This window comes from Methanococcus voltae, from assembly GCF_024807655.1.
Taxonomy (GTDB): domain Archaea; phylum AGJL01; class Methanococci; order Methanococcales; family Methanococcaceae; genus Methanococcus; species Methanococcus voltae_D.
Window position 1 is genome coordinate 115,344 of record NZ_JANUCR010000002.1, and the last position, 57,671, is coordinate 173,014.

44 protein-coding genes, 2 tRNA genes and 1 pseudogene (2 of these 47 cut by a window edge) are annotated in these 57,671 nt (G+C 28.7%); 19 read left to right on the top strand and 28 right to left on the bottom strand.

Annotated features, from left to right (window positions below):
• Positions 1-78: the end of a cobalt-precorrin-8 methylmutase gene (locus J3E06_RS03145; protein ID WP_013181016.1), read on the top strand. It extends 561 nt beyond the left edge of the window; 78 of the gene's 639 nt are visible here — the last part of the coding sequence; the start codon falls outside the window, past its left edge; it ends in the stop codon at positions 76-78.
• Positions 79-216: 138 nt separating this feature from the next.
• Here the strand turns inward: J3E06_RS03145 and J3E06_RS03150 are convergent, their stop codons facing one another.
• A complete protein-coding gene (locus J3E06_RS03150) occupies positions 217-2,106 on the bottom strand; it encodes a threonine--tRNA ligase (protein WP_013181017.1) in 1,890 nt (629 codons plus the stop codon).
• Positions 2,107-2,451: 345 nt separating this feature from the next.
• On the opposite strand from J3E06_RS03150, the gene J3E06_RS03155 reads away from it, so the two are divergent.
• Both J3E06_RS03155 and hisA read left to right on the top strand, forming a co-directional pair.
• On the top strand, positions 2,452-4,179 hold the full coding sequence (locus tag J3E06_RS03155) for a bifunctional N(6)-L-threonylcarbamoyladenine synthase/serine/threonine protein kinase (protein ID WP_013181018.1): 1,728 nt from the start codon (positions 2,452-2,454) through the stop codon (positions 4,177-4,179).
• 136 nt (positions 4,180-4,315) lie between these two features.
• Positions 4,316-5,044, top strand: a complete 729-nt coding sequence (gene hisA, locus J3E06_RS03160; protein ID WP_013181019.1) for a 1-(5-phosphoribosyl)-5-[(5-phosphoribosylamino)methylideneamino]imidazole-4-carboxamide isomerase — start codon at positions 4,316-4,318, stop codon at positions 5,042-5,044.
• A 125-nt stretch (positions 5,045-5,169) separates the two neighbouring features.
• Here hisA and J3E06_RS03165 read toward each other — a convergent pair whose 3' ends face one another.
• The 3 genes from J3E06_RS03165 to J3E06_RS03175 all read right to left on the bottom strand — a co-directional run bounded on the left by J3E06_RS03165 (position 5,170) and on the right by J3E06_RS03175 (position 9,024).
• Complete coding sequence (locus tag J3E06_RS03165; RefSeq protein ID WP_013181020.1) at positions 5,170-6,132, bottom strand: CBS domain-containing protein; 963 nt, start codon at positions 6,130-6,132, stop codon at positions 5,170-5,172.
• Positions 6,133-6,483: 351 nt separating this feature from the next.
• Positions 6,484-8,028 carry a sodium-dependent transporter gene (locus J3E06_RS03170; protein WP_259163981.1) on the bottom strand — a complete coding sequence of 515 codons (1,545 nt, stop codon included), beginning with the start codon at positions 8,026-8,028 and terminating at the stop codon, positions 6,484-6,486.
• Between the two features lie 585 nt (positions 8,029-8,613).
• A complete protein-coding gene (locus J3E06_RS03175) occupies positions 8,614-9,024 on the bottom strand; it encodes a CBS domain-containing protein (RefSeq protein ID WP_013181022.1) in 411 nt (136 codons plus the stop codon).
• Positions 9,025-9,604: 580 nt separating this feature from the next.
• Between J3E06_RS03175 and J3E06_RS03180 the strand changes: the two genes are divergently transcribed.
• Complete coding sequence (locus tag J3E06_RS03180) at positions 9,605-10,651, top strand: DUF1611 domain-containing protein (RefSeq protein ID WP_013181023.1); 1,047 nt, start codon at positions 9,605-9,607, stop codon at positions 10,649-10,651.
• A 52-nt stretch (positions 10,652-10,703) separates the two neighbouring features.
• On the opposite strand, the gene J3E06_RS03185 is transcribed toward J3E06_RS03180, so the two are convergent.
• On the bottom strand, positions 10,704-11,627 hold the full coding sequence (locus J3E06_RS03185; RefSeq protein WP_048187648.1) for a carbohydrate kinase family protein: 924 nt from the start codon (positions 11,625-11,627) through the stop codon (positions 10,704-10,706).
• 355 nt (positions 11,628-11,982) lie between these two features.
• Between J3E06_RS03185 and J3E06_RS03190 the strand changes: the two genes are divergently transcribed.
• Entirely contained in the window at positions 11,983-12,894 is a 912-nt protein-coding gene (locus J3E06_RS03190) for a methanogenesis marker 7 protein (protein WP_013181025.1), read from the top strand.
• Positions 12,895-12,910: 16 nt separating this feature from the next.
• On the opposite strand, the gene J3E06_RS03195 is transcribed toward J3E06_RS03190, so the two are convergent.
• Complete coding sequence (locus J3E06_RS03195; RefSeq protein WP_013181026.1) at positions 12,911-13,774, bottom strand: ribose-phosphate diphosphokinase; 864 nt, start codon at positions 13,772-13,774, stop codon at positions 12,911-12,913.
• Positions 13,775-14,108: 334 nt separating this feature from the next.
• On the opposite strand from J3E06_RS03195, the gene J3E06_RS03200 reads away from it, so the two are divergent.
• The gene (locus J3E06_RS03200; protein ID WP_013181027.1) at positions 14,109-15,455 is read left to right on the top strand and encodes a GMC oxidoreductase; all 1,347 of its coding nucleotides are present in this window, start codon (positions 14,109-14,111) and stop codon (positions 15,453-15,455) included.
• 33 nt (positions 15,456-15,488) lie between these two features.
• Here the strand turns inward: J3E06_RS03200 and J3E06_RS03205 are convergent, their stop codons facing one another.
• Complete coding sequence (locus J3E06_RS03205; protein ID WP_013181028.1) at positions 15,489-16,202, bottom strand: TIGR00297 family protein; 714 nt, start codon at positions 16,200-16,202, stop codon at positions 15,489-15,491.
• Positions 16,203-16,377: 175 nt separating this feature from the next.
• On the opposite strand from J3E06_RS03205, the gene J3E06_RS03210 reads away from it, so the two are divergent.
• Complete coding sequence (locus J3E06_RS03210; protein WP_013181029.1) at positions 16,378-16,773, top strand: HIT family protein; 396 nt, start codon at positions 16,378-16,380, stop codon at positions 16,771-16,773.
• Positions 16,774-16,867: 94 nt separating this feature from the next.
• Here J3E06_RS03210 and J3E06_RS03215 read toward each other — a convergent pair whose 3' ends face one another.
• Entirely contained in the window at positions 16,868-18,340 is a 1,473-nt protein-coding gene (locus J3E06_RS03215; protein ID WP_048187260.1) for a tRNA (N(6)-L-threonylcarbamoyladenosine(37)-C(2))-methylthiotransferase, read from the bottom strand.
• 275 nt (positions 18,341-18,615) lie between these two features.
• Between J3E06_RS03215 and comD the strand changes: the two genes are divergently transcribed.
• The gene (gene comD / locus J3E06_RS03220; RefSeq protein ID WP_013181031.1) at positions 18,616-19,194 is read left to right on the top strand and encodes a sulfopyruvate decarboxylase subunit alpha; all 579 of its coding nucleotides are present in this window, start codon (positions 18,616-18,618) and stop codon (positions 19,192-19,194) included.
• A 56-nt stretch (positions 19,195-19,250) separates the two neighbouring features.
• On the opposite strand, the gene J3E06_RS03225 is transcribed toward comD, so the two are convergent.
• The 11 genes from J3E06_RS03225 to eno all read right to left on the bottom strand — a co-directional run bounded on the left by J3E06_RS03225 (position 19,251) and on the right by eno (position 34,580).
• Positions 19,251-20,096 carry an MJ0144 family RNA dihydrouridine synthase-like protein gene (locus J3E06_RS03225; RefSeq protein ID WP_013181032.1) on the bottom strand — a complete coding sequence of 282 codons (846 nt, stop codon included), beginning with the start codon at positions 20,094-20,096 and terminating at the stop codon, positions 19,251-19,253.
• Positions 20,097-20,297: 201 nt separating this feature from the next.
• The gene (locus J3E06_RS03230) at positions 20,298-21,104 is read right to left on the bottom strand and encodes a GTP cyclohydrolase III (protein ID WP_013181033.1); all 807 of its coding nucleotides are present in this window, start codon (positions 21,102-21,104) and stop codon (positions 20,298-20,300) included.
• 289 nt (positions 21,105-21,393) lie between these two features.
• Positions 21,394-22,419: a 2-phospho-L-lactate transferase gene (cofD, locus tag J3E06_RS03235; RefSeq protein ID WP_013181034.1), complete on the bottom strand. Its 1,026-nt coding sequence runs from the start codon at positions 22,417-22,419 to the stop codon at positions 21,394-21,396.
• A 217-nt stretch (positions 22,420-22,636) separates the two neighbouring features.
• Positions 22,637-23,728: an MJ1255/VC2487 family glycosyltransferase gene (locus J3E06_RS03240; protein WP_013181035.1), complete on the bottom strand. Its 1,092-nt coding sequence runs from the start codon at positions 23,726-23,728 to the stop codon at positions 22,637-22,639.
• A 281-nt stretch (positions 23,729-24,009) separates the two neighbouring features.
• Positions 24,010-25,530 (bottom strand): DUF7343 domain-containing protein, encoded by a 1,521-nt coding sequence (locus J3E06_RS03245; RefSeq protein WP_013181036.1) that lies wholly within the window; start codon positions 25,528-25,530, stop codon positions 24,010-24,012.
• Between the two features lie 288 nt (positions 25,531-25,818).
• A complete protein-coding gene (locus J3E06_RS03250; RefSeq protein ID WP_013181037.1) occupies positions 25,819-26,763 on the bottom strand; it encodes a methionine synthase in 945 nt (314 codons plus the stop codon).
• 194 nt (positions 26,764-26,957) lie between these two features.
• On the bottom strand, positions 26,958-27,620 hold the full coding sequence (locus J3E06_RS03255) for a DUF5612 domain-containing protein (protein WP_013181038.1): 663 nt from the start codon (positions 27,618-27,620) through the stop codon (positions 26,958-26,960).
• A gap of 295 nt (positions 27,621-27,915) precedes the next feature.
• Entirely contained in the window at positions 27,916-28,770 is an 855-nt protein-coding gene (locus J3E06_RS03260; RefSeq protein WP_013181039.1) for a zinc metalloprotease HtpX, read from the bottom strand.
• Positions 28,771-29,003: 233 nt separating this feature from the next.
• Entirely contained in the window at positions 29,004-29,828 is an 825-nt protein-coding gene (locus J3E06_RS03265; protein ID WP_013181040.1) for a pantoate kinase, read from the bottom strand.
• Between the two features lie 373 nt (positions 29,829-30,201).
• Positions 30,202-33,012 carry an alanine--tRNA ligase gene (locus J3E06_RS03270; RefSeq protein ID WP_013181041.1) on the bottom strand — a complete coding sequence of 937 codons (2,811 nt, stop codon included), beginning with the start codon at positions 33,010-33,012 and terminating at the stop codon, positions 30,202-30,204.
• A 275-nt stretch (positions 33,013-33,287) separates the two neighbouring features.
• Entirely contained in the window at positions 33,288-34,580 is a 1,293-nt protein-coding gene (gene eno / locus J3E06_RS03275) for a phosphopyruvate hydratase (RefSeq protein WP_013181042.1), read from the bottom strand.
• A 265-nt stretch (positions 34,581-34,845) separates the two neighbouring features.
• Between eno and J3E06_RS03280 the strand changes: the two genes are divergently transcribed.
• From J3E06_RS03280 to purD, 4 genes are all read left to right on the top strand, one after another.
• Positions 34,846-35,244 carry a hypothetical protein gene (locus tag J3E06_RS03280; RefSeq protein ID WP_013181043.1) on the top strand — a complete coding sequence of 133 codons (399 nt, stop codon included), beginning with the start codon at positions 34,846-34,848 and terminating at the stop codon, positions 35,242-35,244.
• A gap of 41 nt (positions 35,245-35,285) precedes the next feature.
• Entirely contained in the window at positions 35,286-36,014 is a 729-nt protein-coding gene (locus J3E06_RS03285) for a uroporphyrinogen-III synthase (protein WP_013181044.1), read from the top strand.
• Positions 36,015-36,357: 343 nt separating this feature from the next.
• Positions 36,358-36,888, top strand: coding sequence for a metallophosphoesterase (locus J3E06_RS03290; RefSeq protein ID WP_013181045.1), 531 nt, complete (start codon positions 36,358-36,360; stop codon positions 36,886-36,888).
• 210 nt (positions 36,889-37,098) lie between these two features.
• On the top strand, positions 37,099-38,436 hold the full coding sequence (purD, locus tag J3E06_RS03295; protein WP_013181046.1) for a phosphoribosylamine--glycine ligase: 1,338 nt from the start codon (positions 37,099-37,101) through the stop codon (positions 38,434-38,436).
• A gap of 105 nt (positions 38,437-38,541) precedes the next feature.
• Here purD and purB read toward each other — a convergent pair whose 3' ends face one another.
• A complete protein-coding gene (gene purB / locus J3E06_RS03300; RefSeq protein WP_013181047.1) occupies positions 38,542-39,888 on the bottom strand; it encodes an adenylosuccinate lyase in 1,347 nt (448 codons plus the stop codon).
• A 264-nt stretch (positions 39,889-40,152) separates the two neighbouring features.
• Here purB and aroA point away from each other — a divergent pair, with 264 nt between their 5' ends.
• A complete protein-coding gene (gene aroA, locus J3E06_RS03305; protein ID WP_013181048.1) occupies positions 40,153-41,523 on the top strand; it encodes a 3-phosphoshikimate 1-carboxyvinyltransferase in 1,371 nt (456 codons plus the stop codon).
• A gap of 249 nt (positions 41,524-41,772) precedes the next feature.
• Entirely contained in the window at positions 41,773-42,813 is a 1,041-nt protein-coding gene (locus J3E06_RS03310) for a M24 family metallopeptidase (RefSeq protein WP_013181049.1), read from the top strand.
• A 93-nt stretch (positions 42,814-42,906) separates the two neighbouring features.
• On the opposite strand, the gene J3E06_RS03315 is transcribed toward J3E06_RS03310, so the two are convergent.
• Positions 42,907-43,134 (bottom strand): FeoB-associated Cys-rich membrane protein, encoded by a 228-nt coding sequence (locus J3E06_RS03315; RefSeq protein ID WP_013181050.1) that lies wholly within the window; start codon positions 43,132-43,134, stop codon positions 42,907-42,909.
• 90 nt (positions 43,135-43,224) lie between these two features.
• The gene (locus J3E06_RS03320; RefSeq protein WP_013181051.1) at positions 43,225-43,911 is read right to left on the bottom strand and encodes a PHP domain-containing protein; all 687 of its coding nucleotides are present in this window, start codon (positions 43,909-43,911) and stop codon (positions 43,225-43,227) included.
• Between the two features lie 379 nt (positions 43,912-44,290).
• Here J3E06_RS03320 and J3E06_RS03325 point away from each other — a divergent pair.
• Positions 44,291-44,369, top strand: a tRNA-Met gene (locus J3E06_RS03325).
• A gap of 44 nt (positions 44,370-44,413) precedes the next feature.
• Positions 44,414-44,492, top strand: a tRNA-Met gene (locus J3E06_RS03330).
• 262 nt (positions 44,493-44,754) lie between these two features.
• Here J3E06_RS03330 and J3E06_RS03335 read toward each other — a convergent pair.
• Both J3E06_RS03335 and J3E06_RS03340 read right to left on the bottom strand, forming a co-directional pair.
• Positions 44,755-46,524, bottom strand: a complete 1,770-nt coding sequence (locus J3E06_RS03335) for an S-layer protein (protein ID WP_013181052.1) — start codon at positions 46,522-46,524, stop codon at positions 44,755-44,757.
• 782 nt (positions 46,525-47,306) lie between these two features.
• On the bottom strand, positions 47,307-49,946 hold the full coding sequence (locus tag J3E06_RS03340; protein ID WP_013181053.1) for a DNA-directed DNA polymerase: 2,640 nt from the start codon (positions 49,944-49,946) through the stop codon (positions 47,307-47,309).
• A 329-nt stretch (positions 49,947-50,275) separates the two neighbouring features.
• On the opposite strand from J3E06_RS03340, the pseudogene J3E06_RS03345 reads away from it, so the two are divergent.
• Both J3E06_RS03345 and J3E06_RS03350 read left to right on the top strand, forming a co-directional pair.
• Positions 50,276-50,627 (top strand): annotated as a pseudogene (locus tag J3E06_RS03345) (3-isopropylmalate dehydratase small subunit); the annotation flags it as partial.
• A gap of 424 nt (positions 50,628-51,051) precedes the next feature.
• The gene (locus tag J3E06_RS03350) at positions 51,052-52,824 is read left to right on the top strand and encodes a ribosome biogenesis/translation initiation ATPase RLI (RefSeq protein WP_013181055.1); all 1,773 of its coding nucleotides are present in this window, start codon (positions 51,052-51,054) and stop codon (positions 52,822-52,824) included.
• A 51-nt stretch (positions 52,825-52,875) separates the two neighbouring features.
• Here J3E06_RS03350 and cbiD read toward each other — a convergent pair whose 3' ends face one another.
• From cbiD to J3E06_RS03370, 4 genes are all read right to left on the bottom strand, one after another.
• Positions 52,876-54,087, bottom strand: coding sequence for a cobalt-precorrin-5B (C(1))-methyltransferase CbiD (gene cbiD, locus J3E06_RS03355; protein WP_013181056.1), 1,212 nt, complete (start codon positions 54,085-54,087; stop codon positions 52,876-52,878).
• Positions 54,088-54,233: 146 nt separating this feature from the next.
• The gene (locus J3E06_RS03360; RefSeq protein ID WP_013181057.1) at positions 54,234-54,977 is read right to left on the bottom strand and encodes an acyl-CoA dehydratase activase; all 744 of its coding nucleotides are present in this window, start codon (positions 54,975-54,977) and stop codon (positions 54,234-54,236) included.
• A 379-nt stretch (positions 54,978-55,356) separates the two neighbouring features.
• A complete protein-coding gene (locus tag J3E06_RS03365) occupies positions 55,357-56,190 on the bottom strand; it encodes a F420-dependent methylenetetrahydromethanopterin dehydrogenase (protein ID WP_013181058.1) in 834 nt (277 codons plus the stop codon).
• Between the two features lie 247 nt (positions 56,191-56,437).
• Positions 56,438-57,103, bottom strand: a complete 666-nt coding sequence (locus tag J3E06_RS03370) for a hypothetical protein (protein ID WP_013181059.1) — start codon at positions 57,101-57,103, stop codon at positions 56,438-56,440.
• A gap of 348 nt (positions 57,104-57,451) precedes the next feature.
• Here J3E06_RS03370 and J3E06_RS03375 point away from each other — a divergent pair, with 348 nt between their 5' ends.
• Positions 57,452-57,671: the 5' portion of a hypothetical protein gene (locus tag J3E06_RS03375; protein WP_013181060.1), read on the top strand. It continues 44 nt past the right edge of the window; 220 of the gene's 264 nt are visible here — the first part of the coding sequence; it begins with the start codon at positions 57,452-57,454; the stop codon falls past the right edge of the window.

Here is a 57,671-nt window from a genome sequence, read left to right on the forward strand (position 1 = left end):
GGGTCAAAAGGTGGCACACCGGTAGCTGTTTCAATTGCAAATGGAATAATTGCATTAAGTAGAAATGAAAAAGCATAATTGATTTTTAATTTTTATTTATTTTTAATTTTTATTATTAATTATTCATATTTTTTAAAAAAGAAAAAAAGAGTATTTTTTTATTTAATTTTTAATTTTTAATTTTTATATTTAATCCACTATTTTTTAATCTTTTAATTATCTAAATATTGGTTGTACGGAGCATTTAATTGGTAAAGGCAATGGTCTAACCGGGCAACCTTCTGTTTCGGATTTTATAGTACTTATTAATTCTTCCAACTTCATTACTTCTTTCACTGGCTTTTTGGTTGATGATTTAGCTCTAACAGTAACATTTAAATTACCTTTTTCCATTTCTTCATCACCGATAACTACAACGTACATAGACCAGTCTTTACCTGCATTTCTAATTTTTTTACCGATACTTTCTTCTCTATCGTCGTAATCTGCCCTTATTCCATTAGCCCTCAATTTTTCAGCAACTGAAAGTGCATATTCTTGATGTTTATCTGAAACAGGTATTACTCTAACTTGAATAGGCGCTAACCAAGTAGGCAACATTGGAGGCACTTCTTCAAGAGTATTCAAGTAAGCTCCTTCTAATAAACCACATAAAACTCTCTCAACGCTACCAGTAGGTGAACAGTGTAGGATTATCGGGTTTATTTTCTTATCGCCGTCGTTTACAGTGATATCAAATCTTTTTGCACTTTCCACATCGATTTGAACAGTTGGGTTTTCAATAGGTCTTCCGAAGCTATCTACAACAGCCATATCAACTTTACCTATCCAGTAGTGTTTTCTTGCAGGTAAAATTTCTAAAACCACGTCTTTTTCATATTTAGCCCTATATTCTGTGATTATATTGTATAACCAATCTTTATGTTCATCGTAGAAATCTTGAGTAAATCTGAATATAATTGAATAAGGTGTCTTTAAATCATCACCAGTTTGTAATCCCATCCAGAATTGCTCTTCAAACGCCTGTTTTGCCTGTTCCATATCCATACAAACAGTGTGCATATCTGGCATAGTGAAAGCTCTTAATCTTTTTAAGCCTACTAATTCCCCTCTTTGTTCATATCTGAAACTATAGGTTGACAATTCGTATAATTTCAAAGGTAGGTGCTTAGGTAATAAGTACATATCTTTTTTCATCATAAATTGACCAAAACAAGCAGCAAATCTTAACATTAAGTCTTTATTGCTTTGTCTAAATCTGTATTGTCTTTCTCCGAATTTATCAGCGTGTTCTTTGATTGCTTTGTTTCCTAAATCGTACATTACAGGGGTCTCAACTGGCATAGCCCCATATTTAACAACTAAGTCGTAAACATAGTCCGATAATAAATCTCTGATTAATTTACCTTTTGGATACCATCTAAAATGACCAGCATCTGAACTTGGTTCATAATCACAAATTTCTTTCTCTTTAATGTATTTGACGTGTGGAGGTTCGCTTTCGCTTTTCTTTTTACTTTTTTTGTCTTCTTTATGTTCTTTAATTCCCAATTCGTGTTTTAAGAGTGCTTTTAGACCATCATCTTCAACAGTTTTAACGCTTTCTTCGTTCATTTCAATTAAATTAAAGTCTTTATCTACTAAATAGAAAGTAGTTTTTGATTTTTCCTTGTCTTCAGCTTCTTCGTTTCTTTCTGCACTGATTTGTCTTGAAAGTTCACTTAATGGGTGTCCTTTACAGCTAATTTTAAATGCTTTGTACCATCCAAATGGAGACCTTAAAACATTGTAATTTGGTGCTAAAAGTTCCTCAACATCTTTTAAAATCTTTTTAGCAACATCTGGAGAACCTAAATTGCTTGAAAGGTGGGCATAAGGGTATAAAACAACATTTTCAACTTTTAAATTTTCAGCAGTCTTTTTTATTTCGTCGACTACGTTTTTAACAACTGCTTTAGGGTCAGATTCGTCATCTCTTTCAACAGCCATAAAAACAGTTAAACATTCATCCATTTTTCCGCTTAATTTTTCAGTTTCTTCAGCCATTTTGGTTTTTTGTTTAGCTTCATATTCTAAATAATCAGAGTGTATCATTAAAGTTTTCATTTTTTCCCTCATTATCAGGTAAAATTAAATTTATAAGATTTTATTATTTTATTATTTTATTATATTTTTATATTTATTTTGAGTTATGAAATTATAATTTAACATTTGACATAATTCACATATTTATTTACTTACATATTATAAATATTTAATTTAAATAGTTAATCAACATATCAATAACGTAATACTATAATATTATAACATTGTATGACAAAATAATTAATAAAATAATAAAATAATAAAATAATACAATAATAAGATAATAATATAATAAGATAATAAAAATAACAATAAAATAATAAATAGTAATGGTAATTTTATAATTGATACTAAATTTGGGATATTATGGAAGAAAATAAAAATAATCGGTTAATTTGTTTGGGTTTAGAAGGAACTGCTGAAAAAACAGGTATTGGAATAATTACGGACGACGGAGAAGTTTTATTTAACAAAACTATAATATATAAACCTCCTTTACAAGGTATAAATCCCAGGGAAGCTGCCGACCACCACGCAGAAACATTTATAAAGCTTTTAAAAGAGGCATTTAATGTTATTGACCCAAAAGACATTGATTTAGTGTCTTTTTCACAAGGTCCGGGTTTAGGTCCAAGTTTAAGAGTTAGTGCCACAGCAGCGAGAGCTTTGGCTCTTTCATTAAATAAGCCAATAATCGGAGTTAACCACTGTGTGGGGCACGTTGAGATTGGAAAATTAACAACACCCGCAAAAGACCCCTTAACATTATATGTAAGTGGTGGAAATACTCAAATTTTAGCTTACGTAGGTGATAAATACCGTGTAATCGGTGAAACTCACGATATTGCCATAGGAAATTGTTTAGACCAATTCGCAAGAAGTTGCGGTTTGCCTCACCCTGGTGGTGTATACATTGAACAAATGGCGAAAAAATCCGAAGCAAAAGATGAAAATTACTTGAAATTACCTTATACTATAAAAGGTATGGATTTATCCCTTTCTGGACTTTTAACTGCGGCAATTAAGAAATCAAAAGAACTCAATAAAACTGATAAATCTAATGAAACTTACACTTTAGAAGACGTATGTTATTCTTTGCAAGAAACAGCTTTTGCAATGTTAACAGAAATAACAGAGCGTGCTTTGGCACATGCCAATAAATCTGAAGTAATGCTTGTTGGAGGTGTGGCTGCAAATGACCGTTTAAAAGAAATGCTTCAAAAAATGTGTGAAGAGCAAAACGTTGAGTTTTATGTTCCCGAAAAACAGTTTTGTGGCGATAATGGTGCAATGATAGGCTGGTTAGGTATTTTACAATATAAAAATGGAAAAATTACGAAGATGGGCGATACTAAAATTATGCCAAATTATCGTGCTGATATGGTAAATGTAAATTGGATTAAACACGATGATTTATCTAAAAATCGAAGAATAATACCTAAAAATTTAATCGGTAAGGGTGCAGAAGCAGATATCGAAATTTTGGATTATTTAGGTAATAAATCTATTAAAAAAACAAGGATAGCAAAAACTTACCGAGTAAATAAATTGGATAACCTTATACGACAAAGAAGAACTGTAAAAGAAGCAAGATTCTTAAACACCGTTAAAAACTTAGAAATTAACACCCCTGTAATTTATGATGTAAATAAAGATGAAAACAGTATTATTATGGAATTTATAGAAGGTATGTCTTTAAAAGATTATATTTTAAAACATTATGCTAAAAATTGCTCTAATAATAACAATAATAATACTAAAAACAATTTAAAAGATTTATTAAATAAAGTTGGAGAATCTATTGCCAAAATGCACAACGAAAATATAATTCATAACGATTTAACAACCTCTAATTTTATGGTTGATACATATAACAAGTTATACCTGTTAGATTTTGGATTGGCAAAATATACCGATGTTTTTGAGGATAAAGCGATTGATTTAATCGTGTTGAAGAAAGCATTAGTAAGTACCCATTATAAAGAATTTGATGAAATTTGGAATTATATCCTTGAAGGCTACAAAATTTCAAAAGAATATGGCAAAACTTTAAAAATGATTGATAAAGTTGAAAAGAAGGGTAGATATTTATAATTTTTTAGCATAATCTAAATTATTAATACTAACTTGATAATAAAATAATAAAATAATAAAAAATTAATAAAAAATTAATAATGAACAAAGTTATGGCAATACTCATTGATTAGTAAAAATTCAAATGGTGAAACTAATGGATATTATACCTGCTGTTGATATGAAAGAAGGCAAATGCGTGCAGTTAATACAGGGAGACCCTACAAAGAGACATGTGGAATATGATAACCCTGACGAAATAGCTAAAATGTGGGTAGAAAATGGTGCAGAGATGTTGCACCTCGTAGATTTAGATGGTGCAATTGACGGAGAACGTGTTAACTTGCCAATGGTTAAAAAAATAATCCAAGAATCAAAAGTACCAGTTCAAATGGGTGGTGGCATACGAACAATTGAAGATGTGGAAGAATTAGTTAATTTAGGTATCAATAGAGTTATTATTGGTACTGTAGCAGTTCAAAATCCTGATTTTGTGGAGAAACTTGCAAAAAAAGTAGGTAGTGAGAAAATAATGGTTGCTTTAGATGCAAAGGATGGTAAAGTAGTTATAAAGGGCTGGAAAGAAAAAACAGAATATACTCCAGTTCAAATGGGTAAAATACTTGAGGAAAAAGGTGCAGGTAGTATATTGTTTACCAATGTCGATTCCGAAGGTCTTTTAAATGGTATAAACATTACTCCTACAAAAGAACTTGTGGATAACCTGAATATTCCAATTATCGCATCAGGTGGGGTTACTACAATTGATGATTTGATTGAATTCAAAAAAATAGGTGTATCTGGTGTCGTAGTCGGTTCAGCACTCTATAAAAATAATTTTAAGTTAAATGATGCTATAATTACAGTAAATAACTTTAAACTTTAATTTAAAATAACTATATAAGATAATTAATAGAATAATTACTAAAATATTATATTATCTATTATTATATTATCTATTATATTATTCATTACACTGAATCTAATTAATTTTTTACTTTTTTATTAATATTATAAGTCAATTCTAACAGTAATCGTACCAAAAGTTCTTTTACTATCTTCAAACAATGCAAAGTCTGTAATAACTCTTTGTATAGCTGATTTTTCATTAACCATAGTTACGTGGTCAGTAATAACAATTTCTTCAAATTTTTCTTTTTCAATTGCTTTCATCATTTCTTTAATAACTTTAATACTCATAATATCTAATAATTTAGTGTCTATAGATATATGGGATAATTCTCCCGTATTACTTTTAACTAATTTTGCAAAAGCGTCCCAATCTCTTGATTTAACTTCCACATAATCCTCTTTTTCAGAAATTATGTATCCTCTGGCACTCATAAGTATAATTATATTGTCTTTAAGTCTTTCAAGCTTTTTGCCATCGGTATCGTAGAAATAAAGATTTGTAATATGTTTACAATCTTTTATTTTTGTAGTTTTTTTACTATATATTTCATTAGTCTTTAAAATGTCCGTTTTACTTACAATACCCAATATGTTATTTTCATCATCTAATACGATTAATCTACCAACTTTATGTTTTATCATTAACTTTTGAGCAGCCAATGCAGATTCATCGCATTTTATGATTATTAAATCTTTTGCTTTAGTCATTATGTCTTTTATTTTATTTTTTCCAAGTATTCCTTTGTTTTCCAAGTCATTAAATGTGACAATTCCGACAAGTTCTTTGTTAGAATTAACAACGGGATAACCTAAATGTTTATGTTTCCGTATTACGCTGTTTAAAAAGTCTACAGAATCGTTTTCATTAACTGTAACGACTCTTGAGGACATTATTTGACTTACACTAAGCTTAGTTAGTATTTTCAAGTCATATAGTTTTATTAAATCACTTTCACTTTCTTGTATAAACTTGTTAATGTAGTTGAACAAATATTCTATTGAATCGTGTTCTAAACCTATGTTATATACCCGTTCTATTGTAGATAACTTATTAAAATACATCTAAAATCACCAAAATTTATTAATATTCTAAATACCCGTTAATACTATTACGTCTATCTCTAATATCGCCATATTTATTAGAGCTATTGAAAATAAATTTATATATTATACTATATTTATTTATCTAATTGAATTTAGATAGAATGATAACTATATTCTATATGGTAGAGAAATTTTAAGGTTTAATAAAATCAACATATCAAACTTTTAAATTATAAATTATAAATTATAATGTCAAAAAAATAGATAATGATTGCTAAGTAATACTCATTAAGTAATACTCAATAAATAATAAGTAATAACTTAGAAAAAATTATTTTTAAATTATTTATATTTTAGATTATTTATATTTTAAATTTTTTCTTCTTTTTTTAATACTTCTTTTGCAACGTCTTTAAATCTCTTGTAGTTAAAGCTGTCCCAATCTTCGATTTTTTCTTTCCAAGATACTGATGTAAGTATGATTGAACCCAATACCATAGCTGGAATAACGGCAGCACCTAATGCTACGAAAATACTTTCGTATCCCCCATATCCAGTTGTGATTAAACTGTACATTTGGAACCCTAAGAACGCTAATAAAGCTAAAGGTGTTATCAATCCTGCAAATACTTTCCATAAAGCTCCTAATTTAATAGGTGACAATCTGTCCATATATTCAACAAGTTTTTCACCTTTGAATAACCAAATTGCTGCAATAGCTTCTAATACTCCCACTAATGGCAAGGTTACATTTGAAATGAAGTTATCTACTAAATCTAACCAGTATAATCCTGCCTGAGTTACGAATATTAAACTTCCTAAGATACCTAAAACAGTAACCATAAATGAAGTCTTTTTCCTGTTAATTTGGAATTTATCAATAATTGCAGAGGTAACTGATTCCATCAATGATAATGCTGACGAAATACCTGCAATCACGAAGCAAAGGAAGAATAATATACCAAATTCTCTTCCAAATGGCATCAATGAGATTGCCGTAGGGAATGTGACGAATGCTAATGTAATTGACGCTTGTACAACTTCAGTAATTGGCACACCTTGTTCGAAAGCCATATAACCTAAAGTTCCAAACACCGCAAAACCCACGATTAATGAATAGAATGAGTTTGATAGAGCCACAATAAGTGAACTTTTTGTTAAATCTGTTTTTTCTGGTAAATAACTTGAGTAAGCTATCATAATACCAAACCCTAAACTCAAAGATAAGAAGATTTGACAGAATGCGTCAACCCATATTTTTAAGTTAGTTATTTTTGAGAAATCTGGGGTTATGTATAATAATATACCATCTATACCGCCAGGTAATGTAAATCCTCTTATAACTAACATAAGAGTCATAATGAATAATAAAGGCATAAATATCTTGTTTGCTCTTTCCAAACCTTTTTTAACACCTGAATTAATGATAACATATGTTACAACCCACGCAAGAACAACTGCAACTAATGATAATATCGGGAACGTACCTAAATCAGCAGGTCCACTTGATATTTGTAATATATTGTTAAAGAAGAATCCTCCAATATCTGCAGGAATTCCAATAAATAACAGCTGGTAAAGGTATGCAACACCCCATCCGAGAATTGCCATATAATATGTTGTAATTACAAATGCTGTAAATACTGAAAGCCATCCTAACCATTCAAATTTGCCACTTATTCTTTTCCAAGCAAGAGGTGCGGAACCTTTTGTGGAATGACCAATAACAAATTCTAACGCTAAAACTGTAACACCAACAACAAATAAACCGATTATATATGGCAAAAGGAAAGCTCCCCCACCATTTTCATAAGCCATATATGGGAATCTCCATATATTCCCTAAACCTACCGCAGAACCTATTGCTGCGATTATGAAACCCAAATTAGAGCCCCATTGTTCTCTTGAACTCACAATATCTCCTCACAATAATATAGTATTTAAGTTAGTAATAATTATACACAAATATTACAAAGTAGTTAATTAAACATTAAGCAACATTATATGTCAGTATATTTTTTAATTTAATTGTATGTAGTATATGCCATATGATATGAGCTATATCATATTTTTAATTACAAATGTAATTTTTTTCATTATTGATATATTTATATTTCGGTATGTTATTTGTAATCTATGATATATGCCACATATTATATTTCCAATATTTCCCAGATTTGACCAACTGAGACATAACTAAATTGTATATGCGTATATATAAGATATAAGTATTTGAATTAGAGATTTTTTGTAAAATATTATACCATAATATGCCCTAAAATGAGTCATAACAATATATAATACTTTATTATGAGTCATAATGCTCTAAAACGTAAAATAATCTAAAAAAATATAAATAATACAAGAATTAATTAATATAAAGAAATTTAAATAATATAAAAGTAGTAAATTGGTAAATTAATATGAAAAAGTTATTAAAATTTTTAATATTTCTAATTCATCTAATTAACAAATATACTATTGATATTATATTTTAATTTAAATTAATTTGGAAATATATCTAATTATATCTCCATCAGAAATGATACCAATTAATTTTCCATCATCGTCAACTACTGGAAGCTGGTTTATGATTTCTGAGGCAGTTCCATTTATATCCATTTTTTGTAATGCTTGTTTTATGGTTTCTGAAGGCTTAACAGATATTACATCTTTGGTCATTACTTCTTCAAGGGTAGTTTCTAATGTATATACATCTTTTATTAAGTTATATCCTACATCGGTTGTTGTAATAATGCCCATCAAAACGTTATCGATATTTACGATAGGTAAACAGCTTACTCTGTTTTTAAGCATATTTTCAAAAGCATCGACTACAGACTCATTAGTTTTTGCAGATATTACATTTTTAATCATTATTTCTTCAATAGTGCTATTCAATTGCTCCATATTATCCCTATTTTCCGTATTATGGCAAATTTATAATATTTACCACATATAACTTGACTTTATTCAGATTTATTTAATTTCAATTTCATTTAAAAGTATTTAAACATATTCAAATGTATTTTTGGTAGTTTAATTAATTAATAATTAAATACGACTTCATATTAAAATAACATTCATCATTATATCAAAATTCAAATTTATATATGAGACTATTGTTATTAAATAGAAAACTATATATACTATAATTTTGTTTTTCGTGATAAAAATACTTGAATATCAAAGAAAACGGTTTAAATTAGGTATTTTTTAATTATACATTTGCAAATCTATTTTGACCATATATGAAAAAGTATTTAATTAAAAACTTCAAATATATGATAAAATATATGATAAAATAATAATTTAATAGTATATTTTAAAATAATAATAATAATACTAAAAATAATATTTCAATAATTGACTAATTAACTAATATTTAATATATAATATTTATATTAGTATCTATATTTAGTATCTAATAATTAATAACTATTTAAATGATTAAATAAGCTGTATCTTTGATGCGATAAGAAGGATAAGTATGATAAATGAGCAAGTAAAATTATCACACAATAACAAAGTGGCAGACGGAATAAAATTGTTTGGATTTGTAAATATAGTAGACATAGAATTTGATGATTGTAAGGATTTTAGCAATTATAATTCTATTAACTATAAACATAATGATAATGTTAAAAACAATGATTACACTTGTTTTATTTGGAATAAGGAGATATTGGACGATAATGAATTAAATATTTGGAAAGAAACTATCTCAAACGAAATTAAGAAAGGAAAAAAAATTGTAAACATGGCAAGATTGCAAAGGATTGAGACTAATTCGGAATTAGTTGCACTTGCAAAAGAGTGTGATGTATCTATAAGAGATACTTCTGACCCGGAAATTTATAAAAAAGTTGAAGAATATGCTTACGAAGGTTTGAATGGTATAAAACCTAAAGTTTTAACAATAGTGGGTACTGGAAGGCAATCTGGAAAATTTACAGCTTGCATGACATTAAAAAAAGAATTAAAAAACAAAGGGATTAATTTGGGAGTTTTGGGTACAGAACCGCAATCAATAATTTGTGGTGCTGATGAGATGGTTATACCTCAACCTATACCGATATGCAATGTAGCACCTACGATATTAGGCGTTATGAAAAAAATAGAAATTGAAAATAATCTCACTGAAAACGATTTAATGATAGTTTCAGGTCAAACGGGGATTTTTGCAAATCCTTTGGAAGTAGGGACTGGTAGGGGCGGAAGTGTAATAAGTATTGCGCTCCTTGTAGGCTCAAATCCTGATTATATTTTATTGGCTTCGGATTTATTGGATTTGGATGATATTAAAAAACATATTTCTGCTACAGAACTATTAACGGATAAAAAAGTGATTGGTATTACCTTAAACTCTAAAAAATTGTTTTATTCACAATCTGATGAAGAAATATCATTAATTCTAAAAAATATATCCACCGAATTAAATTTACCGGTATCGGATGTAATTGGAAGAATTAATTTAGATGAACTGGTTAAAAAAATCATAGAATTAACAAATAATAACGATAACACCAATAATTAAAAAATAATAAAATAATAAAAAATAAATCATAATTTTGTATTTTTAATTTTAATTATAATTTTTCTAAATCATAATTCAATTTTTCAGATAATCTATCAATTATTTTGTCCCATTTAGGTAAATTAGTTTGACAGCCTACTTTTTCAACAACATACGATGCTACACAAGCCCCGATATGTCCACAGTCTTTTAAAGAATGTCCTTTTAAGTATGCAGACAAGAAACCTGCCCTATAACTGTCTCCAGCACCTGTGGGGTCCATAGCTTCGACCATAATTGCAGGTACTTTTATCTCTTCTCCATTGTGGTAGATATAACTACCATCTTTGTTGTATGTTATAATTAAGTAGTTTAGCTTGTTTTTCATATCTTCCGGAGTTTTGTTTATTGTATCCATTATTCTCCCGTATTCGTGATGATTCATAAATAAGAAATCTACATAATTAATTATTTCTTCTAAATTTTCCGCACTGTATAATGTTAAATCTTGTCCCGGGTCGAAAGAAACTAATTTCCCCAATTTTTTAGCTTTTTTAGCACATTTTATATTATATTCGGGGTCGCCTGTTGATAAATGTACAATATCTCCATCAAAATCTGGTACACTTACTTCTTTGTAGTGTTTTGCAGCACCCCATAAGAAATAGGTAATTTGATTAGCATCTGGGTCGGTAAATATCCAAGCTTTCGGAGTCTCTTCTTCTGTGGATGTATATACAAAGTCTAATGAAACGCCTAATTCTTTTAAATATTCTTCATATCCTGAGGTAATAAAATCTGTCCCCACACAAGATATTAATGATGAACTAACGCCCATATTAGCAATTTGTGCTGCTACATTACTTGCAGCACCACCATAATATTTTTTAGCACTCGGAATTTGTACTGACGTGTTTAGTTCTGGAAATTTTTCTAAATCAAAAATATAGTCAATTGCAGCGTGTCCAACAACATTTATTTTACCTTTTTTAATAATATCCCCATTATTCTCTAAATTTTCCAATTTATCACCAATATTTAAAATAAAATGTATTTTTATTAGTAATTAGATATTTCATTGTTTAATTTTTATATTTTTCATCTTATTATGATTATCATTTTAAATATATAAATTAATTTAATCAATATTGAAACATTAGTTTAATAAACGACGATAAATATAATAATATCTTTTATATTTTAATATATATTACCTATGAATTTACATATGAATTAGCAAATATCAAAATTATAATTCTAAATTATTTTATACTATGTGTTAACAAATATTATCATAAGTTATTCAAAAATGCTTTAAATATATTTTATTAGGCTATGGTGATGGTGATTGTATGTATCAAATTGTTAGGTATGAAGGCGGAGTTTACAAGCATAATGAACTTAAGGAATGGATTGAAGACGTGGGCGGTTTTATAATTCAAGAACACGTTATGCAGTTAGATGTTTTTATGACTGTAGCATTTCCAGAGGATGAAATAGGGGAATTCAAAGCTTTATCAAAAAATTATAAGGGTAAAGTTGTAGAAACACCTTTAGCAGGCATAGAAATTGCAGTGGTAGCGCCAAGTTTATCACGTCATCATTTGCCCCATATAGCTTGCGATGTTTCCGAATATGTGCGTAAATTTGGGGCTAAACCTAATATGATAGGTTTATCACACGGTGCAGGGAAATCAATAAGTCAAATCAAAGAAAAAGAAAAAAGACTAATTGAAGAGCACGACCTTGCCATTTACGTAATGGGAAATTTTAAAAGCTGTATCGAGGATAAAACCCATTTATTTGAGGTAGATATTCCTGTAATCATTACAGGGGGTCCGCAAAGTATTGAAGTCGATAAAACATATATTGGAAATTTAGGACGTAGAAGTCAACGTTTAAGGCGAGGTTCCGAAATTAGGGCATTAGATAGTATGATTGAAAAAATCACTGAAAAAATAGGTGAGAAAAGGCTTGAATTATCCTACGACCCTCCAATAATACCTCCAGTAGTTTTAAAGGACGAAATTGAGAAGAACATTGCAGACGTGCACGGAATATTTGCACCTATGCCCATAGTGACTCAATTAGATGGTTTAAGAATAAAATTAGACTATGACAGGTCTCATGAAAAAATTGAAAATTTAAAAATAGATAATTATGTTTTAAAAGATATTGCATATATCTCTAAATCATTAATTAAAAATTATATACTCGTTAAATTAAAATCAAAGTCTGAAGTAATGGAAGAATCTAATGAATAGGTTCTTAAATTATTTTTTAATATAATTCTTTTAAAACATCTGCTACAATGGTATCTACGCTTACGAAACTAACTTCTGAGGCATAAGTATCCGTTCCAATCACTTGGTCTGCTCCGCCATTGTATAATTTGTTTAAAGCATCATTAATTAATACTGGGTGGACACAGGAAGCAATTACCTTGTTTGCACCTTGTTCTTTTAACATACTTATTGCTGTAGCCATAGTTCCGCCAGTAGAAATAATATCATCAACTATTAAAACGTCCCTACCTTTTACATCTAAATTTTTAGGTGCAATTGATATTTCAGTTGGTGAATATCTAACTTTTTCTAAGTAATCATATTCACATTCTAAAATGTTTGAAGCTTCTTTTGCTAATTCTATAGCTCCTTTATCGGGGGATAATACAACAGGATTGTTTAATTCTGATTTTACAGATTCCGCCAATTTAGGTATTGCATTACCATATATAAATGGTATTTCAAAGAATTGCTCGATATGTGTTTCGTGAGGGTTAATTGTAATAATTCTATCACAAAATTGTGAGTATATCTTAGCAAATGCAATTATGCTTACGGGTTCTCCTTTATTGAACTTTTTATCTTGTCTAGCATACGCTAAATACGGAACAACTAATGTAATGCTCTTAGCATTTTCTTCTTTCAATGCTTGACATAACAAAATAGATTCTATTATTGCATCTTGTGTATTTTGTGTTTGAATTATAATTGCGTCTTCATTTTCCACATTACTATGGATTCTTATGTATTTTTCGCCATCTGGGAAGCTTTTAGTTTCAGTTCTTGATAAGGGCCAATCTAAAATTTCTGAAACGTTTTTTGCCAATTTTTGAGATTTTGAACCAGGAATTATAATCATATCATCACCATAATTGAATTACTTTTAATCTTTAATCTTTAATCTTTAATTATTTTTTTATTTTATATTTTATATTTTTGTCTAATTATCAATTTTATACATCAATTAAATAAAAATAATATTATAAGATTTACTACATATCATAATATAGTATATTATGTTTTAAATTATAATTTTGACACTGAATTTAATTAGGGTTATTTAGATTTATTTAGATTTATTTAAATTTATTTAAACTTATTATAAACCTATATATTTAAAATTATGCAATATATATCTATATACTTATATATCACACGAGAATTATTTTGATTAAAAAATGGGCAGGGACATTATGAGCGATAAAGAACTTACCAATATCATTAAAAAAGAGTTTTGTGTAAATTGCAAGGATTTAGCTCCAAAATATGACGTTTTGATAGTAGGAGCTGGCGTATCTGGCAGTACCTTATTTAATGAGCTTAAAAAACAATTAAAAAATAAAAAAGAAAGCTTAAAAATTGCTATCGTGGAAATGGGCGGTTTAAAACCTGAATATATAATTGAAAAACAAGATAATAGTGTGGAAACAATCTATGCAAAAGGGATTGGGGGTGCAGGTTCTTATTATGTAGGTAATGCTTTAGAAGTCAATATTAAAGGATTAGATTTGGAAAACGAATATGGGGAACTTAAAAAAGAGCTTAATATATCCGAAATGCCTGAAGAATGTTTATCTCGTTTTGAAATAGAATTATTAAATAAAGGATTTAAAAAGACACCTAAATTAATAAATTTTGAAAAATGCACAAATTGTGGACTTTGTGCCCATAAAAGTTGTGAAGCAAGGGCTTACTTTTATGAATTTTTAGATATTTTAAATGAAAATTTAAAAGATTCAGAAATTATTTTAAATTCAAAAGTAATCAATATTGTACACAATAATAATACTAATAATAATACTAATAATAATACTAATAATAATACTAATAATAATACCAATAAAGACAATTATAAATTTGAAATAATTTTAGAAAATGAAAATAACATATATAATATTTATTCCAAAAATGTAGTACTTTGCGCAGGGGGAATTAACAGTCCCAGAATATTATCTAAAATTTACAAAAATGAAGGAATAATTAATGAAAATTTGGGGAAAAATTTATTTATTGATAGTTTTATTACAGTAGGCGGGGTTTTATGTGGTAGCAATATAAATAAAGAAGTTCCAATGGCTATATACAAAGATTACGGAAATTACGTATTAAGTACGCACTACTCTGAGCTACTTTACAATCGAATAATGGAAGAAAATAATTATAAACCTAAAAAATCCGACGTATTTAGTTTTATGATAAAAATAAAAGATAGTGAAAATGGTATCGTATTTGAAAACGATATATACAAGCCAATTTCTGAAAAAGATATCCAAATATTTTTGGAGGCAATGGCTACGGCAACGCCTATATTAAGGGATTTGGGGATTAATAAGATATATTCGACTATACCGAGAGGTTCACACCCTGGAGGTACTTGTAAACTTGGGGAAGTTGTAAACAATGATTTTGAAACTGATATAACTGGTTTATACGTTTGTGATGCTTCCATATTACCTTATGCCATAGGAAAACCTCCAATATTATCTTTAATGGCAATTGTAAAGAAATTTTCAAAAATTTTGATTAATAAAATAAATTAAAAATAATAAAAGAATAAAAAATAAAGAAATAACTTAAATAAATTTATTTGCAATAATTATTGCAAATAAACTTCCTGCAAGTGTGGCAATAAAATTAACGTACTCATTATTTAAAATACTCCTACGTTCAAGGGTAGCCCCGACAAGGCTGTCTATAAAATTCCCGAAAATTCCCGAAATTGTACAAATTAATAAATATTCTATTTTTCCAAATAATAACATCGCAAATAATCCTATGGTAAACGAACCAATTAATCCGAAGAAAGTACCTCCAAAAGTAATGCCACCATCAGTCCCAACTTCTACTTTTTTGAAAGTTGTGATTAATCGAGGGCTTCCTCCGAATACCATACCTAATTCAGACGAAAAAGTATCTGAATTAGCAGCAGCAATTGCACCCAAATATCCCAAAAGTGCAGTTTGATAATCTAATAAATTAAATATGTATAACATTACAAATATTAAAGGCATTAACCCGTTTGCAAGCACATTTTTTAAAGAACGAGTTTTTTCACCCATTTTTAATTTATCTTTCTTTTTATACCCTACTTTGCTTATGAGACTACCTAAAATTAGGAAACTAAATAATATCAAAAGCCAGGTAATACTCGTACCCATTATAATTATAAAAGCCATAGTTGAAGAGCCAATAATTCCATTAGTATCCAAAAACTTCTTTTTATGGCTTATGTATGCGATTAGGGCAATTACAAATACTGATAAGATAAATTTGTACAATAATATCATTTTTACACCGAATTGACTAATATAAATTAGATATACTACTATATAAAATTATATTTAGTCGGACTATGTATTACATAATTAACTATGATAGTATATAAAATTATATAAAATTATATAAATGGTAAGATTAATAATAAAAATGGATAAGAAACGAGTAGTTAGATAGGGTGAATTTATGTGTATATTTTGCGATATTGTCAATAATAAACTACCTTCAAGAAAATTATATGAAGATGACGATTTTTTAGTAATAATGGATGCTTTCCCAAAATCAAGAGGTCATACGTTAATTCTTACAAAAGAACATTATGAAGAATTTGATGAAATGCCCGAAGAATTAGCTTCAAAATTAATAGTTTTAGCCCATAAAATGGTAAAAAAGCTTAAAGTTTTGGATATGGATGGATATAACATTGTAAATAATAATAAACCTATATCTGGTCAAGAAGTTCCACATGTTCATTTCCACATTGTTCCAAGATATAATAATGAAAAAGAGCCAGTTTTTACGATTTCAGAGCCAATAGAAATGGATTTGGATGAAATATATGAGTTAATAACTAAAAATTAAAATAAATTAAAATAAATTAAAATAAGAATTATATAATTATTTATTTAGTTAAAATATTTAATTTAAAAAATATTTTATTTATTTTTAGTTATTTTTAGTTATTTTTTATTAACCTACCTTTTAATCCGAAAGTGCCTGCTTCAGTTATTTTTAAAGTTTTAAATTCGCCAACAGGGGCATTAAATTCATTAAACTCATCAAAACGGTTAAATAATACTTTTTTACAGTTTGAAGTAATAGCTTCGCCTTTTTTAGTTATTAAACATTCAAAAGTTTGACCAACGTGCCTTTTATTATTTTCGAAACTTATTTCTCTTCTAAGTTTATTTAATATTTCTGAACGTTCTTTCCGTATTTTGGTGTCAATTTGCTTCATACGACCTGCTAAAGTGTATTTTCTTTGTGAGTACTTAGCACCGTGTGTAAAATCTGGTTTTATCTTTTTCATAACTTCCAACGTATTTTCAAAAGCTTCTTCGCTTTCTGTAGGGAAGCCTACAATAACGTCCGTTGTAAAGTTTAAATCTTTCACTTTACGTTTAAATTCTCCAAGTACTGATATAAATTCGTCAACAGTATAGCCTCTATTCATATCTTTTAGTACGTTATCATCACCACTTTGGATTGGTAAATGTAAGAATTTTATAACTTTTTCACTTGAATAACTTTCAATTAATTCATCAATAAATGAATTTGCATAATTTGCGTGCATCATTCCAATTCTAATGCCAAAGTCAAATGGTTTAGAATTTGGATTATCTACAATATCATTTATTAAATTTGGTAATCTATATTTATCCCGTCTATCAAACCCATAACAAGCAGTATCTTGAGCAGTTATTAATAAACACTTTGTACCTGACTTTATTAACTCTTCAGACTTCTTTATAATGTTTTTAGGTTCGTAAGATATTAAATTGCCTCTTGCTACTTTTACAATACAATAGGTGCAATTTCCGAGACAGCCTTCACAGATGGGTAATGCCATTACTAAATTAGTATTATTATTCGTATTATTAACAATTTTATTATTATTATTATTATTATTTTCAGTACAGTTATTTTTTAACAAATAGTTTAATTTATTATCTATTTTTGAAATTTCGCTATTTTCTACTTCTTTTTTAAATAAATCTATCTTATTATTAATTTCCTCGGGTTTATATCCTTCAACAACCGCTTTTACTATTTCACCGGATAAATGCGCTTCTCGAGGCATTATTAACGCATCATATAATCCTTCTACCTTTTTAGATAACGCTTTTGCTAAACAACCCGCTACAATGACTTTTTTATTTGATTCTTTGTATTTTTTAATTTTAGAAATCATTTTGTGTTCAGTTTCCTGTCTAACTATACACGTATTTATAACAACTAAATTTATGTTTTCGTCTTTTAAATCGTTAAAATTTCCTGTAAATACATTGAATCCTTTTTCAATCAATGAATTTTTTATTATTTCCGTATCAGATGTGTTTAGGGTACATCCATAACCTTCAAGATGCACTTTTTGAATAATTTTATCATTATTATTCGTATTTTGGGTATTTTCATTATTTAATTTCATATTAGCACCGTTTTTCATTCAAATATTATTTACGCAGGTTTAAAATAAAATTTTTATCTTGTAAGTTTTGTTTTATTTTTTAATTTTATGCGTTTTAATTTTTAAATATATTATTTATATTGAGTATCTTAAATATTAAGTAGTACATATTAGATACTATCTTATATTATATAACTTATACGTGATATGTACGTTATAAAACTAAAATACTGGAAATACTATTAAGATTATAAACTAATACAAGAATATCCATAATTTATTTCAAAAGTGATATTATGAATCAAACTGATAAAAATAATTTAAAAGTAAGCAACGCAGTATTTGAAGCCATTAAAGACTCTAATATCGATTTTATAGTAAGCGTACCTTGTGTAAATTTGAAAAATTTAATCATAATGATTGAAAATGAAATCGAAACAAATTTGAATCAAAATAATCCAAAAGTTGATTTTGAAGAACAAAGAAATAAATTAATACATATCCCTATTACGAGAGAAGAGGAAGGTATTGGAATTTGTGCAGGGGCTCATTTATCCGGTCGTAAAACAGCTCTTTTAATGCAAAATTCTGGTTTGGGTAATTCTATAAATGCGATAGGTTCCCTTTTAAAAGTTTATAAAATACCTTTAGTAATGATAATTAGCCATAGGGGCGATTTAAAGGAAAAAATAGCTGCACAAATCCCTATGGGTCAGTGGACTAAAAAACTTTTAGAAGTTGCAGAAATACCTTATTATTGTCCAGAAACGCCCGAGGAAGCTGAAAAAGTAATAAAATATGCAACAGAAATGTCCGAAACGATGAAATATCCTGTAGCGGTACTTTTAGATGCTTTATATTGGGAAAATGATTAATTTATATTTATCTTACATATTTTATATATATTTTATATTTAATTATTATTTAATTATTATTTTATTTTTTTAATCCATTCTATATTATTGGATAATACACATCTCGCAACAGATACAAAATCACAATATTTTAACATTTTTTTTGCATCTTCAACGGATTTAACTGAATTATTACCTATAATTATAATATCGGGGAATGCAATTCTTATATCTTTCAAATAATCCAAATCTGCATAATTATGACCTGGATTAAAACAATCAATATGTATACCGTCAATGTAATCCATTATGCTATTTTCCTCAAAATTTTTAATTAATTCTTCCGAAGAAATATAATTTGCCCTTATCTTAATGAAAACAGGGATTGAATTGTCTGAATCTGTTATATTTATATTTCTAATTATATTAGTATCTTTGATAAATTTAAGAATATTACATAAATTTTTCATTCCTTTTTTTGTGATTAATTCTTGCCCAAGTCCTAAATTAGTAATTTCAGGCTGTCTACAATGGCAATTAAATTCAATTATATCGCAATTTTCAATAATGGTTTTTAAATTATCTAATAAATATGGATTACTTTTTAAATCTAAATCTTTAAATCTAATATTTGCAGAAATTAAAGAATTTTTACCATATGGGGAATTTTTAATTTCAAAAGTTTCATTTTTTATATATTCGCTAAATTTATTCAGGGGGATATTGAATTCTTTTCTACCCCTATTTTCGATTTCAAAGCTTGCTTTTAATGTTTCATTATCGAGGTTGTATGCACCAATACATATAATTCCAAAATTATCAAATTTTTTACAAAATTTTGCATCGGTTATTCCGGCCATAGGTGCAAGAACGATTTTATTTTTTAATTTTTTTAATTTTTGGTAATGTTTTAAATTTGCCATATTATCATATTCCTCAGAATACTCTTAACGTTCTTAAATTTCATAAATTATGGTATAAAATATAATAAAACATAATTATACTATAAGTTATAAAACTAATTATAAAAATTGAAAACTTAAACTTGATTAATTAATTAATTAATTTAAAATAGATATTTGGGAATATATGAATATTAATATATAACTCATTTAATAAATGGATTAAATTGAGCAAGTATAATTATGTGGTATTTTAAGAGATTCTTCAGAGTTTTGTTTTAAGGTATATACTGAACCTTCACATTTACCATCCCTTATTATTTCCAAACCAATATCTGCAAGATTTGAAGCATCTTCCGCAGTTTTCCCAATACCTAAACCTGCTTTTAAACTAATTCCATCTGATTTTAAGATATCTTCAAACATACAACTTAAGTCATTTTCATTCATACCATTACAAGGGCACATAAAATTGTCTCCACCTATGAAAAATCCAAGTGCGTTGTATTTTTTCAAAGATTTGAATAATTTTACTTGAGCATCTTTTATTTGTAAATATGTATCGTATGCAGAGTCTTTATCGGTCATAGTACCTGTAACATCGTCAATATCGATATGTGCCAATTGAACGTATCCTTCATTTTCAGATACTAACTCAGTTGATACATCAAATACTTCTTTCCTAACTTCATCTTGTGCGCTACCATATTCTTGTAATCTTTTTGTAGCAATTTTTTGAGCTTCGTATGGCGTTTCTGCAGAAGCTATTGACATACTTAATGTAAAAGGATATCTATTTTTAACACTGTTCTGAATTCTTTTATGTGTTTCTAAATCAATACCATTCGTAACAGCAATTAAATTGTCAAATCTTGTATAAAATACGAGTCCTTTATGGACCCCAAATTGTAAACTTAAATCGGTATATAATCTTGATTGAAGAGCTTGTAAATCGCTTTCTCTTCGAGGATTAGGGGTTACTGTCCACGGTCCGTAATTATCAATTTGCATAACAGTTATTTGTATCATTTTTATCTCCTTCCTGAGATTATGTATTTATGCTAAACCATATACATTTTAATCATTGCACATTTTAATCATATGCTTATTATTACTTACTTTCATATATTTTATTTCCTATTATTTAATACCATAACATATTAATTATTTTTAATATTGTCTATTATATTTAATACCATTATTAATTTTATATTCAATATGTATAATATCATTACTTTTGAGGGTTTAAAAATTTAAATTTTCCATTATTATTGTAATATTAAAGCATTTTTTAATAATATCTTATACTATATATCCATTATTCTTTAAAATTCTTAACATAGTGATTTAAGATATTTTTTGCAAGTTCTTTTTTATTATCTATATTTTTCATAATAGTATTACATTTGAATATCTTAATTTTATTATCGATATTGCCTATATTATCAGTTTCATCGGTGTTATCAGTTTCGTCCATTATAAAAACATCTAATATATCGTTATATATTTCGTAGACACTTTTTGAACTGACATTATAACCTTTAGCTTTCATCAAAGTACCTGCAGGTCCACTAACTGGGTTATTACCAATTATTGGCGAAACTGCGTATACAATTTTGTTTTTTAAACATTCTCTAATTTTTGGAACACTTAATATAGGATTTATTGACGTAATGGGATTAGATGGACCAATGATTACAATATCACTATTTTCAATATCTATAAGGGCGTTTTCAACAGCATCGGCGTAGTTTGAGTTTTCATAGAATACATCTACTACTTTAGCATTTCCTCGCCTATTTACCCAAAAGTCGTGAAATTTTATTAATATATTTTTTTGATTTTCACATCCCTCATCAACGATTAAAATTTTAGTCTGAATTTTATCATTACTCATAGGATATATTTTAGTAGATATGCCGAGTCCTTCCCTAACGTCATCGATTATATCAGAAAGTTTAACGCCTTTTTTTATTAAAGTACTCTTGTAGGTTTTCAAAGCCCTGTCTTTGTCTCCAATTTTTAAGACTTCATCAAATCCATATTTTTTTAACTGCTCGTGGCAATAGAATGTATCATTTTTTACTCCATACCAAGTTTCTTCATTAATAAGATTCGATAGTGAGTACAATACTGTATCTATATCGGGTGTTAAATATATATCACCAATCCAGTTATCTTCACCCGTATTTACAATAATGGAAACATTTTCTTTGTTTAAATCTTCAATTTCCATAAATCCTTGAATTAATTTAGGCGTCCCAGTCCCTCCTGATAATATTGTAATTTTTAAGTTATTATAGTTGTTTTTATCGTTTTCATTTTTATCTGGGGTAATATTCATAAATTCACCTTTTTATGATATACATTTAGTAATTATACATTAACATAATAATATATCACATTTATATTTGTTTTATATTTGTTTTGAGTTATTTTTTTATAATCTCTGTAAAATAACTAAAAAAATTAAAATTAAATAATCTCTAAATAAATAAAAAAAATAAAAAAATAGATAATTTCTGTAAAAATAATGTATTAAATTATAATATTAAATTTACTTAAAGTATTGAATCTTCTAATTCTTCGATTAATTTTTCCTTACCATCGTATTTTAATGCAATTTCTCTAAGTTTTTTCGCATTTTTGGAATAAGTTTTATCATTCTTAAGTTTCATAATTGAAGGTTCTAATTCTTTTTCGAGAATTTTATAATTAAGAGCAATTCCACATTTTAATTCTTGAATTTTTAATGCGTTGTTTTCCTGTTCAGGATGGTCTAAATCGGGGATTGTAATAATAGGTTTTCCAAAACTGACTGCTTCCATAAGTGTTGAGTGTCCCCCGTGGCAAACTATCATCGAACATTTTTTGATTAATTTATCCATTTCTGTAGAAACTGGGATTATTTCAACATTTTTTCCTTTATTTTTTTCAAGTTTTTTAGCCACTTCATGACTACCACAAACTAATTTTACTTTTAAACCAGTTTTCTTGGATATTTCGTTTATTAACTCCAATATTTTAAGTCTATATTCAAAACCGCCGATTACACTCAATATATAATCTTCTGAATACTCGTTTTCATCTTCACCTACGTCATAACGAATTAAAGGACCGCTGAATCGTAAGTTATTAATCATTTTCAAATTGTATTCGCAAATTGTGTATGGTGCAGGCAAATCCGGAATTATCAATTTTTCCGCAGATTTATTTACTGCATTTAATACTTTCATAACAGGATAAACGATATATTTTTCCTTTTTTTGTGTTTTTGTAGCATTTTGATTCGTTATTATATAATAAGGCTTTTTGGAAATTTTTGATGCTAATATTGTACTGTATTTACAATCCGAAATTACCAAATCCGGGTTATAATCCTTTATTATTTGTAATTCCCTTTTAACTGCTTTTGTAGGGTGGTACTGTGTGTTAAACATACTTCTTTTAATATCAAATTTACCATTCTTTCCAGATAATTTTATTTCAGGGTATGTTTCCAATACCTCGTATTTTGATAGTTCAATAAAGTCTTTACTTTTCCCATATGCTACGAATTTAACATCATGTTTCTTAGATAATTCTTTTCCAAGGGCAATACACCGAGTGGTATGTCCAAATCCTTCACCGCAAACTGATATCAATACTTTCATAATATCCACCTTGGAATATATTATAAATAAATTAGTTTTAATTTTGATTTTACTTTTGGTTTTTATTATTTTTAAATAATTCCTATCTCATAAATTCATATTTCATGTATTCTATACTTTTTCAAGTTTTTATACATTAAGTTTTCTTATAAATATCTCTTTGAAGTATATAAAATTTCTGATAATATCACGATAATTTACTAAAACTAATACTTAAAATAATATATTGATAAATATAATTATGTAAAAATTATCCCATATTTAAAAGTTAAAAAAAGACATTAATTGATATCAATGTCTTCAGTATCTTCAAATTTTTTTGATAATTTAATTTTATTTAATCTTCCCAATTTAATTTTTTCGACAATACCACGCTGTTCAAGGTCAGAAATCATTCTCGAAATCTTTGATTTTGTATATTCTGTAATATCAACAATTTCTTTTTGAGATATAGTACCGTGTTCCTTTATTATATTAATAATCTCTTTTTCTTCGCTCGTTAATATATTTAATAATGTTTCGGCTTTTCCAACGCTATATTCATCGATTTTTACTTCCAATGTATCAATATGTTCTTTTTTAGATGTAAGTTCTTTATCTAATTTTTCAATTGTTTTTTTATGCTTTTCACACAATTCTTCGTAATTTTCTAATGCTTTGATTTTAGCATCTCGCTCCGTGATTGCATCAGAAAGCTTTTCATTAATTTCTTTTTCAAATTTTAATTTATTTTCTAAATTTGTAATTGTATTATTGCATTCCACATTTTTAATTTTATAAGCCTCTAAATCTTCGTGCAATTTTTTAAGTTCTGAATACTGTTCCGAATTAAGTTTTTCAAGTTTTTCAATTTCTTTATTACAATTTTTTAAATTAATTTCTGAAATTTCCAAATTTTTCATTAAGTCATTTATTTCGTCTCTTTTTTCTTCATCTAATTCTTCATCTTCTATTGATTTTTTACGAATTATTTTAAGCCGGTATGCTAAATAAATCAATATTGCAATGAGTAATCCGACAATAGCAGATAATGATATTGTATATATATTTATAATTTCATTATTGTTATTATCGTTTATTTCGTCCATTGGTGGATTTACGGGAGTTAATATTGCGTAATTAACTGAGGATGTAAAAAATTTTTCATCTGCATCTAAATCCTTAACCCATTTGATGTATATTCTTTTACCATCCGTTTCTATGGTGTAATTTCGAGGTGATATACTTAATATACCTTCTGCAGGTGATACAATACTTGCACCTTGTGGTAATGCGATATTCATTGTAAATTTGGAATCATAGGCTGGAACTGTAATCGTTAAAAACTTTTTACCTTGATAATCGATGTCAATATCCCTTATAAACCCAATAGTGAGTGTAGTTGTAGCTCCTGGCTTCAATGGTTCTTCAAAATCTATATTTAGTGAAGTAACTCCTTCAGAGGTACTTAAACCATACGATTTAATACCATTTTCTGAGCTTAAAGAAGGATTTGAAAATAATTGGGGAATATCAAACTTAATTTTATCAATGTTTTCACTTTCGTTATTGTATATTTTTAAAACGATAGTTTCATTTATCACGTTTGAGGTATTTATCTTACAATCAACGTTATAATTTTGTATCCTGACACCGTCAACTGTGGAAATTGTACAAAAAGCCATTAACGCCGTCAATATTATTACTTTAAAAAGTAATCTGCTTTTAACGTTTATATTATAATTTTTTAGGCCTATTTTTACAGTATTCCCTGTTTTTGCTTTTGCTTTTAAATTTTTTTTAAAACTTTTTTTCATAATCATACTATCTCCAGTGTAAATTTGATAGTAATTGATTTAATTTTATTAATTAGGGTTAATTAATTTAAATTATTGTATTATTTATGTAATCCATTATATTTATAATGTTTAAGTTTAATTTTTGAATAACATACGTATTTATATAATATTTAGACTTTTCACTTCTCATTTGTAAATTAAAGATTAAGTTAAAAGTTATGGGGTAGATTACGTAAATTCAACATATTCGTAATCGTATTTTTTAGTTAGTTATACCAATATTAATTTTATCAAAATATTATTATATCATTATTAATTAAACAGCTCCTTTTCAATTTCTTCAGCAGCTATTACCATGTTTTTTAATTTACCGAAAGCAACACTCTCGGGTAATAATCTCATACCACAATCAGGGTCAATAATGATATTGTTGTCTAAATCATCGTTTATATAATCATTCTGTTTTATAATATCAATACCTTCGTTTAAAAGTTCTTTGATATTATCAATCGTATCAATAGTCTTTAATTTGGTATTAATACATCCAAAACCTACTTTTTTCTTGCAAATTTCTAAAATATCTAAATTATCTCGATTTGATGCAAATTCGTGGTCTAATATATCAACGTTAAACTCATTTAGCTCTTCAAAGATATTCTTAACATTACCGCACACGTGAATCGCAGTAGGTACGTTTAAACCTTTAGTTATCTCGTCAATAGCTTTTTTAGCAACTTTCATATCATATAATCCTGTTGATAAGATAGGTTCGTCAATTTGTATAACCTTAACATAATCTTGTATTGACAAAGCTTCCTTATTGAGTGCTCTTGCTAAGTCCATAATTAAATTTTCATCTTTATTGTCTGAATAATATCTTTCAACCCTAACAGACGAAGCTATGGTACAAGCACCTGTTAAAAGACCTTTTACGCCGACATTAGGATTTTTTGATTTAACATATTCGTTTGTATATTTTAAATCTTTAAAAGTAATAGGTTTTAAAAATTCTATTCTATCAACAACTTTTTTGCCCTGGAATCCATACATTTGGCTTGTAAATATATCTACCATATCCCCACGGACTTGACCATCGCTTATGATATCGATTTTGGCTTCAAGTTGCGCTTCTATGGCTCTATCCATTGATTTCTTAAATCTATCAAATAATCCTAATTTATCAAGTACTTTTTCTTTAAAATTTTGGGGCTGCTGACGTTTAAGAACGGGATAACTTCCCACAACAGTTTTTATCATTTAATCACCCACTAATATAATTGACCATTTAAATTTTTTAACACATTATAAAATATAATAAAACATATTTAATATTTACATTTTTTATTAATATAAACAATATCTAATATATAAGTTATGGAAAATGACAACGTCAATATATAAAAAAATAAAAATAGAATAAAATAAAAATAAGGCGAAAAAATTTAAAATGATTAAATAACTTTTTTATTGATTCTACTTATGTCAAATTTAGCTGTTGAGGCAATTGTCATTACTGCAAGAACGCCTGCTTGAACTGGGTCGGAAACAACTAAATCAACGTGATTAACAACGCTACCAAACATATTTAAGGATATAATTGGTAAATCCGTGTTTTCTTTCACTTGCTTAACTGCTTCGGTTATTTTTCCACCCATTAACGAACCTGCAAGTACTAATACTCCAGCTCTCGGCAATCTCTGAAATGCTAAAATTGCGTTGTATAGTTCTTCTTCGCCCACAATGGGTATTGTATCGATACTTATACGTTCTCCTCGTATATTATGACGGTCTGCTTCACTAATTGCCCCGATTGCGACTTGTGTTACTTGGCTACCACCACCAAATATAATTACTCTTTTACCAAATATTTTGTCCATCGTATCGTGAACTTCAACATTACTAACAAATTCCAAGCTGTTTATCTTAGAAACCGTTTTTTCGATATCACTTAAATTTTCAGCTTCCAAATGAATCAATTCTTTACCATATTCTGTTTTAAATTCGTGAATATATGATATACAACCTTTATCTTCCTTAATTATGTTAAGAATCGATTGAATGTTTTTGTTATTCACGTCGGTTTCAATACTAAGTCCAATTTCGTTTTTATACATTTTAATCCCTATTTAATACCATTTATAATTTAATAAATATTGCAACATAATAATAATAATAATAATAATACTAATAATAGTATACTAACATTATACTAACATTATAACAAACTGTTTATTTAATTATTTAAATTTATATTTTTAATTAATATATACAAAATTGTAGTACCATTATTTAAAAGTTATTTAATTTTGGATAAATTATACGCACATATCCCATAATTGAGGGGCTAATTAATAAATCTAAAAAAGTTAAATAAATTGTAATATATTTTGGAATATCGAAAGTTAGCTTTTAACGTAGATATTTGGGATTTCCTGCCATTTCCATAAGTTTATTAATCCTATCTGCTGTTGAAGGGTGCGTGGAGAATAAACTTGCAAAATCTTTACCTCTAAATGGATTTACAATAAACATATGCGCTGTAGCTTGATTACCATTCTTTAAAGGTACTGCATTCACTCCTTTTTCTAATTTATTAAGTGCATTCGCTAAATAAACTGGATTTGAATATAAAGCACCGGCTTCATCTGCTTTATACTCATTTTGTCGAGAAATTGCCATTTGTATAATTGATGCGGCAATTGGTGCAACTATTATTGCTAACAATGAGCCCACTAAACCGCCGGGGTTGTCGTTATCTCGACCGCCACCAAATATTAAACCCCATTGTAATACGTGGGTCATATAAACAATAGCACCGGCTATTGTAGCTACTATTGAGCCTGTAAGTATATCCCTATGTTTTACGTGCCCGATTTCGTGAGCGATAACCCCTTCCAGTTCTTGTTCGGTTAATATTTCCATAATTCCTAAAGTGACAGCTACAACGGCCTTTTTTGGACTTCTACCGGTAGCAAAAGCATTAGGAGTTTCTGTATTTATAAGGGCTACTCTTGGCACGGGTATATTTGCACGTTCTGCAACTCTTGAAACTATTCTATAAAGCTCAGGAGCTTCTTCTTCACTTACAATTCTTGCACCATATGATGATAAAACTATTTTATCACTATAAAAGTATGCGATTAAGTTGGGAATTAGTGCAAATAATATTGCAAATATTGGGGGTATGTTAAATAAACTGCAGACTGCATATAGTAAACCAGTTAATCCTGCCATTAATAATATTATTTTCGCTGTATTTAGCATAATTACACCTTATACATATTATTTAAATTTTTAGGGTTTTTAAATTAATCTTATTTTTTTTATTTGTAAATTTTAATAATTAATAATTAATAATTTAATTAGTCATTATTTTAAGATTAAATAAATGTTATACTAATATATATAATTATTTGAAATTAATGAGAAACTAATAAAATAGGACTATATATTAAAATTAACAATTAAAAATAGAATAAAATGAAAATTATCTGTATTTATTCGTATATTTTACAAGTTATTGGATTTTTGAGTATTGATTTAACATCATCGAGTTCTTTTTCCGTGCAAATACAAAATATTGTGTTTCCTAACATAGCTTGAGAAGCACCGAGTGTAAATTTTAGGTCTTCACAAATTTCAATAATATCATCAGTCGCAAGTCCAGTATTTTTTGCAAAGTCGTAAGAAAGTTCCATTAAATATTCTAAAGTTGGTTTTTTTAGCAATTTTTCAAGTTTAGCATCTGCGGTAATGTTTATTGTTTCTATCCATTTGGGATTATTTATTATGGTATCCGTGTTTTTATTGCCTATAATATCCACTACAACGTAATAATCGTTTATATTATCTAAATTAAGCTTTTTTACATGTGCCGGTAATCCTGGAGTAGTGGTTATACCAATACCGCCGTATTCCTGGGCAACTACGTCTCCTAAACCCGTATTACATTTTACTTCTGCAATATGGGCTATTTCGATAGGTTTTTCATTACATTTAAAGGTATTATTTAATACGTGGGCTAAACCCAGAGAGCAACCTCCGGATGTGCCCATACCACAGCCAAGGGGAAAATCTGAAGTGTAATGAACGTCAATGTTGAAATTTTCTTCTCCAACAACTTTTTTAAAGTGATTTAACACGTCTTTAGCAGGACAAAGGTCTATTTCTTCGCCATTAAAATAAACTCTTCCCTTGCCTTCTTTTATTTCCGTATGGGTTCCTTTATCAAGTGAAAAACCAGCACCTGTTGAACCTGTTTTTAAGTTTTCGTTTTTTCTGACTATTTTAAAAAATCCTGTAATATGTGCGGGTATATACATAATGACACCTAAAAAAGAACTGTCAACTATAAATTTTAAATTTATATTTAAATTTATGATAGTATTGTTCGTAAGTTCGTAAGTTCATAATTTATTTTTCAATTTTATTATTTTTTACATTTTATATATTATATTTTATAGTTTATATTCCGTATAAAATCGAATATATGATATATCAATTTTATGTTCGCCATATTCATCATTATCATTAATTACAAATGATGTATTTCTTAGAATAAATACTTCCAAAAAGTATAAAAGTTTTATGCACGTTTTTGAAAATTTAAAGTTAATACTTAATACTTAATACTTAAAAATTAAAAATTAAAAATTAAAAAAATAATGTATTAATGATATATTATGTAATAAATCATTAAATGATGTAATCGATTGAAGAATTTCCAATAAATTCAATAACTTTATTTTTAATTTCTTCAAATTCTTCCGTATATTTACCCTGTGCTAAGTTTTCTTTACCGCCACCTTTCGCAACTTGCCTAATAAGAGTTTTCATGTTGATTTCTACATTATCCCCTCTTTTTAGCAAGATATTACCATTATTGTTAAGCAGTACAACGATACTATCATCTTTTACAAGGTTATCGGCAGTATTCATTAATTCTTTAACATCAGCATCAATTTTTTCAACCAATACATCGAATTTTCCAACTTTTACAAAGCTGTTATTGAGTTCGTATTTTACAAGTTCTCCGACTCGTTTTTGAAGCTCTTCTATTTTTTTACGCTGTTCTTTCCATTCTTCGAAGAATCTTTCAGCTGTTTTAGGTAATTGTTCAGCAGGAACCCCAAATACTGATGCAGAATCTAGTACTAAGTCTTCAATGGTTGCAACTTCTCCAACGGAATTAGCACCACTTGAATATTCGAGTCTTTCCACACCATCTTGTATTCTTTCAGTTTTTAAGATTTTAATATATCCAACTTCAAGTGTATTCTCGCAGTGTGTACCACCACAAGCTTCAGTGTCAATGTCTGGAATACTAATAATTCTAAGGGTATCGCCCGGAACTACACCACCCTGATAAATACTAAAGCCATATCTTTGCTCTGCTTCGTTTCTTTCTAAGAATTCGCAAGTAATTGGGATAGCTCTAAGTACAATATCGTTTGCAACTTTTTCTATTTCTTTAATCTCGTCTCTGGTAATTCTTTCAAAATGGGTAATATCTAACCTACCTTTTTCAGTATCTACGTTTGAACCAGTTTGCCATATATGATTACCAAGTACTTGAGTAGCTGCAGCATTTATAATGTGAGTAGCAGTGTGGTTTCTCATCAATTTGATTCTATTTTCCCAGTTGATTTTTCCATAAATCATATCGCCAACTTTAAAACTTTTAACATCGCTTACTTTATGGTATACAACGTTATTCTGTTTTTGTACGTCAATAACGTCAATACTACTTAAAGTACCAATATCGTATTTTTGACCTCCACCTTCAGCATAGAATAGTGTTTTATCAAGAATAACATGGTCTTCTACAACAGCAAGAACTTTTGCTTTAAAGTCAATTTGTTTGCTATTTCTATGGAAAAGGAATTCTGTAGGTTCAACACTTTTCCCGTTGACATTAACCGGAGGAAGTTCTTTTTTACTGTCAATATTCTCATTTTGAACATCTGACTTTTCTTCTTCGTGTTTTTCAGCAACAATCGTATAGAAATTGTCAGGAACGTTTATTTTAATTTGTTTGCTTTTAATTTCGGCTATTGCATCATCGCTAACTAATTCGCCTTTTCTTTCTGCAATTCTTTTTAAATTGTTTATTTCATTTTCATTAATTTCAAAAATTATATCCTGTACTAATTCAGGAGGTAATCCTTTACTATCATATAAATTGATTAAATCATCGAGTGTTATTTCAGAAACACTGGATTTTTTATTTGATTGCACCATTCTCTGAACAATACCTCTACCTTTGTTTACGGTTTGAGCATATTTTCTTTCTTCAGATTCTAATACATCGTGAATATATTTTTTCATTTTCATCAATTCAGGATAGTTTTCTTTTAATTCTTCAAGCTGTAAGTCTACAATATCGTTTATACTCATTGTAATACCTACTTTTTCCATATATCTAAGAGTTTTCCTCAATACCAATCTTGCTAAATATCCGTCTTTAACGTTAGAAGGTACGATACCATCACCCAACATAAAAGTAAGGCATCTAGTATGGTCAGTAATCGCATAGATGTATTCTAACGGGGATAATACTTTATCAAGTTCATTTACATCCATATTCATTTTTTCAGCAACTTGTTGTCTTAAAACTCTCAAATCGCCTACGTTTTCAATATCCATTAAACCGGCTAATTTAGCACTTTCATCTAATATTTTTTTGTTAATTTCGCCAATTCCTGCATTTTTCTTTAAAATATTGATTATATTGCTAAATATCGCTTCGTAAGTGTTTGAAGTACCTTGTGATGCCCATACAAATCTTTCGATACCGTATCCTGTATCTACAATTTTAAGAGGGATTTCTTCGTAAGTGTCTCCAACTTTCTTAAATTGCATGAAAACCAATGTAGCAAGTTCTACACCGTGGGTTATCACTTCATAGCAAGGTCCAGCGTTTCCTCCACCTTCCCACCAGCTTTCAATAAATGTAATTGATTTACCTTCTATTCCGATTTTTGTCATAAATTTATAGCATAATTCAACGGTTCTATCAGTCCAGTATTTAAAATCGTCTTCAGTGTTAAAAGCGTGGTGTGCACCCATTGTAAAGCAAGTTAAATGACGACCTGTTCTTCCTACGTTGTCGATATCATTTAATCTAATACATGGTTGAGCGATTGTAAGGGGATTTTCAACAGGTTTTACTAATCCACTTGTTACCCAAGGCTGAAATACTGCAATAGTTGCAATTGTAAGTAAAATATCGTCTCTCCATCTTTTAGCCACTACGGGAGACCTTTTAATAGGCGTATGTCCTTCTGAGTGTAAAAATTCCCTATATTCCTTGAGCATTTCGTTGTAGGTATATGGTTTTGAAGTAATGGGATTACCTATAAAGCTGTACTGGTCGCAAGGGCTGTCTCCACAGGTAGTTCTTTCTTTATCCAATGTCCAAAAGTATTGACCGCATTCGGTACACTGTTTACGCATAAATCCTAAATCTTTAAACAGTTGTACGTTGTAATCGTGATTAATCTCCATAGTTTCACCGATTGATAAATAATTTTTATGATATTTTGTATAATATTTTAATTATAATATTTTGAAATAGTTTTGAAATATAAATGTAATTATTATCATTATAAATCTATATTATTTATAATTTATTTTTGAATTTCAAGATTGTGGAAAATAAAATATAAAAAAAGTAAATACAACACCTATGAAATAAACTATAAAAAAAGTAAAATGGAAAATAAATAAAATAAATAAGATAAATAACTAAAATAAAAAACTAAAATAAATAATTAAATTAATTAGAATGGAATTTTAAAGTCTTTTCCTGCATATTTTGAGTATTCCAATTCTTCTTCAATTCTAAGCAATTGGTTGTATTTAGCCGTTCTTTCGCCTCTTGCAGGGGCTCCAGTTTTAATTTGTCCAGCATTTAAAGCAACTGATAAATCTGCGATGGTCGAATCCTCTGTTTCTCCACTTCTGTGTGATACAACTACGCTGTAGCCATTTCTAAATGATAAATTAGCTGCATCGATTGATTCAGATAATGTACCGATTTGGTTCACTTTTAACAATAATGAGTTAGCTGAACCCATTTCAATACCTTTTCTAAGTCTTTCTGTGTTTGTGACAAATAAATCGTCGCCCACGATTTGAATACCTTTTAATTCCTTAGTAATCGTTGCAAAACCTTCGAAATCCTCTTCATCTAATGGGTCCTCAATTGAAACGATAGGATATTCATTAACCATATCTTTGTAAAGTTCTATTAATTTCTCACTTGATAATTTCTCACCAGCAACTTCGTAAACATTTTCTTTTGCATTGTAGAATTCACTTGCAGCACAATCAAGAGCAAATACGATTTTATCTTCATATCCAGCGCTTTTAACACCTTCAGATAATATTGCGAGTGCTTCTTCGATAGTTTTTACATTAGGTGCGAATCCTCCTTCATCACCAATGTTAACCGCATCTTTGCCGTATTTATTAGCAATTACTTTTTTAAGACTTTGGTAGGTTTCAGAGCACATTCTTAAAGCTTCTTTAAAACTGTCTGCACCAACTGGCATAATCATAAATTCTTGGAAATCTAAAGCGTTTCCAGCGTGTTCTCCACCATTTATAATATTCATCATTGGTGTAGGCAATACATAAGCATTACTTCCTCCGATAAACCTATATAATGGCATTGAAGCAGTATCTGCACCAGCTTTTGCAATAGCCAAGGAAACACCTAAAATAGCGTTAGCTCCTAAGTTTGATTTTGCTTTTGTACCATCTAATTCCAAGAGTGTTTCATCGATGGTTCTTTGCATTCTTGTATCCATACCTTCTAAACAAGGGGCTATTTTTTCATTCACGTTGTTAACAGCAGTTAATACACCTTTACCGCCGTATCTGTTGTCCATATCTCTTAATTCCAAAGCTTCGTGTGTACCTGTTGAAGCACCACTCGGTACAATTGCAGAACCATATCCGCCACCAAAAGTTAACACTTCTACTTCGATTGTAGGGTTTCCCCTTGAATCTAAAACTTCACGAGCTTGTATTCTTTCAACGTCAAAATTTGCATTAATATTTTTTAACATAAGTTCACCTATTTTTAAATTTAAATGCGTAAAATATCTAAAATTGTCGAACAAATTTTAAATAATTCAATTTAACATAACAATTTAACATAATCAAAGTTTAATAACTAAATCCATAATAAATAATACTAAATAACCACTATTAAATTATATAGTTTTCCATGATTTTAATTTAAAAATTGCATTTACTCGTATAAATAATCAATAAAAAGTAATATATTCTAATAATTATAATTATTATTTACAAATAAAATAAGGGGATACGTTGAAAATCGATAAAACAGATAGTCAAAAAATTAATAATACTACTAAAAATGATGTATGCAACAATATATTAGTTGAGGATAATGTAATCATAAATTCTATGAAAAAAGTATTTGACGAAGAATTAGCTTCTTTAAACAATAAAATAGCCCTAATAGCAAATAAACATAATATAAAAGATAGTAATGATTTAATGGAAAAATATAACATTAATAAAAAAGATATTGACCCGTTAATCAGAAATATATTTGAAATTGAAGAAAATATTGAAAATAATATTGAAAAATTAGATAATATCGACGAAAATTATAAAGATGTTTTAAAATTGATTAAATATGAGTCTGATGTACGAAAAGTAAACCAATATATGAAAGAATTAAATAAACACACCAAAAATTAAATATTGTATATTAAATATCTAAAATGGTGGGAAGGGATACTATGAAAGTATTAATTACACGACCAAAACAAAAAGCCAAAAATTTTTCTGATATGTTGATAGAAAATGGCTTTGAACCTTTAATATTGCCTACTTTAGAGTTATCTTTTAAAAAAGTAGATGTATCACTCGATAATTACGATTGGATTGTATTTACGAGTCCGAGGGGTATAGAAGGATTATTTAAAAATTTAACAGAAATTCAAAAAAGTCAAATAAAAGATAAAAAAATTGGAGTAATTGGCATTGAAACAGCTAAAGAATTCAAAAAAATCTTTAATTTTGACCCAGATTTAGTACCAAACAGTTATACTGCGGAAAATCTTTTGGAAGCCCTTAAAAAAGTTGTAAAACCTGGCGAAAAAATATTAATTCCGACTACACCAGCTACAAGAGACGTTTTAGTTAAAAATTTAAACGCAGATTTGTTATTTGTTTATAGTTCGGAAGAACCAAAAGATATATCTGAAAATTTAGATAATTTAAAAGAACTTTTGAAAAATACAGGTTCTGACAATTTAATACTCACATTTACAAGTGGGTTGACCGCAAAGAATTTTTTTAAGCACGTTGATGATGAACTTATGAATTTGTTTAAAAAGTGTAAAGTCGTTTCAATTGGACCCATTACAAAAGAAAATGTTGATAAATTTGGTTTTGACTCATTAATGCCTGAAAAAACATATACTATTGACGGAATGATGGAATTAATAAAAAATTTAAAGAATTAATAAATCTATTACATTTTATATCATATTTTTATAGATTATATTTTTTGATGAATATCTCTTTTTTATAACATAATATTCATAAATAGTTATATACTAATATTACATTAGTATATGTGTACATATGTAGAATTATAAATAATCTTAAATATTAAAATAATCTTAAATATTAACATAATATCTGATTAAATATGCCCTAAAAATTTATTCACTTGTTTTTGGGGAATTTATCGCAATTTTATGGTGCAAAACATTTTAAGAATATTGTAATATTTACATTAATATTGTAAGATTATATTGTTCTATAAATTTTAACAATGTTTATAATTTTTTTACTGGTGAATTTATGAAAATAGGTCTAATATCGGATACGCACGACTATTTACCAAATATTCGAAAGGCTGTCCAAGTTTTTAATCGTTTTAATGTTGATTTAGTTATTCATTGTGGTGATTTTGTTTCTTTGTTTGTAGTAAACGAATTTAAAAATTTAAACGCTAAATTGTATGCTACATACGGAAATAACGACGGTGAAAAAACCCGTTTAAAAGAGTGGTTCTTAGAAGCAAATCCTGAAAATAAGGTTGAAGATTCGCTATCTTTTGATGTAGAAAACTTAAAATTCTTTGTTTTACACGGACAAGATGGAAATATCTTAGATTCGATAATACGCTCAAAAAAATACGACGTTGTAGTACACGGACACACTCACGAACAAAAGTTCGAAGAAGTAGACGGTGTTTTAGTTATAAATCCAGGGGAAGCTTTTGGGATGTTAACCGGCTTAGCTTCAATAGGTATTCTAAATACCACTACAAAAGAGTACACTGAAATAGATTTGAACAATGTAGATATTATTGATAACGAAGAAAACTAAATTTTTATCTTCCTTTTTATTTTTTTAATGTAATATCCGTAAATTTAAATATATGATATAGTGGTAAATTTAAAATATTATTAGGTAAATGTAATATGTGATAATTACTCAGTATTTATACGAATGAATAATCTGAATTATACTTTTAATCCTATTATATTTTATTATAATTTCATAATTTGGCATATTATAAAACTATTTGGTGATAATTTGAAAGTTTTACTCGTAGGTGGCGGTGCAAGGGAGCACGCAATAGCTATGGCTTTAAAAAGAAACGAAGATGTGCAATTATACACACTTATGAAAATTAAAAATCCTGGCATTATTGAATTATCCGAAGAAGTTTCATTTAACCCCGAAACTGACGTCGAAGCAGTAATTAATTTTGCAAAGAAAGTAAACCCTGTTTTGGCAGTAATTGGGCCAGAAGCTCCTTTGGGTGTAGGCGTGGCTAATGCATTAAGGGAGTTGGGTATTCCTACCGCAGGACCTGATAAATTACCTGCTCAAATTGAAACAAGCAAGGAATTTATGAGAAATTTATTTAAAAAATACAGTATAAACGGTTCTTTAAGCTATGCTGCTTTTAACGAGTACAGTGAAGAAGTATTTGAGTTCATCGACAAAATGACAAGCGAAGGAAAAGAAGTTGTAGTTAAACCAGTTGGTTTAACTGGCGGTAAAGGCGTTAAAGTAGTTGGTGAACAGTTAAAAGACAACGAAGAAGCAAAAGAATATGCAAAAGAAGTATTTGATAAAAGTATTGGGGGAGGCAAGTTAATTATCGAGGAAAAACTTGTGGGTGTTGAATTTACTTTGCACGGTTTCGTAGATGGTAAAAACATTGTATTTATGCCTCCTGTACAAGACCACCCTCACGCATATGACGACGATGAAGGTGCCATAACTGGTGGTATGGGTTCATACTCTTGTCCTAACCACAAATTGCCATTTTTAAACGAAGAAATGCACGAAGAAGCAAAAGAAATAATGAAAAACACTATAAAAGCTATTGAAAATGAAGTTGGCGAATACAAAGGCTTTTTATATGGTCAATTTATGTTAACAGTAAATGGTCCAAAAATCATTGAGTACAATGCAAGATTTGGCGACCCTGAAGCTATGAATTTATTGCCTATTTTGAAAACCGATTTTGTAGAAGTTTGTGAAGCTATCGCAAATGGAACATTGGACAAAATAACCATCGATTTTGATAATAAAGCAACCGTTTGTAAATATATTGTACCAAATGGCTATCCAATAGAACCTGTTAAAAATAAAGAGTTAAAAATTGACGTTGACGCAATAAATAACGCTGGTGCCACTTTATTTTATGCTTCAGTAAATGAAGAAGACGGTAAATTATATATCACCGGTTCAAGAAGTGCGGCAGTAGTGGGTGTTGCCGATAAAATAGAAGATGCGGAAAAAATTGCTCAAAATGCTATCGAAAACTTCGAAGGGGAAGTATTTTACAGAAGAGACATCGGTACAAAAAAATTAATTCAAAAGAGGATTAATAGAATAAATGAATTATTTAATAAATAAGATTATTCTATTTTTTATTTCATTTTATACTTTACATTTATTATTTTACATTTATTTATTTTTATAATATATTTTAAATATTAAATTACGAATTTTAAATGATTTTTACCAGTTTTTAGACTCTTTTAATACGTTATCAACGATTTCAGGTGCAAGACCAATGTATGTTGTATAATCAAACATTTTATCAAGGTCTTCATTATTAACGTAATTCATAACTTCTTTATTTTCCATAAGTACGTCTTTTAAGTGTCTATTTTCTTCGTGAGCTTTCATTGCACAGGTTCTAACAACTTCGTGTCCTGTTTGTCTACCCATTCCTTTTGAAGCTAAATCCATCATTACACGTTCTGCCATAATTAAACCTTTTGTCATTTCGAGGTTTCTTTGAACGTTTGCTTCGTTTACCGTAATTTTTCTGAATCCTTTAATTGATAAATTCAATATATGGTCTAATAAAACACAGCTCTCGGGGAATAAACATCTTTCAGATGATGAATTTGTTAAATCTCTTTCTTCCCAAAGTACCATATTATCAAATTCTGCAAGTGCATTAACTTTAATAACTCTTGATAAACCGCATATTTGTTCAAATGTGATTGGATTTCTTTTGTGGGGCATAGTTGATGAACCAGTTTGTTTTGAAGCGTCAAACTCTTCCTCAAGTTCTTTAATTTCGCTTCTTTGCATACTTCTGACTGCCACACCTATTTTATTGAGTGTCTGTGCAATCATTGCAACAACTGCCATAAATTCAGCGTGTCTGTCTCTCTGTACAACTTGGCTGGATATTAAAACAGGCTCAAGACCTAATATTTCGCCAACTCTGTTGTGTACTGTCATTCCATTTTTACCGATTGCAGCCATTGTACCAACAGCACCCGTAATCATAGACACAGCTAATCTATTTTTAGCAGCTTCCAATCTTTCAACGTGTCTCTGTAATTCTGTAGCCCATAAAGCAAATTTCATACCGTAAGTTGTAGGGACAGCGTGTTGACCGTGTGTTCTTCCAATACATACCACGTTTTTATGTTCTTCAGCTTTTTGGAGCAATTCATCTCTTAAAGTCATTAATTTTTGTAATAATACGTCGCCTGCATCTTTAAATTGTAATGATTGAGCAGTATCAATTATATCATTTGAAGTTGAACCAAAATGAATGTATTCTCCTGCATTACCTTCACAAACTTCTGCAAAAGCTTTAACAACTGAAACTACATCGTGTCTTGTAGCCCTTTCGATTTCTTTAACTCTTTCAAGTTTTACAAATTCAATTGATTTTTTTCTGTTAATTTCTTCAGCAGCTTCTTTTGGAATCATTCCTATTTCAGCTTCCGCTTGTGCGAGCGCAGCTTCAACTTCCAGCATTTTTTGAAGTTTTGTCTCTTCTTCCCATATGTTTTTCATTTCTGGAGTTCCATATCTAAAGTCTATTGGATGAATTGGCATTAAATCACCTTTTTTAATTCTTAGAATAACTTAACATTATGTAAATTTTAATATCTAATTTTTTAATGTATTTGTATTTTAATCTTTTTGATATATACGATATGTCAATTATATTGTTAAATTGTTTAATTTCATATATTTAATTAACATTCATATACTTTTACATACTTAAATGTAAATACAACTAATTATATTTATTAATATAAATTTTAAAATATTAAACTGTAAATTAAATATTATGAAATATTACGATATGGTGATAAAATGTTATTGGTTAATCCTACAAAAAAAATAAATGGAACAGTGTATGCCCCCCCATCTAAATCATACACTCATAGGGCTGTAATCTGTGCAGGTTTAGCGAATGGGACTTCTAAGATAATACAACCCTTAAAAAGTCAAGATTGTATATCTTCTTTAAATGCAATGAAAGCACTCGGAAGTACAATAGATATAAAAAAAAGTAATGATGATGAGCTTGAAAATGAAGTTTGGACAATAAGTTCGGACGGTAATCTAAAAGTTCCAAAAAATGTTATAGATATCGGTAATAGTGGTACAACCCTGAGAATATTAACGTCTTTAGTTTCTCAAATCCCCCATAATTCAATTGCAATCTTAAATGGTGATGAATCAATACGAAAAAGACCAATGGGTCCTTTAATAGAAGCTTTAAGTCAGTTAAATATTGAAGTATTATCAAATGATAATAAAGCTCCTCTGGTTGTTAAAAGTTCTAAAATCGATGGTAATATTGTAAAAATAACAGGGGATATGAGTTCTCAATTTATAAGTTCATTAATGATGTTATTGCCTTTTAATACTCAAGATAGTAAAATTTTAATTGAAGGCGATTTAAAATCTGAACCTTATTTAAATATCACAATCGATTTATTGGATAAATTTGGAGTATCCATAAAAAAAGATGAAATAAATAATATAAATAATATAAATAAAAAAAATAAAACAAATAAAAAAGAAAATGCTTATTTAATAAAAGCTAATCAAACCTACAAGGCTACTGATTATATTGTAGAGGGGGATTACTCATCTGCTTCCTATTTAATAGCTTTAGGTGTTCTTTTAGATTCGGATATCACCATTAAAAACTTGTTTAAAGATTCAAAACAAGGGGACAAAGAAATTATAAACATAGTAAAACGAATGGGTGCGGATTTAGAAATAAGGGATGATGAAGTAATAATTAAAAATTCAAAATTTAAATTAAAAGGAATTGACATTGATGTGAAGAATACGCCTGATTTAGTACCTACTCTTGCGGTTTTGGGCTGTTTTGCAGAAGGTACTACTACAATTTATAATGGAGAACACGTACGTATTAAGGAATGCGACCGTTTAATGGCGTGCACCAAGGAATTAAAAAAAATGGGTGCTAAAATAGAAGAAAAACCAGACGGTTTGATAATACAAGGTTTAGATATCGATAACGGCGAAACTTTAAAGGGTGCTGAGTTAGAGACATATCACGACCACAGGTTAATAATGGCTTTTACAATGGCGGGAATGCTTGCAAAGGGTCAAACTAAAATTAAAGGTGAAGAAGCAGTTTCTATTTCATTCCCTAATTTTGTAGATGTTATTAAATCAATTGGTGGTAATATTGCGATTGAATAATAGATAATTTAATAATAATAATAATAATAATAATTGAATACGTTTGAATATAATTTTTATTTTATTTTATTCTATTTTTATTGTATTTCCAATTTTTTAAGATTTTTATATTTATAGTTAGTATCATATCTAATTAGTTAATATTATATCAATTAATCTTTAAAAACAAGTATTATATCTATAAATATAATCAAAATTAAATTTATATCAATTATGATTTATAGCATTGACAATCCCCCTGGTGTAAGAATGATTCAAAGAACTAAAAAAGAGAAAATAGCTCATTTTTTAAAATATATGGCCAATAATGAGATAAATAAGACAGTTTTTATAAAAAAAGAAAATATAAACTATTTTTTGGAAGATTACTCCCCAAATTTTTCAGTTTTAATATTTGATATAAAAGAGAATCAAATAGAATTACAAGTGTCTAAACTGGATTATGAATTAGCTAAGATTTATGAATCAAAAGATGTAAAAATAACCCAATTTGAGAGTTGGAGGGAAGCTTTAAAAGGTTGCAACGGAATTGAAGGAGATTTACCAGTTGGATTTTTAAAATATGTTAGTTTAGGGCATAAAATAATTACTAATGAATTAACAAAGATGAAAATGGTTAAAAATAAAGATGAAATAAAAAACCTTTCAAAAGCTGCGGAGATAAGTGATAAAGCAGTCGCATCAATATCTGAATATCTATTGGATAATAGAGATAATCTTAAAGATACTGAAAATTCAATTGCGGCCAAATTAGAATATATTATGAAGAAAAGTGGTAGTATAAAACCTTCTTTTGACACAATTGCTATAACTGGTAACAAGACATCGTTGCCACACGGCATGCCATCTAACGAACTTGTAAAAGACATATGTTTGATGGATTTGGGGGCGGTATATAAAGGTTATTGTTCAGATATAACACGTACTGTGCTTTTAAATCCTACAAATGAAATGATTGATATCTATAGGTTGGTTAATGAAGGAAAACATATTGCAGAAGATTTATTAAGAAGTGGGATAACTTCAAAGGAATTGGAAACAAGTGTTAGAAATCACTTTAAAGATTATGATAAGTATTTTATTCATTCATTGGGGCATGGTGTGGGTGTTGAAGTTCACGAAAACCCTACAATTTCCCAGAATTCTAAATTTACGCTTGAAGAAAATATGATTATTACTTTAGAACCAGGATTGTACATTGGAAAATTTGGAGTACGTATTGAAGATTTATATCTTGTTAAAAAAGATGGATTTAAAAAATTAAGTTCTGCAAAAATAATGGACTATTAATCAATATTATTAAATATCGATATTATAATTAATAATTAATAATTAATTTTACTTTTTACTTTTTACTTTTTTTATGTATTCTTTAAATTTTTATTATTTACTATTGATTTGTTCTTTTCTTTTACGTGTTTCAGAAAGTTCTCTTTTCATACGGTCGTCTTCTTTTTCGAATATTTTAAATCTATTTTTGTATATATAATGTATCGCAAAGAGAACTGCAATTATGATTACTAATGATACGATAATACCTATAATATCATAAAGTGTATCGATAAAACTCTGAAAAATTAAATTCATAATTCCTTCAACAAAACTATCCATTTTTTCACTCAATTAATAATAATTTAAAAGTAATGTATAATTTAAAAAAATAATGGTGAATATGCTTAATAAATATAATAATCAATTTTATTAAAAAATGCTCCGGGTGTTATCAAAATATTCTAAATACCCTGATTTATGTATTTTTTTAGATAATTTACTGAAAAATAGCATATTTAATGGTCTTGAACGTGTACAGTTAAAGACTGTATTCACTGAATTATTTGCTTTTGTTAAAACTTTTAAAAACTGCTTAGGATTTTCTAAATCAAAATCTTCGACTTCCATATAAGCATTGCCGAGTTCCCATGAAAAATGACTGTCGCTACCGACACCAGCTAAAAGGTCGTACTTTTTTGCATACTCCTTGGCTTGTAAATTTGGCGTATTGTCGACACATCTGCTATTGTAAACTTCCACAGCATCGACTCTTTTTATAAATTCTTTATCGTCTAAAATATCAAATTTTGCAAGCGTTCTTCTTCTCCTAACGTCGAAAGGATGAGGTAAATATACAAGACCGCCTTGTTCTTTAACTATATCTAATGCTTCAAATATGTCTTTTGTGTTGACCTGTTCTGTTAAAAATAATCCTATGAACTCCCCTCTTGACGTTGAAATTTCTTCGCCAGCTACGCCAAATTTAACCTTCGTTAATTGGTCGTGGTCTGCAATAAACGGAGTAATATCTGTTTTTTTGCAAATCTTTTCCAATTTGTCGATAGAATTCATAGAACATCTTGAATTTATCGTATGAACGTGCATATCAATTTTCATTTATTCACCATTGGGACTTTTTAAATCTATTTTTTATCTTAAAATCGATTTATTGGTTTTAATTTTACAAATGTAATTGAAATAGTTGATTTAAAATTTTTATAGGGTTTGTATAAAATCTTGATATAATTTTAGATATAATTATTGTTGATAATACTATTGTCTTTTACATTTATATATTTTCCGTCAATTACATAATTTTGTCCCCTCGACAATTGCCACAACCAAATAACTTTATTGTCTTAAAACTTATTTTTGCCGATTTTTGGGTGGAATATCATTAATTAATTTATTTTTAAATCTAACCCATAGCTTTATATACTATGTTTGCTATTCTTATGTGTTGACAAAAGAGTTGTCGAAAATAAAAAAGAAAATTAGCGAGGTAGGGTAGCCAGGCCTATCCCGTCGGGCTCATAACCCGAAGATCGGACGTTCAAATCGTCCCCTCGCTACCATTTTAAAATTTAGATAAAATAGTGAATTAAAGAATTAGAACATTAGCGAGGTAGGGTAGCCAGGCCTATCCCGTCGGGCTCATAACCCGAAGATCGGACGTTCAAATCGTCCCCTCGCTACCATTTTTATTTTAGGCAAATTAATTTATATATTTCAATATATGACTATATTGATAGTTAACATTTTTACCATTTATTATTTTTAAATTTCAAAATGAAAAAATGAAATCTTTTTTACCATTTTTAATTTTTTAAAACAATTATTTATATGTCCATACATAATATATCCATATATTTAAATAAAACAATATAAAATAATAAAATAAAAAAAGTGGGAAAATCCCACTTTTAATATATCAAAAATATAATTTAACAATTAGTTAAATTATAACATGTTGATTAATGCGTTAGCAGCTTCTGCTGTTGCAGCTCTGTCGCCACCAGCTACTACTAATACATCATTACCGTTTGCAGCACCAGCTACTACAGCTAATGTTGCAGGTGATTCGTTTGTCATTTCAACTTTTCCAGCGTCAGCTAATTCTTTTGTTAAAGCGTTAGCTACAGGACCACCAACTAAGATTAATTTCTTGTTAGCAGCAGCTAATGAAACTTCTGAGTCTAATACAGCTAATGGTGCTTTGAAAGCTACAGGTGCTTTAGCATCAGCCATTACTTCTGATAAAGTGATGTCTGAGTTTAAAACTGTAACTTTTTGACCAGCAGCTAATGTAGCTTCTTTGGTTTCATCCATTGAGAAGAATGCGTTTAATTTTGTTGTTTCTTTGTCTTCATCATCTAATTCAACTTCAGCGTATTTTGCAATTTTCATTGACTTTCCTGATTTGAAGTTGTCTTCGTCATCGCCAACATATTGTAAACCAATACCGTATGTGTTTGCTTTGGTGATTTTATCGTCAGCAAGTTCTAATTTAACTGTACCTATGTCTGAACCATCTGTAAATGCTGTTTTTTCAATCATAACAACTTGCCAGTCTGGTATGTATTCTTCACCAACTTCTAAAGCTACTAAGTTGTTTGTGATCAATGTGCTTGCATAACCGTAGTCTCCACCAACGTTTTCCCACGCTTGGTTAACTACAATACCGATGTTTCCAGGTGTGTAAACCATTTTTAATGGGCTACCAACTTCTGCAATATCGAATTTTTCAGCAACTACTTTACCATCTTTTAATAATTGTAAGCTTACTTTGTATTTTACAGGTGTTGCGCCTGTTGTTAAGATAGCTACAACTTTTAATTCGTATCCGTCGCCAATACTGTAGGTATCGCCTTCTTTTAATACACCATCGAATACTTCTTTACCTAAGTATACAATGTCATCGTCGGTGTCTAATTTAACTAAAGCGTATTCTTCACCTAAGAATGGTAATCTATTACCTTCTTTTAAAGCCATTGTTGAAGTTCTGAAGTCTTCATTATCGTCGTCGTATGAAATTGAAGCATATAAAACCTGGTCTTCTTTAACTGTTACTGAGTCACCGTCACCATTAGATGTAACTGTTGCCATTACCATCTCAACAGCATCACCATCTTGGTCGTAGTAATCTGCTGTGTATCTATCTGCTGTAGCACTATCACTGTACCAGTCTGATGGGTCGATATCTTTAACTTGTGATAATGTGCTTAAATCACCTAATGATTCAGCAGCAGCTAATTTTGAAGCTGTGAATAATATTCCATCTTTAAGGTTTGCTTTTGCAGGGTTTGATGTTGAGTCGTTAATTAAACCATCTGCATAGTCGCTATCAGCAGCAGCTACTAAAAATGCTTGGTCGTCTACAGTTGTTAAGAAAGCGTTTGCAAGACCTGCTTTGTCAGGTACTTCTTTTAAGTTAGCATCATCTGATTCTGCTGAAGCTTTAACTGTTAATTTTGCTGAACCTGAAGCAGCTTCTCCTTCTGTGAACATCATTGAACCGATTTTTGCAGCTACGTTTGCAGCTGAAACAACGTCAGCAGCAGCAGCTGTTGAACCTACTACGATATCTGCGGTTGGTTCACCGTTTTCTATTACTTTAAATCCTTCTACGTCACCGATTTTTTCTACAGCGAAAACACCTGTAGCTAATGCTGAAGCTACCATAGCGCTACCTGCAGCAATTGCACCGATCTTTTTTAAGCTCATTGCCATTGTAATGCACCTTTTTAGTTTTTTGTATTATTTTTTAGTTTTTTGTATTTTCCAGTAGTAATTAACAAGTTGTTAAACTTTTAAATTGTAATTAGTATTTAATTTAACATTACTACCTTTAATACTAAATTTTTAGTATATTTCTATATTTATAGTTATTTGTTGCTAACATACTCGAAAGTATATCTTCTTACACGAGTAAGATTATACTCGTATATATAATATGTTATTCTATTTTTAATACTTTCGAAATTGTTCTGCTAATTTACAAATACTTTATAAATATACGAAACAAATTGATAATTAATTTGATAAATTTATTAGTAAATATAATTATAATATGTGTCATCAACAATGAATTTCCAAGTGATATGTTAACTCACTTTCAAGTCATTACATCTTTTGACAAATAGTACTATGCCTATCTTAGTATATATACCTTACCAATTAATACGGTCTCTGAAACCGTTTCAAGATATATAAATCTTAAAAGAAGCTATTTTTTAAAAAAGAACCCTAAAAAAAAGATTAGAACTATTATAAAAAGGTTGCAAATTTTTGCAACTTTTTTAAACGATTTTAAACATATATTAATTTATCTATATATTTAGTAAATTTAATAGATTATTAAAGTTAATTTTAATTTAATCATTGTTTTTTTGAATATATTTACAATATATTTTGAATATATGTCGTACATAATTTATTGTAAATATTTTAGTCGTTATTTAATTATGTAATTATTTAATCATTTAATCATTTAATTACATAAATTACATAAATTACATAAAATGGTCAAGTTTAAATTGCTTGCCAGAATTCTTTAATTCGTCTTCAGAGATTCCCAAAGATTCCATAATCCTAATAACTGGCGGTAAAACCTGATTATCAATATAATAATTTACATCATAATCTTTTGCAAAATCTAATAATTCCGCTCTTTCACTAATTGAACGGCTACCTTTAACTATAATATAACTAATAACGTCCCCTACTCGAACAGAATCGCCACGTTGTTTTATTTTTTTAGCTACCTCGATATGTGGGGCAGTTGATTTGTATTCTTCAATATTTTTGGTTAATTGGGTGTGTATAAGTAAATCATTTTTATCAATATTGCCCTTTTTCAAATCATCAATAGTTTTTTTGATAATTTTTTTAGCTAAATTAATATCCCCATCTTCCAATAATGCTTTAATCACTGCTTGCTGTGTATTTTTTGCAATATTAGACCAATCCCTCCTTACAACTTCTAAACCTTTTATTACAACGTGCCCGTCTTCTTCAATTAATGCATATTTCTTTTTAGTAATAAATAATCCTCTTTTAAAGTATCCTTCGAATTCTAATTCCATACCTTCTGGTAATTCATCATTAATACTTTTTAAGAATTTTTTAGTTGATATTATTAATTCTTCTTTTGATAATTCTAAAGCATCGCCACTGTCCTCAATTTTAGTTTTCGCTTTTTCATAATCCCATTTAGCATAAAAACCATCTGTATCTGCATAAATTACTTTAAATCCGAATTTTTCAGCTTTTTCAATGGTTTCCTGAATGTATTTCCTACCAAGCCCTGTTACCATTTCTGCACATTTGTCAGAGTACCATCGAGCCATCGGGAATGCTAAATACCCGTAATGGCTATTTGCAAGCACTTTTATGGATTTTTGCTCGTGTTCTAATCGATTATATTCTTCATCAAATTCATTTTTCTGAATTTTATCTTTTAAAAGCTTTTTAATACGTTTTCTACGACTCAAAAGTTCATCAAGTGTCTTAGGAATTATTCCCAATTCCATATTTTTCCGTTCTTTTTCATCATAAAGGACAGTTTCAGGACTAATATTATGACTAATAAGTATGGATGGATATAGGCTCATAAAGTCAAGTGAAACTATATCTTCCTGAATCCCTTTCAACGGCTCCCTAACATACCCTCCCGCATATGAGAATTTGGCACGTTCCCTATAGCTCGAACTGGAGGGTCGATTTGGTGATATCATATTTTGTTCAAAAGACCGTTTCATCAATAAGAATTCTACCATTTGGCTACTATTCATCCGACTTGTATCGTAAAGAGGCTGATTAATTATTCTTGAGAACATTATTTCAAGGGGTAAAAAATAATTACCCATTTTATAGGTATAAAGAGCATCTTCGTACGCATATTTTAATAACGTACTGTCCTCTGTTTCCCACATTTTAGGAATGTCCCCATAATCAACAGCTTCTTTTTCAATTTTAAATAATTCCTGCACTACATTCTCTAATTTGTATTTTGTAAGATTTAATAGTTTTCTGGCAATTGGATAGAGGTCAATATGCACTATTCCCGGTATTTTGCTTTTTCTATTAATCCCGCCCTTTGAAATCTTTATAATTTGAGGTTGAATTAACTTTAAGTTATTATTTGATTCATCATTTGATTCATCATTTACTTTGTCCAATTTTTTTGTTTTTTCCGACCTTTGCGAGTTATTTGAGAAGTTCAATTCAATTTCATATATATTAGCTCTCTTTTTTAAATATGGGAAATCGAAATTATCTCCGTTATATGTGTAAATTACATCGTATTGTTTTAGAATTTCGATAGTTCTATTAATTAGCTCTTTTTCATCTTTTACATAGTCAATACAACCATTATATTCCGAATTTTCAAATTTTTTATATGTAATTACTTTTTGATAGTCTTTTGAGAATAAATTAACCATAATTATTGGGTCTTTTTTTGCATTAGGTTCTTTTTTACAGTATATTTCCATATCAAAGGCTATACAATTTAATTCGGGAATTTTATCATCGGTTTGGGCTTTTTCAGAATATTTTGTTAGTGGTACTATCTCATTGTCAATCATATAACGCCTTAAAAAAGGGATATCAAATTCATAGGATTTACCAAATTCTTTAAAGTATTCTCTTATTATTTTCACGTGATTAGGGTATTTTACATATATTTTACATATTTTTCTTTTATTTTTTTCAAATTTTTTAATAGTTTCTTTTTCCTTCCCATTTTCTTTTTCATTTATACTTCCATTTTCATTGTTAAATTCCTTGATATTACTATATTCATTACCATTTGGAATATAATCAGAGTAAACAATTTTTTCAACAACTTCAATATTTGTAATTAAATCTTGAACTTTTAATGAAGTTTTATCTTCAAATTCTTGCCCTAATTTTTTTAAATCTAATTCCTGGTCTATGGATGCCAAATAATCATAAATTTCTTGAGGTTCAGCCGTATCTACGTAAAAATATGGCTTAAAATCACATTCTTTTTCTAAATTCATCTGACCTTTAGCATATTCGACGTCATCGCATATGCAATATTTGTAATATCTATCAATACATAAATCCTTAGAATTATAATCTAAATCCAATAGTATTTTTTCAATTGACCCAGTTTTTTTCTCCATAAATTCACCAAATTCTATAACATATGAATAACATTAAAATAAATTTGCTATTTCCAACAATATAAATATTAATTATTAATAGTATGAATTCATATTTAATCCATATTTAATACTAAATATTTTCAATTTGAATACTTAAGTATATAATATTATGATAAATTATATTATTTCTACTTCTTTATTAATTGTTTATATTCAGTTTTGAACAACTATCGTTTAAAATACATATATTAATTTAAATATCGTTATTTTAAATATCGGTTATTTTCGGTGATTTTATGGAAAAAAATAGTACTTACGAGAAACTTAAAAGTCAAAAAATAGAGGAACTGTATTCGAAAGGGCTTCCTTCTAAAATAACTGGAAAAGCACATATTTTCGGTGATGACGTGGATACTGATGCAATTATTCCAGGTCCTTATTTAAGAACAACTGACCTTTATGAGTTGGCTTTACATTGTATGGCAGGTATTGACGAGGATTTCCCAAATAAAACGGCGAACGGTGATGTAATTCTTGCAGGGGAAAATTTCGGTTGCGGAAGTTCGAGAGAGCAAGCACCAGTTGCAATAAAATACTGTGGTATTCAGGCAATAATTGCAGAAAGTTTTGCAAGAATATTCTACAGAAATTGTATAAATTTGGGTATTATTCCAATTGAATGTAAGGGAATTAAGAAAATTATTGAAACGATAAAAATTCAAAATAAAGATGAAAACAATAAAAAAAACAATGAAAATGTTAAAATATCTGTGGATTTTGAGAATAAAAAAATATATATAAACGATATAGAAATTGAAAACTATTTAATTGAAACCAATGAAATTAATAATAATACTAATAATAATAATAATAATAATACTAATAATAATAATAATAATAATAATAATAAAAACAATATCGATGCTGAAAAAATAACTTGTATTTTCCCTAAAGGCAAAACAATGGATATCTTAGGTAAAGGCGGACTTGTAGGTTATGCTAAATCTCAATAATATTTAAAAAATACTATTTAAAAATATAACTATAAAATATACTAACTATAAAGTATATCTTTAAATTACAACCTCAACTATATTTTTATACTAATTATAATGGTGATTAAATGTCAAGATTAGCGATATTAGATTACGATAGGTGTCAACCAAGACGGTGCTCTATGGAATGTATGAAATACTGCCCTGGCGTTAGAATGGAAGAAGAAACTATCGTTATAGATGAAGATACTGGTAAACCTGTAATATCCGAGCAATTGTGTAGTGGTTGCGGTATATGTACAAAAAGGTGCCCATTTGGTTCCATAAAAATAATCGGTTTGCCTGAAGAACTTTCAGATGATAAGATTATACATTCCTACGGTCAAAACCGATTTAGATTATATGGCTTAATTTCGCCAAGAAATGGCGTGACTGGTATATTAGGACCTAACGGTGTTGGTAAATCCACCATTATTAAAATATTGAACGGTGAATTATTGCCAAACTTAAATGATTTGGAAAATCCTTCGAATATTGAAAATGTAATAAAGCATTTCTCAGGAACAGAATTGCAAAATTACTTCGAAAAACTAAAAGAAAAAAGTATTAAACCAATTCACAAACCGCAATACGTTGACGTACTACCAAAAGTAGTTAAGGGCAAAGTAGGAGATATGTTAAAAAAAGTTGATGAAACAGGAAAATTCGACGAATTAACAAAAGAATTGGAACTTACCAACCTTTTAAATAGGGAATTCACCCAATTAAGTGGTGGAGAGCTTCAAAGAGTAGCTATTGCAGCCGCCTGTTTAAGGGATGGTAGTATTTATTACTTTGATGAACCTACTTCTTGGTTAGATGTTAAACAAAGATTTAGTGCTGCAAAGGTTATAAGAAAAGTCAGTGAAGATAAGAAAGTTGTAGCAGTTGAACACGATTTAATCGTTTTAGACTATTTATCCGATAATATACACATTATGTATGGTGTACCATCTGCTTACGGGGTTGTTACCCATCCAAGAGGTACGAGAGTTGGAATTAACGCATATTTGGACGGATTTTTAAAAGAAGAAAATATACGATTTAGGAAAAACTCTATTATCTTTGAAAAAAGACCTCCTGCAGATAATTCAAACAGACCTATGCTTTTAGATTACACAGATATTAACGTAAATTTGGGAGATTTCAAATTAAACGTTGAAGGGGGCGAAATATACCAGGGTGAAGTAGTGGGTATACTCGGACCTAACGGTATCGGAAAAACAACTTTCGTAAAAGCTTTAGCTGGCGTTATAAAACCTAATGCAGGTGAAATTAACGGAGATATTAAAGTAGCCTACAAACCGCAGTACATTTTAACAGATTTTGATGGAACTGTGGAAGATTTATTAATGGATATTACTGCGATTCACACTTCATTCTATAAGTCGGAGATTGTAAAACCTTTAGCACTCGAAAACTTAATGGAATCAAATGTGAAAGACCTTTCAGGCGGGGAACTTCAAAGAGTTTCGATTGCAGCTTGTTTAAGCCACGATGCTGATTTATATCTTATTGACGAACCTTCAGCTTTCTTAGATGTAGAGCAGAGATTAAACGCTTCAAGAGTTATAAGACGTATGGCAGATGAAAAAGATGCGGCAATGTTCGTTGTTGACCACGATATTTTGTTCCAAGATTATATTTCTGATAGATTTATCGTATTTAACGGTGAAGCTGGAATGAATGGTCAAGGAAGTGCTCCTTTGAAAAAGAGAGATGGTGCAAACAAGTTTTTAAAACAGATGGGTATTACCTTTAGAAGAGACCCGGAAACCGGTAGGCCGAGGGTAAATAAAGAAGGAAGTCAAAGAGATTTACACCAAAAAGAGATTGGAGAATATTATTACGTTGATGAATAATATATCAATATAATATCTCAATACTTAATTTATATTTTTTAAATTATTTTTTCATTTTTTTAAACTTTGAAATTTACCAAGTTTTTCGCCTTTCATACCAATGATATGACAATTAAATTTGATTTTATCCCATCTATACTCTGCTCTTTCAACAACTCGCTTGCAAATTTCGTTATATACAGTTTCAAGAATTCCAATATTTTTTAAATATCCATTTATTTCTTCGGTGGTGTTTGCATACAGCATTTTAGCAATAATCTCTTTATCGTCAATGTATTGAGCAGAATATGCAGTTAAAATTTCATTTCGGGCATCAGAAACTTTTGAATGCGTATTGTATATTCCACCCGCTAATTTGACGATTTTACCAGAATGGCCATAAATTGTTATTTCTTTAATACCTTTTTCAAGAGCTTTATCTAACATAAAATCCCAAAAGTTAGATACTTCGATTACTTTATCTTCATCAAAACCCATTTTAAAGTATTTATCGTTTATATATTCATTTTCATCTTTTTTAGCGTATTTTGTGCCAATATTGCCTGCAACAAATATTACGTCAGTATAATTTTTAGATAACGCAACATCGATTTGAGGAACAAGTGAGTTTTTATATGCGTCATTTGACATCGGTCTCACTATTCCAGTAGTTCCGAGAATTGAAATTCCGTCTATAATTCCCAATTTGGGATTAAGTGTTTTTTTAGCCAATTCTAAACCATTGGGGACTGAAATGGTTATTTCAACTTTTTCAGTAGGTATATTATTTGTTCCATCTTCTTTTTTATCTAATAATTTTAAACAGTTTTCTATAATCATCTCTCGAGGTTTCGGGTTTATTGCATAATCTCCTACTTCAATTTGTAGACCTTCTTTTGTTATATAACCTACACCTTTGCCCCCGTTTACAATTACGAATTTATTTTCATACTCTTTAAGATTTGAATTCTCTAAATTAGTTAACTTATCTAAATTATCATTCGTTAAGAGATTTACCTCAATTTCTATAAATTCACCGTTTGTAATGTCAATATCTTCGCCTGAAAATTTTTTTACAACAACTCTTACATAATTAGCGTTTTCAGGGTCAATTATAATTTTTTCAATCGGGATTATTAAAATTTCCCCGTTGGGATTTTCTATTTCCACAAAATCCAATATTTTTCCTTTTTTTAAATAATAAAGTCCAGAATACGCACCTGCACAAGCACAAGAACCTGTAGTATAACCAAGACTTTTCTCATTTCTAAAATCGTATTTCATAAATACACCAAAGAATTATTTAGTTTTATATTCATTTTTATATTTCTTATTTTTAATTAGGTTTTAATATTGTAAAAGAATTATAAAAAAGTAATTAATTGATATGATTTAAAAATAATAAAAAATAATAAAAACTAAAATTTATTTTAAATTAACAAGCAAGCTCCTACACAGCAATTGATTTGAGGTTCTTCTGAAACATGCAACTTTTTGTTTAATTTGGCTTCAAATACTTCTGTAAGAACGGGGTTTTTAGCAACCCCCCCACTAAATGCAACATCGTTTATTTTTAACCTATGAACCATAGGTACGGTTCTATTTGCAATACTTTCATAAACACCCATTAATATGTCTTCTTTCGGTGTTTTTTTAGATAATAAAGATATTATTTCTGTTTCTGCAAACACTGCACACATTGATGATATTTTAGCAACATTTTCAGATTTATATTTATTTAAATCTTCGTTTTTATCAATTTTTAAAATATCGAGTGATTTTTCTAAAAATTTCCCAGTTCCTGCAGCACATTTGTCGGATAATATAAAGTCTATTACTTTTCCGTCTTTTCCAAGTTTAATAACTTTACTATCTTGACCACCTATGTCAATAAGACCGTCTACATTCGGGAAAAAGTAGTTAGCACCTTTTCCAAGTGCTATTACTTCGGGAACTACCTTATCTACGCAGGATAATTTATGACGTCCGTAGCCCGTAGCAACTATTTTATCGACAGAATAGTCTTTTTCATACTTCTTGACATATTCCATAATCATTTCTTCTTCAATTATAACACCAATGTTATCAATACTATACTCGATAATTTTTTTATTAGTTTCGTCCATTAAGACCGTTTTTGTTGTAGTGGAGCCTATATCAATTCCTAATATCATAATTGCACCATATTATTGTTTTTTTAATTGTTTGTTAAATTTTTATAGGTTTTATAATTTTTATAAGTTTTATAAATTTTACAATTTTTATATTATTTCTTCTTTACTTTATTTTTTCAAATATGTTCGTAAATTATAACAATATAGCTATTGACCACATTAGATAATATAATATCTATTGTATCATATAATATAAAATAACATCGATATGGTTTTAAAATAGTTAAGTTCTAAATCAGCAAAATTTTTGATTAAATTTTAAAATTTTACATAAATATCTGTTTAAATAATAAAAAAGGGATAATTGGTATTTATTTAATTAAATTATTAATAAATAATCCTATTATTTAGTATGAAGTATTTATTTAAAATTGTTAATTTATTCTGGTTTTTCCATTAATTTTGATTTGTTTAATATAGCACCTGGACCTGCGTGAGGTTTTCTGCTTACGCCATCGGTTGCTTTTTCTAATTCTCTTGCTTCATCTACTAATTTAGCAGCGTATCTTATCATTTCGTGTGCTGATGCAACGATAGGGATGTATTTGTCCATTTCTTTAGTCATGAAGCATCCTTTTACGTCAATGTCAGCTACTTTTTCAGCCATTACGAAAGCAGCCATAGCTTTTGCTTTTGCGTATGGGTTTGAGAATTCAGCAGCAGCAACTGCTTTTGCATCTGTAACAATAATTTTTGGAAGTTCAATTTCTTTTCCTTCTTCAACTGCATAAATCATAGCGTCAATAGCGTTTTGAACTACTCTAACAGCACCTGTACCAGCTAATACTCTAACAACGTCAGCGTTGAACATTGACATTTCAACAGGGTCTAAGAATTGTCTTCTTGCACCAATCATAGGGTCGCATTTAATTAAAATGTATCCTAATCCTTGTTCTGCCATAGCGTCTTTGTCTTTGATACCTGGTGCATCACCAATGATTACAGCAGGGATATCCGCAGCGCTTAATAATTCTCTTGCAACTTTTGGTCCTGGAGCAGCTGGGTTTGGTCCAATGTATAATACAAAGTCTGGTTTTATATCTTCAATCATTTTTTTAGTAACTTCTTCAACTTGTTCAGGGCCCATTTTAGCCCCACTACCTACAACTCTTACGTCAATATCGTTTCTGTCAGCTCTTTCATCGAGGCTAAGGTCGACTAAAGGAGACATTCCAATGTTACCACATTTTATGATACCTACTTTTACTACCATAATATCACCAGTTTTGTTATTACGTTATTTAATATATTACCAATTTATTATATACTACCGTATTATCTTTAATGATACTTTATATATATGAATTCCTATTTTAAAACCTTATTACGTGTATTAGATTATCTAATACATTGTTTAATGAAAATAACCCTGGAATTGACAAGTTAGAATATGGGGTTAAAATAAAAATTGAGTGAGGATAATATAAAAGTTAAAATAAAATTTGGTTTTAATAAATTATTTAGTTGATTTTATAGGTTTCTTTGTCCGATTTTTGCAGATTTTCATCAATATAATAATATTCTACAATATTTGAATTGTCAGGTTTGTAAAATACCACAGTTCCTCTTAATTTTTCCAAATCATCTGCTAATTCCACATTATCATAGCTATATTTTTCATTATTGGTAATAAATACTGCAGGATTTTGATAAATTTTAGGCAAATTTCCAACCGAATTCCAGTTTAAAACCCCCTTATTGTCAGGATATGCTGGATTTGATATACCTAACATATTATCGTAAGGTGGAACGGACGAATTTTCGAAGTAATTTTCCAATATTCTACTCCACGATTCATTTGAGCCGGCTTTATTTCTCGAATAAGTGAGTTCTGAACCATTTAAAATATTGCTACTATTTATTTCATCAATAAGTGCATTTTTATTATTTTCAAGTATCTGTTGTATTTCCGTAAGGTTTGTATCGTTTACGGAATTGTTTGGTATGTATGATGCAGGGTCAAAATTTAAATCATCTAATGGTTTTACATAGCTATTACCTGTATCCTTAACGCCCCCAATATAACTAATTCCTACTATGGCGGCTACTACAACTGCTAAAGCGATAAATATACCTATTTCCATTGATACTTGTCCTTTCCTTTTTTTATATTTTGATTTTAACATAATCATACCTTTTAAACTGTTTTGTATTAAAAGTCCATTTTTGGATTTTTACTTAGTTTTAGCCCATATCCTTGACAACATAACTAAATGGATGGTTATTAATTGGTAAATTAGTATAAATTATTAGTATAAATTATTACATAAAAGTATTAAACTAAATATTTGTGAATAAATAAGTTATATAAAAATGTCTGTTTTATGACAATTATAGCAATTATATTTAATTAATACACATTAAACAGTACTCCCATATATATTTTTTTATAAAAATTAATATACTATAAAAGTGATATTTATATTAGTAATTAAATTTAATACATTATTTATTAAAATTAGGAGGGGTTTTAAATGGCAGACGCTGAAAACCTTATAAATGCACTATCTGATAAGGAACTCGTTATCAGAATAGATTTAAAACAAGATATTAGATTAATTAAATTTAAAATAGGTTCTATGGATATAAATGGGGAATTAGGAATTAGTTTTAAATCAATTTCAAAAAATGCGGACGCAGAAACTGAACCAGCAATGATTGCTGAAGAATATATTACAGTTCCTGAAGATGATG

What these genes read in the sequence shown, in the direction of transcription:
- J3E06_RS03150 (WP_013181017.1), bottom strand. Translation starts at nt 2,106, where the DNA reads ATGAAAACTTTAATGATACACTCTGATTATTTAGAATATGAAGCTAAA.
- J3E06_RS03155 (WP_013181018.1), top strand. Translation starts at nt 2,452, where the DNA reads ATGGAAGAAAATAAAAATAATCGGTTAATTTGTTTGGGTTTAGAAGGA.
- hisA (WP_013181019.1), top strand. Translation starts at nt 4,316, where the DNA reads ATGGATATTATACCTGCTGTTGATATGAAAGAAGGCAAATGCGTGCAG.
- J3E06_RS03165 (WP_013181020.1), bottom strand. Translation starts at nt 6,132, where the DNA reads ATGTATTTTAATAAGTTATCTACAATAGAACGGGTATATAACATAGGT.
- J3E06_RS03175 (WP_013181022.1), bottom strand. Translation starts at nt 9,024, where the DNA reads ATGGAGCAATTGAATAGCACTATTGAAGAAATAATGATTAAAAATGTA.
- J3E06_RS03180 (WP_013181023.1), top strand. Translation starts at nt 9,605, where the DNA reads ATGATAAATGAGCAAGTAAAATTATCACACAATAACAAAGTGGCAGAC.
- J3E06_RS03190 (WP_013181025.1), top strand. Translation starts at nt 11,983, where the DNA reads ATGTATCAAATTGTTAGGTATGAAGGCGGAGTTTACAAGCATAATGAA.
- J3E06_RS03195 (WP_013181026.1), bottom strand. Translation starts at nt 13,774, where the DNA reads ATGATTATAATTCCTGGTTCAAAATCTCAAAAATTGGCAAAAAACGTT.
- J3E06_RS03200 (WP_013181027.1), top strand. Translation starts at nt 14,109, where the DNA reads ATGAGCGATAAAGAACTTACCAATATCATTAAAAAAGAGTTTTGTGTA.
- J3E06_RS03205 (WP_013181028.1), bottom strand. Translation starts at nt 16,202, where the DNA reads ATGATATTATTGTACAAATTTATCTTATCAGTATTTGTAATTGCCCTA.
- J3E06_RS03210 (WP_013181029.1), top strand. Translation starts at nt 16,378, where the DNA reads ATGTGTATATTTTGCGATATTGTCAATAATAAACTACCTTCAAGAAAA.
- J3E06_RS03215 (WP_048187260.1), bottom strand. Translation starts at nt 18,340, where the DNA reads ATGAAATTAAATAATGAAAATACCCAAAATACGAATAATAATGATAAA.
- comD (WP_013181031.1), top strand. Translation starts at nt 18,616, where the DNA reads ATGAATCAAACTGATAAAAATAATTTAAAAGTAAGCAACGCAGTATTT.
- J3E06_RS03225 (WP_013181032.1), bottom strand. Translation starts at nt 20,096, where the DNA reads ATGGCAAATTTAAAACATTACCAAAAATTAAAAAAATTAAAAAATAAA.
- J3E06_RS03230 (WP_013181033.1), bottom strand. Translation starts at nt 21,104, where the DNA reads ATGATACAAATAACTGTTATGCAAATTGATAATTACGGACCGTGGACA.
- cofD (WP_013181034.1), bottom strand. Translation starts at nt 22,419, where the DNA reads ATGAATATTACCCCAGATAAAAATGAAAACGATAAAAACAACTATAAT.
- J3E06_RS03240 (WP_013181035.1), bottom strand. Translation starts at nt 23,728, where the DNA reads ATGAAAGTATTGATATCAGTTTGCGGTGAAGGATTTGGACATACCACT.
- J3E06_RS03245 (WP_013181036.1), bottom strand. Translation starts at nt 25,530, where the DNA reads ATGATTATGAAAAAAAGTTTTAAAAAAAATTTAAAAGCAAAAGCAAAA.
- J3E06_RS03250 (WP_013181037.1), bottom strand. Translation starts at nt 26,763, where the DNA reads ATGATAAAAACTGTTGTGGGAAGTTATCCCGTTCTTAAACGTCAGCAG.
- J3E06_RS03255 (WP_013181038.1), bottom strand. Translation starts at nt 27,620, where the DNA reads ATGTATAAAAACGAAATTGGACTTAGTATTGAAACCGACGTGAATAAC.
- J3E06_RS03260 (WP_013181039.1), bottom strand. Translation starts at nt 28,770, where the DNA reads ATGCTAAATACAGCGAAAATAATATTATTAATGGCAGGATTAACTGGT.
- J3E06_RS03265 (WP_013181040.1), bottom strand. Translation starts at nt 29,828, where the DNA reads ATGTATATACCCGCACATATTACAGGATTTTTTAAAATAGTCAGAAAA.
- J3E06_RS03270 (WP_013181041.1), bottom strand. Translation starts at nt 33,012, where the DNA reads ATGGAGATTAATCACGATTACAACGTACAACTGTTTAAAGATTTAGGA.
- eno (WP_013181042.1), bottom strand. Translation starts at nt 34,580, where the DNA reads ATGTTAAAAAATATTAATGCAAATTTTGACGTTGAAAGAATACAAGCT.
- J3E06_RS03285 (WP_013181044.1), top strand. Translation starts at nt 35,286, where the DNA reads ATGAAAGTATTAATTACACGACCAAAACAAAAAGCCAAAAATTTTTCT.
- J3E06_RS03290 (WP_013181045.1), top strand. Translation starts at nt 36,358, where the DNA reads ATGAAAATAGGTCTAATATCGGATACGCACGACTATTTACCAAATATT.
- purB (WP_013181047.1), bottom strand. Translation starts at nt 39,888, where the DNA reads ATGCCAATTCATCCAATAGACTTTAGATATGGAACTCCAGAAATGAAA.
- aroA (WP_013181048.1), top strand. Translation starts at nt 40,153, where the DNA reads ATGTTATTGGTTAATCCTACAAAAAAAATAAATGGAACAGTGTATGCC.
- J3E06_RS03310 (WP_013181049.1), top strand. Translation starts at nt 41,773, where the DNA reads ATGATTCAAAGAACTAAAAAAGAGAAAATAGCTCATTTTTTAAAATAT.
- J3E06_RS03315 (WP_013181050.1), bottom strand. Translation starts at nt 43,134, where the DNA reads ATGGATAGTTTTGTTGAAGGAATTATGAATTTAATTTTTCAGAGTTTT.
- J3E06_RS03320 (WP_013181051.1), bottom strand. Translation starts at nt 43,911, where the DNA reads ATGAAAATTGATATGCACGTTCATACGATAAATTCAAGATGTTCTATG.
- J3E06_RS03335 (WP_013181052.1), bottom strand. Translation starts at nt 46,524, where the DNA reads ATGGCAATGAGCTTAAAAAAGATCGGTGCAATTGCTGCAGGTAGCGCT.
- J3E06_RS03340 (WP_013181053.1), bottom strand. Translation starts at nt 49,946, where the DNA reads ATGGAGAAAAAAACTGGGTCAATTGAAAAAATACTATTGGATTTAGAT.
- J3E06_RS03350 (WP_013181055.1), top strand. Translation starts at nt 51,052, where the DNA reads ATGTCAAGATTAGCGATATTAGATTACGATAGGTGTCAACCAAGACGG.
- cbiD (WP_013181056.1), bottom strand. Translation starts at nt 54,087, where the DNA reads ATGAAATACGATTTTAGAAATGAGAAAAGTCTTGGTTATACTACAGGT.
- J3E06_RS03360 (WP_013181057.1), bottom strand. Translation starts at nt 54,977, where the DNA reads ATGATATTAGGAATTGATATAGGCTCCACTACAACAAAAACGGTCTTA.
- J3E06_RS03365 (WP_013181058.1), bottom strand. Translation starts at nt 56,190, where the DNA reads ATGGTAGTAAAAGTAGGTATCATAAAATGTGGTAACATTGGAATGTCT.
- J3E06_RS03370 (WP_013181059.1), bottom strand. Translation starts at nt 57,103, where the DNA reads ATGTTAAAATCAAAATATAAAAAAAGGAAAGGACAAGTATCAATGGAA.